Consider the following 56,698-nt stretch of genomic DNA (forward strand, 5'->3'; position numbering starts at 1 on the left):
CCCAAGGACTGGCTGCTCGCATCCCCACGCAACTCCACACCAGCCTGGGCAAAGGCCGGCAACGCCTGCTCCAGGAAGGCTGCGGCACTAGCCCGGTGGAGCAGCAGGGTCTCAATCGCGTTGCACGCGGCTGGGTATTGGGTTTTGGCGTCCAGGGCAATCCGGAGCGCCTGGGCGACATCGACCTCCTGATCGACATACAAATGGCAGACCCCATCGGCATGACCCAGGACAGGGATGCGGGTGTTGTCCTGGATGAAGCGCACCAGCGCATTGGAACCACGGGGGATGATCAAATCCACCAGTCCATCCAGCTTGAGCAACGCCAGGCTTTCTTCACGGGAGGTCAACAACTCCAAGGCCTGGGGGGAGACGGCTGAGGCCGTCAGTCCGGCGCGAAGTGCCGAGAGGATGGCGGTGCAACTGCGGTTGGCCTCCCGGCCCCCTTTGAGAATGGCGCCGTTGCCAGAGCGAATCGCCAACGAGGCGATTTGCATGACCGCATCAGGGCGGGCTTCAAAAATCACCCCCAAGACTCCAAGGGGAACGCTGAGTCGCTCCAGCACCAAGCCGGAATCCAACTCTCTGTGCATTTGGCGAACGCCCACCGGATCGGGCAGCTGGGCCACCTGACGCACCCCGTCAATGGCCCCAGCCAACTTCTTGGCATCCAGCTTCAGCCTGGCCACCAACGCAGGAGCCAGACCATCGGCTGCCGCGGCCTCCAGATCAGCTGCATTGGCCGCCACGATCTGGCCGGCCTCGGCTTCGAGGGCATCGGCCATGGCCAGGACCGCCTGCCGCCGCTCTTGATCACTGCAACGCCCCAAGGCCATCGCAGCGCTGCGAACGGCACCAGCGCGCTGCAGCAGTTCAGGCGATGGATCTGGAACGTTCACACACTTCTCTGGCTCGAATGAGCATCATCCCAGCTGGACTCAAACGCGAAGGCGCTCCAAGGCCAAGCGTGCTGCCCCCAGCCGCCCAGCACCGTTCCCGAGCTGAGCACGGCGAATCTCAAGGCCCTGGCGGCTTTCGGCCTGCACCCGTTGCTCCACCTCCGCCAGGGCGCTGGGCAAAAAATGATCAGTGGCAGCACTCAGCCCCCCCCCGATCAAGACCAGCTGGGGCGTGAGGACATAGATCAGCGAACTCAGTCCGACCCCAAGCCAACGGCCGTAGTCACGCCAGGCCGCCAGAGCCTCAGGGTCACCAATACGGGCCAGCTGATCGAGCTTCTGTGGCTCAACATCCATCAGCCGACGTAAGCCCGAGATACTGCAGTGCTGCTCCAATGAGCCTCGGTTGCCGCTGTTGCAGGGAGGGCCCTCAGGATCGACGCTGATGAGCCCGGGCTCAGCCGCCGCGCCGCCGTGGCCGCTGAACAGTTGACCGTTCAGAAGGACCCCACCACCCACACCGGTTCCCAAGGTGAGCAGCAACACGTCGCGATACCCCACAGCGGCACCTCTCCAGGCCTCCCCCATCAGGGCACAGTTCCCGTCATTGGCGAGGGTGACGCGCCGCTGGAGTTGCGGCTCGAGCCACTCCGACAGGGGAATCTGCTGCCAGCCCGGCAGGTTGATGCAGACCCGAGCCACCCGCGCCTCAGCATCCATCGGTCCGGGCAAGCCAACTCCAACCCTGGAGGCCAATCGATCGGGATCGAGGACAGCGACGGCCTCAACGATGGCCGTCACCACCCCCCCGGGCATGGCCGGCTGCGGGGTAGGGCGTTCCAACTCGGCCAGCAGCTCACCATCGGTTGAGAAGCGCCCGAGCTTGATGGCGGTGCCACCCACATCCACTCCGATCAGTTGGCTCATGGGGGGCAGCTAGAAACGGAAGAAGACCTGCATCTGGGTCTGCCAACGGGCCTCCGCATCAATTGAGGTCTGCAGTCCAAGCCATGGCTTGGCCTGATAGCCAAGGGTCAATTGCGGAGGGATGTCACTGCGGTTCGGAGCAGCCAGCACGGAGGCGTTGAAGCGCTCAGTCACATCCAAGCCGATATCGGTGACGGGGACCAGTTGCGATGGCACCTGACCTGAGCGGTTGGAATCCACGTCGTAGTTCGTGGGCAAGACATAGGCCGGGTAAATCGCAAAGGTGAGGCGCTGGCCAAGGAGTTCCGTCAGGCTTCCCACCAGGGGAGAAAGCAGCGACTGCCCCACCACCGTGGCCACGGCCGCTCCGGCATTCCCCCCAGCCAGCCCCACCAGCGAATTGCCACCGATCAAGGCCAAGAGTCGATCTTCCGGCAAAGGCGGTGTGCTGGTCAGACGAATGTTGTCCATCAATTGATCGGCTGAGCCGGTGACCTCGAGCCGCACCCGCACCAGTTGCAGCTGATCGAAGCTGTTCGGGGTCAAGGAGGAGTTGCTAAAGGATCCGTAGGTGTTCCAGTCGTAAATGGTTGAGCGGTTTCCATCACCAAAGGCCGAGAGGGTGTCTGACACCCGTGTGCGTAGGACGATGTCCACGTAGGGAATCAGACCCAGACTCGGAGTGAAAACGGCCACGTTGGGAGCATCGGGGTCCAGGCTGAAGGTGGTGGTGAACAATCCCAAACGACCCCGCAGCAGCCGAACCACCCCACTGATCTGAATGTCGGGATCCAGGGGACCGTTCAACGTCAAAAAGCCGCCGGCACCGAAGTTCAAGACGTTGGGAACTTCAACGCGGAGATCCCGGCCGAAGCGCAGCCTGAATCGCTCAAAGCTCACCAAGCCCAGGTTGGGAAGTGCCGCCCGGAGGTCTTGGCTGCTGGAGCTTTCCAGCTGACGTCCCATGACCAACAGGGGCTTGCTGAAGTCCCACTTGGACTCCAGTAGGGCAGGAAGAGAGGTGGCTTTGCTCGGTGCTTCTTCTTTGGCGAGCTCACCGGGCTGGACATTCAGCGCCCCATGGCTCAAGGCCAGCTCACCGCCAAGAACAGGGCGCAGCAAGCTGCCACCAATCTCCACGGTCCCGTCGGCAACGGCGGCCATGCGCGCGAGCTTGAACGGAACTTGCTTGAAGGTGAGGCTGAGCTGCCTCGGTTGTGGCCCATCCGTAGGGGAAAACAGATTGAGATCGCCGCTACCGCTGAGCTCGCCCTTCTTTCCGACCCGCGCGGTCAGGGCTTGCAGCTCCAGGGAGCTGAAGTCGAACAGCACCACCGCATCGAGATCGCGAACCGTCTGATCCGCCAGTTGCAACACTCCATTGCCGAAACGCAGGAAGCCGTTGGCCACCGGCTCCAGCAACGAGCCGCGCACCAGCAGCTCCAGGTCGGCACTCCCCTGCTTCCACTGAACCGCTGAACCCGAGAGAGCGGTGAGGAAGCGCAGGCCATCGCCGCGACTACCAATCCGTAATTCGAGATCGTCCGACGAAGCCAGCAGGGGAACCTTGCCGCGCAGATCGACGACCTCCGTCGAACCACCTCCGCGCAGAACCCAATCGAGCTCAAGCCGATCGTCCTGAAGCTTGAGGTCGCCGCGCTCTAAAGCCAAGAGCTCCCCATTGAGGGAGGCATCTTGTAGGGCCAGGTTCAGCTCAAATGCCGGGCGTTGATCTGGGCCGCCAAGGCGATAGGTGCCGCGACTGGAGAGCGAACCGCGCAACCCATCGGGAACGGGGGCCACCAAGGCCAACAGCGCCAGGGGCAGATAGGCCAGCTCAAAGTCCCCCCCTTGGTTGAGGGGCCCATGGAGCCGCACGACTGTGGGCTGATCCGTCAAAGCCAGGTCACGGTCTGATCCCTGCAGCCAAAGGTGTCCCTTCGCTGCCAGATCAACAAACAATCGATCCGCTGATGGCCCCCTTAGGGTGAAGTCGGCATCGAAGACACCGCGTAGGTCCTGCAGCTCGGCTTGACGCTGCCCGGATTGGGCCCGTTGGCGTTGACGCTGAGCTTGCGCCAAGGCCGTCAACTGATCCCCCAGGGAGAACCCCTGGGTGTTGAAGACCAGCGTGCCCAGGTCGAAGGCACGACCCGATGGAGCCAGGGGCAAGCCGCCCCATTGGGGAACGGCAGCCAGGATCTCCTGCAAGGTTTGCGATTGGAGTTGACGCGCTTCCAGACGCAGCCAAAGCGGACCAGCCTGTTGACCTTTGAGCTGAATCCCTACCGTTCCAAAGCCCAGGGCCGCCCACTGACCATCGAAACGGAAGCGGCGCTGGCTGATCTCCGCTTTGGCTTGGAGCGACCGCCCAAAGACCCCCAAGAGCTGGGGTTGATCAACCCGAAGCTCACCATCGAGGGCTAGGGGCTCCATGGCCAAGGCCCCTTGACCACTGAGATAGCCAGAGAGGGGTTGGTGAGCGGCTGAAGGCCAAAGGGCCAGGTCAAAGCCCGAGAGGGGGAAACGCCTGGCACTCCAGCGGTAACGCTGGTTGGTTCCGCTGAAGGCGAGGGAGCCCCCAGCCCGCGTCAGGTTGACCGTGGTGGGCCACCAACGGGGATCCAGCACCGCCTGGAAGGTTCCCGGGACCGTGGTGTCCTGAACCTGCAGGCGGAGACGGGCCCCTCCCTTCGGCAGGCCCTGGAGTTGACCAACCCAGCTTTCCTCAAGGCCGATCAGACCAAAACCAGGTGCCTCAGCCCGCAGGCTCAAGTCAGGACTGAGCCGTTGCAGGGGTCCTTGAATAGTTCCTGTCGCACTGAGTCGTCCGCGCAGCGCGGTCCCAACCAACGGCGAGAGGCGCTCAAGGGGAAAGCGCCGCAGATCCAGGTCAAGGCGCATGGGCGTGCCCTGCAGCGGCAACTGGCCCTGGGCCGACAAATAAGGGGAGGCGAAGGTCTCCAGTCGCAGGGCAGAAGGACGCCAGGTCAGCCGCGATCGAATCGAACCCAGCAGCGGATTGTTCGGTTGCTCAACGTCCAGGCTCAGCTGGGGCTGACTCCAATCGCCCCTTTGCTGAAGCTGAAGTTGAAGGTCCTTGGTGGAGCCCAAGAGCGTGCCCCAGTCCTGCTGCTGACGGCGGCCCAGCGCCAGGCGCTGACTACGGAGCTGAAGCCTGGGCCAAAGCGATCCGCTGGCCACCAGCTCGCCTCCACCCTGACGAAGCACCAGCCGCTCCAAGATGGCGTCAAAGCCCTTTCGGTTTCGCAACAGGGCTTTGGCCTGGATCTGCAGTGGCAGAGGCGGTTGGTTGGCCAAGGCCAACCCCTCCAGCTGTCCGTCGAGCTGAAGATGGAGCTGAGGCAACCGGCCCGCCAGCTCCGCTTTGAAGCGATGGCCCGCCTTGGGTTCACGGGCTTGGAGTCGCAGCTGAAGCTGATTAGACCGCGCACCAACCAAAGGCAGCTCTCCCTGCAATTGCCCGCGCCAACTGCCCCACAGCAGGGGTGAAGACGCCAAGCGAAGACCCTGGGGACTACAGCGCAGGTCAAAGCGAGCGGACCGCACGGGATCAACAGATGCTCCAGGCGCCCAGCGCAGCTGATTGAGCTGAAGCTGACCCTGACAGCGGTCAATGGAGGCCGTGCGTTCAAAGCGCAAACGGCCATTGAGGTCGCCACTGAGATCAGCCTTGACGCCCCCGTGCAGCAGCCGCACCAGGTCTGAGAGCTTCAGCGCTTGCGGCTGTAGCTGCAAGCGCAAGCGTTTGCTCTGCCAGTCATTGCGGGCATCGATGTGCAGCTGACCACCACCGCCAGGCCTGATCTGAAGTGCGGTCTCCAGGCGGCGGCGGCGCAAATCAACCGCCAGGGATCCGTCCAAAGCCACCGGTGTAGGAGCGCCCTTGGCCGGGTGCAAACGGACCTGGGCAGGCCCACCGCTGAGGCCATAGCGGAGGGTGAGCGGCGGCGGCTCAGCGCCGGGGGGAATGCGCCCGAGCTGCCAGAGGGAACCTTGGCTGTTGCGCCGCAAGTCGACGCGGGCGCGATGGATCTGAAACTGAAGGACCCAGCTGCGGGTTAAGAGGCTGCGCAGCGGATCGAAAGCCACCGCAACCGATTCCGCATCAATCGTGGACGGGTTGTCGATTCCGGGCTTAAAGCGACTGCCGCCGGCGGCCAAACCCAGGGGACGCAAGCCGCGGTAGGGCCCCAACTCCAGGGGATGGCCCATGGCGCGACTCGCCAACAACTCGAGCCAGGGTTTGCGCAGGTCGTATTGCCAGGCCGCGACCCGATCGAGGCCAAACCAAGTCAGCGCGATTCCCGCAGCCGCCAGCAGGGCAGGCAGGGAAGAGGCCGCGGGGCCGCGCGTTCTGGGATTCCTTCGGCGGCGCGCTGGGCCCGTGGGTCTCGGGGGCTGAGAAGGCCGCAATATAAAGGTGTTTCTTGATCCAGAACATTCCCCATGCGTGCCGATCCCCTCTTGCTCACGGCTGGCGAATGGCTGGGGATTGCCGCTGGTGGACTGCTGCTCATCACAGTGGTGGCCTTCGTGGCGCGCTGGGGCTTCCGCTTTCGCCTGGTGGGCGTCACGAGCTTCACCGTGCTGCTCTCTCTGTCCTGTCTGGCCTTTGCTGTGAGCTACGCCCCCAGGCTGGTGGTGGAAGGAGCTGTGAGCGTTCCGGTTGTGTTCGACAACGGCTCAGACCTGGTGGTGGCAGCCGCCCCTGCGGACCTGACTGCTGAGACCTTCGGTCCCAGCGTTGAGCAGGTCGCTCGCAACCTGCGCGCCAGCGGCCGAAAGGACCCCACCGTTGAAGTGCGCCTGCGCCGCGTCGAGCCCCAAGGCGATGGAAGCGATCGCCCCATCGTCCTGGCCACCGCCATCCGCGATTGGACCACCGGCGAGGTGGACGTCAGCGTCAACGCCAAGCGGTGAGCAACGAGCCTTGCCCTTCGCCCTATCCCCTGCCCTCCCATTTCTCCAGGGAGCAGGCGGTGCTCATTGCCGCCGGCGTTCAAAGCTGGGAGGCTATTGCTGGGCTGACTGATCGGGACCTCGATCAGCTCTCGAGGAGAGGCGGAGCGCTCGAGCGTCAGCTCCGGAAACTGCGCGGCCAAGCCCAGCTGGTGGTGGAGTTGGATCTTGAGCCCTACCAAGCCGCGTTGTTGCTCTATGCCGGGATCGCCAATCGAGAGGGCCTGGCTGCGGCATCCCCCCAACAACTCTTGACGCAGTTGGGGCGCCTCGAGCGGACTTTGACCGGGATGGCCCCAGCCCGCGTTTCGCCGTCGCTGGTGCGCGCCTGGATCCAACGGGCCCAGCAAGCCGGTCGCTCAAGGAACTGACCCCTGATCCGCGGCGACCTATCGCAGGCGACCTGAAATGTAAATAGTCAGAGCTCCTTCAGTGACACGCCCCCGCCTCTGCGGCCTGTCCCTGGCCGCCACTGCCCTCAGCCTGATCTTTGCCTCCCCGGCTCTGGCGGACTCAGCTCTGTTGGAATCGGTGAAGCAGAACCCCCAGAAAGCCAAGGCCCTCTGCGCCGAGCTGCAGGGTCTGAATGCCCGTGGGATTTCCTACAACTCCCCCGAAGCCACGGCCCAAATTGCCCAACAGCAAGGGCTGAACACAACCGACGCTGAAATTCTCTCCACCTATGTGGTGGGCCTGTATTGCCCGACAGTCCGGTGACTCAGGAGCAGCTGCGCTGCGCTGACGGCACTGTCCTGAAATCAACCCTATGGACGCCTGGGGGCGAAGGTCCTTGGCCCTGCCTGCTGATGCGTCAGCCTTACGGGCGCGCCATTGCCTCGACGGTCACCTACGCCCATCCGAGTTGGTACGCCCAAGGGGGGTTTGCAGTCCTCGTGCAGGACGTGCGCGGACGTGGCGACTCCGAAGGAGCGTTTCTCGGATTTCAGCAGGAGGCCAGCGACACCAGTGAGACCCTGCGCTGGATGCGCCAGCAACCCTGGTGCAACGGCAAGGTGGGGACCTACGGCTTTTCGTACCAGGGCCTTAGCCAGCTGCTCTATTCCAGTACTGAACACCTACCTGATGCCCTAGCCCCGGCGATGTGCGGGCTCGATGAGCGTTTGCATTGGGCCAGCGAGGGCGGATGTCACTGGTGGGCCTTGGGGTTGGGCTGGGCTCTGCAACTGGCGGCTCAACATTGCCAGCGCGAAGGCGACCACCAGGGCTGGGAGGAGATTCGGCGCAGCCTCGAGGACGGCGCTTTCGTGCGCGATGGCATGGCCTTGCTAGAGCGCTTTGACCCCACAGGGATGGGGCTGCGTTGGCTGAAGACAGACCCCAGGCAACCGGACGACTGGGTGCAGCATCACACTCCCCAAGAGCTCTGGCAGCGGCCCATGCTGCTCATTGGCGGCTGGCATGACCCACACCTGATGGGCGTGCTGGACCTTTGGAACCGCTCTTCATCCGCTGGAGGTGGCACGCTGCTTCGGATCGGCGCCTGGAGCCACCTGAACTGGAAGGGGGGAGTCGATCAGCTGCAGCTGGACTTCTTCCATCACCATCTCTGCGGCCATGAACCCGCCACCCCCTTGGCTGGAACGCAGCTCATGGAGTCAGGATCCGGGCAATGGCAGGTGCGATCACCACGGGAGTGCTCTGGCCAACGCTGGCGATTAGCCAGCGGCGGACGAGCCGCTTTGTGTCTGAGTGATGGGCAACTGCTCGAGCGGGCCACCAGCAGCTCGGACGTCGTGATCGTGCATGACCCTTGGCGAGCCATGGGCGGCCGCGGAGGGCACCTTGGGCTGGATGCAGGACCGGTCGATCGCAGCGATCTCGATGCCCGCACGGATGTGGCCTGTTTCACCACTGCCCGCTTCGATCAAGCCACCGAAGTCTTTGGTCAACCCCAGCTGGAGATTGAGGCCGAAGCCGATCAGCCCGGATTTGATCTTTGCCTGGCCCTCTCGCTCTGCCACATGGATGGCCGCGTTGAGCAACTCTCGACAGGGGTTGCCCGCTTCCTGGGGCCATCAGCCCAACGCTGCCAGCGGCGCTCCGTGGCACTCCAACCGCTGCTGATCAACGTTGAGGCCGGGTGTGCCCTGAGACTCTCAATCGCCCTGGCGGCCTGGCCGCAGATCGCCGTTAACCCGGGCGATGGATCTCAGCCCCGATCAGGTGTGAGTCCCAGCCATCGCGTCATCACTGTGTCCCTGAAGCTGCCCAACGCGGCCCTCAGCATTCTTCCGATGGTTGGGGCAAACTGAGGCCCACTCTGTGCCTCTGCAATGCCGCGCCAACTGCGCCTGCTCTCCGCCGGTCTTGGGTCCTTCACCCTGGCCATGGCGACGTCTGGCCTGTTGGCGAGCCCTGCTCCTGCGGAGGCGTTTCCCCAGCAACGTCTCAGTCCAATCGCCCAGGGCAGTGCCCTGAGCGTGGACCAGGCCCGGGCCGCTGCCGTTCGAATCCTCAAGGCGGTCAAAGACGGGGACGCAAATGCCCGCTACGCCCAGTTCTCAGCTGAACGGCAGGCGATCACCAGCCCTTCGATGATCGCGGCCACCATGCGGACCCAGCCGAAGGTCCTGAGCTACACCTTGCTGAGTGTTCGCAGCGGCATGGGCAAGAGCACCGTGGAAGCCGAGCTGAACACCAGCGCCGGGAAGCGCGTGGTCTTCATGGTCCTCAATGGCGACGGCAAACTCTCGCGCTACTACGTCGATCGCGCCGACGATGCCAGCAGCTTGGTTGCCAAGGGCTTCATCGAAGCCGTGAGCACGGGCAACTTCATCACCGCCCAAAGCTTCCTGAGCCCTGACTTCCAAGAGGAGATCACCCCTGATGCCCTCCAACGCAAGTGGCTGGGGCTGCAGCGGATCACCGGCAATTTCGTCAACATCAACCGCGTTGTCGAAGCGGAATCCACCCCGGACACGCGCCTTGTGCTGGTCAATGTGCACTTCAACCGGCTGAGTGACAACCTCTACGTGATTCTCAATAACGAGAACCAAATCACCGGCGTCGACTTCCCCGAGGAACCCGCTGCACCGGCTGCAGCTTCTTAAGCAAAAACCCGCTTAAGCTCCGAGCCACGCTTTGCCTTGAGGTCCTGTGCTGGCTCAGCTCGAGTGGATGGTTGAAGACGGTCAGCGCCTCGCGGAATGCCGCCATGACCATCCCCAGGCTGTCCTGGGTCCCCACCCGCTCGACAACGGCAAATGGGTCGTCCGGGTGTGGATGCCTGAAGCTGATCGGGTTGAACTGATTGGCGCCGGTCTGCCCCAGGCGATGGAGACCCCCCATCACCCCTGGGTCTTCGAAACCGAGCTCCCCAGCAACCCCGGCAGCGGCTATCAGATCCGCGTGCAGCGCGGCGGCATTGAACACGTCGCCCACGACCCCTGGGCCTTCCGCGAGGAGTGGATGGGTGAGTTGGATCGCCATCTCTTCGCCGAAGGCAATCACAACCACATCTGGCAGCGAATGGGTGCCCATGTGGTGACCCGCGATGGCGTCGCAGGCGTCATGTTCTGCCTGTGGGCACCCAACGCCCGCAGCGTCTCCGTGCTGGGCAATTTCAACAGCTGGGACGGACGCCATCACCCCATGCAGTCGCGCTTGGGCGGCTGCTGGGAACTGTTCATCCCTGGCCTCAAACCGGGCGAGATCTACAAGTACGAAATCCGTAGCCAGCAGGGGCACTGCTACCAAAAGGCAGATCCCTACGGCTTCCGCCACGAGGTCAGACCGGACAACGGCTCGGTTGTGGAAGCCCTGGAGGGTTACAGCTGGGGGGATGGCGCCTGGATGCAGGAGCGGGACAGTCGCAACCCTCTTGACCAGCCGATCTCGGTCTACGAGATGCACCTCGGAAGCTGGATGCACGCCAGTGCCGACCAGCCCTTCGTCGAAACCGATGGGACCGTGCGCGAGCCGGTACCCGCCGCCGACCTCAAACCCGGGGCTCGCCTACTGACCTACTCCGAGCTTGCCGATCGAGTGATCCCCTACGTGAAAGCACGGGGCTTCACCCACATCGAATTGATGCCCATCTCGGAGCATCCCTTTGATGGATCCTGGGGCTATCAGGTCACGGGCTGGTACGCCCCGACAAGCCGCTTCGGCCAGCCCGACGAATTCCGCGCCTTTGTCGATCGCTGCCACGCCGAAGGGATTGGCGTGATCCTCGACTGGGTCCCCGGACATTTCCCCAAGGACGCCCACGGCCTGGCCTTCTTTGATGGCGCCCACCTCTATGAGCATGCGGATCCCCGGATCGGCGAGCACAAGGAATGGGGGACGCTGATCTTCAACTACAGCCGCAACGAAGTCAGGAACTTCCTTGTCGCGAACCTGGTCTATTGGTTCGAGCAATTCCACATCGATGGCATCCGTGTGGATGCAGTGGCCTCCATGCTCTACCGGGACTATCTGCGTCCCGATGGTGAATGGATCGCCAACGAACACGGCGGGCGGGAAAACACCGAGGCCGTTCAATTTCTGCAGCAGGCCAACCACGTGCTGTTCCAGCACTTCCCTGGGGCCCTGTCGATCGCTGAGGAATCGACCACCTGGCCGATGGTGACCAAGCCCACCGACATGGGCGGTTTGGGGTTCAACCTCAAGTGGAACATGGGCTGGATGCACGACATGCTCGATTACTTCGAGCTCGATCCCTGGTTCCGCCAGTTCCACCAGAACAACGTCACCTTCTCGATCTGGTACGCCTACACCGAGAACTTCATGCTCGCGCTGAGCCACGACGAAGTCGTGCACGGAAAGAGCAACCTGCTCCACAAGATGCCTGGCGACGATTGGCAGAAGTTCGCCAACACCCGGGCACTCCTTGCCTACATGTGGACCCATCCCGGCAAGAAGACCATCTTTATGGGCATGGAATTCGGCCAGCGGTCGGAATGGAATGTCTGGGGTGATCTGCAGTGGGATCTGCTCCAGTACGAGCCCCATCAAGGACTGCAGCGACTGGTGGATGACCTGAACATCTTCTACAAGTCACAACCGGCCCTCTGGCGCGACGACTTTGAGGAGTACGGCTTCCAATGGATCGACTGCAATGACAACCGTCACTCGGTGATCAGCTTCATGCGCCGGGAGAGCACCACCGGCCAGTGGTTGGTGGTCGTGGCAAACTTCACCCCCCAGAGCCATTCCCATTACCGGGTCGGCGTTCCCCTAAGCGGCTTCTACACCGAGGTCCTCAACACCGATGCCGCTCGCTACGGCGGCAGCAACCTCGGGAACCTTGGCGGGAAATTCACCGACGAATGGGGCATCCACAGCTACGAAAACTCCCTGGATCTCTGTCTTCCTCCCCTCTCAGTGCTGGTCTTTAAGCGAGATGAGAAGCGCAGCCAGGAAGGCCTAGGCGCTGCGGAGACTGAAGTTCGTGACGAAGCGGCGGAACCCAGGGTCTAGAAGGCCTCAACGGGGGGTTGGCTCGGGTAGGTTCCAAGGCCCATTCGCAAGCCCTCATGTCTTCTAACGCCCCCCTGCTGCTGCGCGCTGCCCGTGGTGAGCAGGTGGAGCGTCCTCCGGTCTGGATGATGCGCCAGGCCGGCCGATACATGAAGATCTACCGCGACCTGCGCGACAAATACCCCAGCTTCCGCGAACGCTCTGAGAACCCTGATCTCTCCTATGAGATCTCGATGCAGCCGTTCAACGCCTTCAAGCCCGACGGCGTGATCCTGTTCTCTGACATCCTCACGCCCCTGCCGGGCATGGGCATCGACTTCGACATCATCGAGAGCAAGGGCCCTCAAATCCAGGACCCCATCCGCTCAATGGCGCAGGTAGAAGCCCTGACACCATTGAACCCGGCCGAGACCATGCCCTTCGTTGGCGAGGTGCTGGGTAGACTGCGCCAGAGCGTGGGCAACGAGGCCGCTGTCCTCGGCTTCGTCGGCGCACCGTGGACACTGGCTGCCTATGTCGTTGAAGGCAAGAGCAGCAAAAATTACGCGGTGATCAAGGCCATGGCCTTCCGCGAGCCCAAAATCCTGCACAAACTGCTGGACCATTTCGCCGAATCCATCGCTAACTACCTGCGTTACCAGATCGACTCCGGCGCCCAGGTCGTGCAGATGTTCGACTCCTGGGCCGGTCAGCTGAGCCCCGCGGACTACGACACATTCGCCGCCCCTTATCAGAAGAAGGTGGTGGACCTGGTCAAGCAGACCCATCCCGACACACCGTTCATCCTCTACATCTCCGGCAGCGCTGGGGTCATCGAGCGGATGGCTCGCACCGGCGTGGACATCGTGTCCCTGGACTGGACAGTGGACATGGCAGAAGGCCTGGCCCGCCTTCCCGAGCATGTCGGTGTTCAAGGCAACGTGGACCCCGGCCTGCTGTTCGGGAGCCAAGACGCCATCCGCGACCGCATCGATGACTGCGTTCGCAAGGCCCGCGGCCGCAAGCACATCCTGAACCTTGGTCACGGCATCCTGCCCGGCACCCCTGAAGAGAATGGTCAGTTCTTCTTCGAGGCCGGCAAGTCCGTGATGGACCGCCTGGGAGCTGCAGTTTGAGTTCGGCGCCCGCAAGGATCCTGATCACTGGGGCCAGCGGCTGCGTTGGCCAGCACATTGCTGATCTTCTCTACCGAGAGACCAACGCCGAGTTGCTCCTCTGGCTGAGAGATCCCAGCAAACTGACGGCCGTTCCCGCCACTGATCCGCGGATCACGCTGTTGGTGGGGGACCTTCGTGATGTGGAACCCCACCGCGCACTGATTGCCACGGCCACGCGCATCATCCACACCGCCACGGCCTGGGGGGACCCTGAACGGGCCCGGCAGGTGAACGTGGTGGCTGTGAAGCAGATGCTGGCGGCCACCAATCCTGAGGTTTTGGAGCAGGTGGTGTACTTCTCCACCGCCAGCATTCTTAATAGCGATCTCAAGCTGTTGCCGGAGGCGATGCCCTACGGCACTGAATACATCCAGACCAAGGCGCAGTGCCTGGAGCAGCTCGAACAGCATGCGCTTGCTCAGCGCATTGTGGCGGTCTTCCCCACGCTGGTCTTCGGAGGTCGCGTCGATGGCACTGGGGTCTTCCCCACCAGCTACCTCACGGCAGGACTGAAGGAAGGGGCCCGTTGGCTCTGGCTAGCGAAGTGGCTGCGAGCCGATGCAAGCTTCCACTTCATCCATGCCGCCGACATCGCCCGGGTCTGCGTGCATCTCGCCACAAACCCCCATCAACCCAACCCCGAAGCCGGTCAGGGCCCAGTGAGGCGACTGGTGCTGGGTCAGCCGTTCGTCACCGTCAATGAGACCGTGAAGCGGCTCTGCCGCTGGCGCCGAGGCTGGTATCCCCCGGTTGGCCTGGATCTTCAGGGCTGGCTGATCGAAGGCCTGATCAAGCTGCTGCGGATCGAAGTGAATGCCTGGGATCGTTTTTCGATCCGCCAGCGCCACTTCGTCCACGAACCGGTCAGCCCGCCTGAGCGCTTTGGATTGGTGAGCCATGCACCAACCCTGGAGGCGGTCTTTGCGGACGCGGGACTGAAACACCGGGGGTAATCACAACAGGAGGTTTCAAATGTTGCGAACCTCTGCAGCAAACACGACGAGTGCCACCTCGAGCTCTTAATTTGGCCGGGTTGCACAAGCTCAGATGCGCCGTCTCCTCTCCCTGATTGCCCTTTGCCTGGCGCTGGTGCTGGGTGCTTCCCCCAGCTTCGCCGCTGACGCCGACCATGGCGCTCAGATCTTCTCCGCGAACTGCGCTGCTTGCCACATGGGCGGCGGCAACGTGGTGAACGCCGAGCGCACCCTCAAGAAAGAAGCCCTCGAGTCCTACCTGGCCAACTACAGCGCTGGCCATGAAGAGGCCATCCAGTACCAAGTCACCAACGGCAAGAACGCCATGCCTGCCTTCGGCGGCAAGCTGAGCGACGGTGACATCGCTGATGTGGCTGCCTATGTCGAGACCATGAGCCAGAACGGCTGGGCTTGATTCGGTCCCACTTCAATTGACTCCAGCGACCGCCCCTTCGGGGGCGGTTTTTTTGTGCCTCTTTTCTTCCGTTGCAGCAGCCTGGCGAAGGCGCGATGGTGATCGAACCGCAGCAGCAAACGCATGGTTGACCGGCCTGTCCGCAACAAGAGCCAAAACGATCAAGCTCGATCCGTCGCCGACTTCCTTAAACGCTCCAAGCTCTCAGCAATCCCTCCCCTCAACAGCTCAGAGGCCAGGGAATCGAAAGCAGCACCGGAGGAGTCAGGAGGGCATTAGTCCAAAAGCCCGGGCGGGCTTCACTCAGAGGTAATCACAGAACGCCTGGCCTCGAGCACTTCGAGATACAGCTCCTCATCCACCTCCCGGATGTCGTACTCACTCGGTAGACAACCGTGCTGATGGCGATGCACCACAAGCCAGCAATTCCGCTCTGGATCGCGGGCGGTGCCGTCAAAAGCGAAGGACTCCTGGGCCAGCCGTTGCACCAATTCAGGCCTTGAGGATTCGTGAGCAGCTGAATTGACGGTCATCTCGGATGGTCTTGAGCAGACTGGGGCCATGGATCTGACCATGATGGCCAGTCTGAGAGCGTGGTCGCTGCTGTTGCTCAGCCTCTCGCTAGCTGGCACTGCTGCCCAAGCCCAGTCCAGCGGTGACATGGCGCCCCTAGACCTGATAAAAGGCGGCGGAACGCCGGCAGCAATCGGCCCCAATGCACTGCAAGTGATCCGTGCACAACCATGCCCTCTGGTGGTGAGCCCGCAGCTACCAGCACTCCAACCCCTACGGATCGCTCCGAAGGATGTAGCTGCAAAGAACCGCATGGGCTGCCTCTCCCCCGCTGATGCGATCTATGGCACCGATGGTTGCCCAGCGCGTCTTTGCAGCAAAACCAGTGGTGTTGTGCCCCTTCCATCAGGGAGAGCTGCCCGATGAGATAACCGTGGCCACACTGAAAACGACACCCTTCACACCACCATCACGGTCATGTTCAAGTCGCTGGTGAGGAGCTCTGCGCTGATTGCAACGACAGCGATAGTGAGCAGCCTTCCTGCCCTCGCGCAAGTCAGTGCAGCCAATGTGCGAGCCCTCAACGTTGCAAGGAATTGGGCCGTCAACAACAACGGCGGGCTTTCGGTCTACAGGCCAGCTGCCTGCATGTTCAACACAGGAGATGGTGGGGGTTCATGCCTCATCAAGAAGGACAACAGCGGCTTTCGCTTTAAGTTCCTCGGAGGAGGCCCAGGCTGGGTTGAGTTGGGCAAAACGCCCACAACCGAAACGGAGCTCGAGGTCTCCGCGGATGGCCGCCAAGTGACCAAAGTGATCTACAACGGCTCTCCCCGCTGAGGGGAAAACCGTCCGGCTCGGACGGTCAGCACGCCCATTGGGTAGAGGACCGAAAGCAGCATTTCGGTTCTCCGCTCCTCCACAGCCCAACAACCGCCATACGGTTTGGTCACCACCCAGTTGAGGGAAGACCACCATGCATCCCACTGCTGAACTCTTCACTGAACAAGCCTGGGCCGCAATTGTCGCCGCGCAGCAGTTGGCGCAGCAGCGCCGGCAGCAGCAGATGGAAAGCGAACATCTCTTTGCGGCACTCCTCAGCCAACAGGGGTTGGCTGGTCGAGTGCTGGAGAAAGCTGGGGTGGATGTGGGCACCCTCAGTCAGAAACTCGATGCGTACATCGAGGGCCAGCCATCGTTGAGCTCTCCTCCCGAGAACGTCTATCTCGGCAAAGGGCTGAACAACGTTCTCGAGCAAGCCAACACCCTCAAAGACTCCTACGGCGACAGCTACATCGCCATCGAACATCTGTTGCTCGCCCTGGCGAAGGATGATCGTTGCGGCAAACAACTGCTCTCTCAAGCAGGCAGTGATGCCACCAAGCTCAAAGACGCCGTCCAGGCGATCCGTGGATCCCAGAAAGTGACCGACCAAAACCCCGAAGGCACCTACGAGTCCCTCGAGAAGTACGGCCGTGATCTCACCCTGGCGGCCCGAGACGGCAAGCTCGATCCTGTGATCGGCAGGGATGAAGAGATCCGCCGCACGATCCAAATTCTTAGCCGTCGCACCAAAAACAACCCCGTCCTGATTGGCGAACCTGGGGTTGGCAAGACCGCCATCGTTGAAGGGTTGGCTCAGCGGATCGTCAATGGAGACGTCCCGCAGGCACTGCAGAACCGTCAGCTCATCGCCCTCGACATGGGGGCCCTCATCGCCGGGGCCAAGTACCGCGGGGAATTCGAGGAGCGGCTCAAGGCTGTGCTGAAGGAGGTCACGGCCTCCGAAGGTCAGATCGTGCTGTTCATTGACGAGATCCACACCGTGGTGGGTGCTGGTGCCAGCGGCGGAGCGATGGATGCCAGCAACCTGCTCAAACCGATGCTGGCCCGTGGGGAACTGCGCTGCATCGGCGCCACGACCCTGGATGAACATCGCCAACACATCGAAAAAGATCCGGCCCTCGAGCGGCGGTTCCAGCAGGTGTTTGTCGATCAGCCCACGGTCGAAGACACCATCTCGATCCTGCGCGGCTTGAAGGAGCGCTACGAAGTGCACCACGGCGTGCGTATCGCCGACAACGCCTTGGTCGCTGCCGCCGTACTCAGCAGTCGCTACATCGCCGATCGTTTTTTACCGGATAAAGCCATCGACCTGATGGACGAATCCGCCGCCCGGCTGAAGATGGAGATCACCTCCAAACCCGAGCAGATCGACGAACTCGATCGGCGGATCCTGCAATTGGAGATGGAGAAGCTCTCCCTGGGCCGCGAATCGGACGCCGCCAGCAAAGACCGCTTGGAGCGGCTCGAGAAGGAACTCGCTGATCTCAGCGAGCAACAGAGCGCCCTCAATGCCCAATGGCAGCAGGAGAAAGGCTCCATCGATGAGCTGAGCGCAATCAAGGAAGAGATCGAGCAGGTTCAACTGCAGATTGATCAGGCCAAACGCAGCTACGACCTCAACAAGGCCGCGGAGCTGGAGTACGGGACCCTCACGGGGCTCCACAAAAAGCTGGCCGCCAAAGAAGCGGAGCTGAGCGCCGGCGGCGGTGACAAGTCACTGCTGCGCGAAGAGGTCACCGAAGACGACATTGCCGAGGTGATCGCCAAATGGACGGGGATCCCTGTCGCCAAGTTGGTGCAGAGCGAGATGCAGAAACTGCTGCAACTCGAAGATGAACTGCACACCCGGGTGATTGGCCAGGAGCAAGCGGTGACCGCCGTTGCCGATGCCATCCAACGCTCTCGCGCTGGACTGAGCGATCCCAACCGGCCGATCGCCAGCTTCCTGTTCCTCGGCCCAACAGGGGTCGGCAAGACAGAGCTCTCCAAAGCTCTGGCCTCACAACTGTTTGACAGCGAGGAGGCCATGGTGCGCATCGACATGTCCGAGTACATGGAGAAGCACACCGTCAGCCGCTTGATCGGTGCGCCTCCGGGCTATGTCGGCTACGAGGAAGGCGGACAGCTCACCGAAGCCGTCCGGCGCCGGCCCTATGCCGTGATCCTGTTCGATGAGGTGGAGAAGGCGCACCCCGATGTCTTCAACGTGATGCTGCAAATCCTCGATGACGGTCGCGTCACCGATGGACAAGGCCGCACGGTGGATTTCACCAACACGGTGCTCATCCTCACCAGCAACATCGGCAGCCAGTCCATCCTCGATCTCGCGGGCGACCCTGGGCGCCACAGCGAGATGGAAGCACGGGTGAATGAAGCCCTCCGCGGCCACTTCCGCCCGGAATTCCTCAACCGCCTGGATGAGTCGATCATCTTCCACAGCCTCAAACAAGATGAGCTGCGGCAGATCGTCGAGTTGCAGGTCAAACGTCTCGCCAACCGACTGGAGGACAAGAAGCTGGGCCTCCAGGTCAATGCCGATGCCCTCGATTGGCTCGCCGGGGTTGGTTATGACCCCGTCTACGGAGCCCGCCCGCTCAAGCGCGCGATCCAGCGAGAACTGGAAACCCCAATCGCCAAGGGGATCCTCGCCGGCCAGTTCAGCGCCGGGCACGATGTGGCGGTCGACGTGGAAGGCGAAAAGCTGCGCTTCCAGCAAATGGACCCCAGCAAGCTGCCGCTGCTGGTCTAAGTCCCCTGGTCAGCCGGGTTGGAGTGCAATCCCCATGTTGCGCTCCAACCAATCAGCGAGAACAAAGAGTCCCCATTGCCGTGCCCAGGGCCTGAGGTCCACTGCTCGGGAAGCCGCCCTGAGATCCAGCTGAGGCAGACCGCCGATGTCAGCCCCCTCGGATGACGTGCGTAGCCACTGGTCAAAGGGAATGACAAAACCACGCTTGGGGGCATCCTTCAGCAGCGCCGTCACCTCGGGGAAGGCATCCCGCAGCAGCTGTTTGCCTGGAGCCAAACGCTCTGATGCGGCCACGGGAGACAGGGCCTCGAACAAACCCACGTCGACCAGCGGGACCCGAAGCTCTAAGGAGCTGGCCATCGATAGGGCGTCGCTATCGCGCAACAGCATCCCTCCCATGTAGCTCGAGGTTTCAAGCCACGCGAGCTGATCGGCGACGCTGGCCTCAGCCATCCCCTCAGGCAGCTCCGCCAGAGGTGGCGTGGCTGGCGCCGTGAGATTCCAGAGCTTGATCAGCCGTGAGGCTTCCCGCGCTGAAAAAATTGTGCGCATGCAGCGATGGGCCGCCACCACCCCAGCCGGGCTGGCGAGATAGTCCGCAAAACGCTGGAGCTTGGCTCGCTTTATCGGCCTGATCAGCTGCGAGGCAGCCCAGGCCGCCGGTCCAAGACGCTGGCGCAGCGCCAGCAGCTTCGGCACGGTTTGAAACAGGGGGTAGCCGCCAAAGAGTTCATCGCCACCCAACCCACTCATCACGACCTTGAGGCCCGCATCCGCGGCCTCAGCCGAAACGCAGTAGGTGTTGAAGCCATCCGTACTGGGTTGATCAAGGGCATCAAAAAAGGCGGGCAAGCGCGACCAGGCCTGATCCCGGCGCAGCAGCAAGCGGCGATGGTCTGAGCCAAAGCGACGAGCAACCTGCTCAGCGAGGGCACTTTCATCGAAGGCCTCCTCTTCAAAACCAATCGAGAGGGTCGTCAGCCGCTGGTCAGAGGCCGCGAGGATTGCCGATGAATCCATGCCCCCCGAGAGGAACAGGCCCACTGGCACATCCGAGACCATGTGCGCTTTGACGCTCTCGCTCACCGCCGATCGCGTCCGCTCCACCAGCTCGTCGTATGAGCCACCCCCTTCTGCTCCAAAGCGGGGATGCCAATAGCGCTCAATCGCCAGCTCGCCGTTCTGCCAGCGGGCGAGATGCCCTGGGGGCAGGGCATTGAGACCCTGCACCAGGGTCCCCAGCTGGGGCACACAGCCGAACATCAGGTAGTGCTGAAGAGCCTCCCCATTGAGTTCGCGGGGGACCGCACCACTGCGAAGCAGAGCTCTCACCTCCGATGAGAACAGCAACCGCCTTTCTCTCGATCGGTAGAGATAGAGAGGCTTGATACCGAAGGGATCCCGCCCCAGCAAGGCGCTCTGACTGAGCTGATCAAATAGACAGAAGGCGAACATGCCGCGCAACTGGGGAAGCGCCGCTGCACCCTCGCGGATCAACAGCCGCAGGAGAACTTCGGTATCGCCCGTGGAGACAAATCGCTCGCCGAGGGACTCCAAGTGGTTGCGGAGCTCTTTGTAGTTGTAGATCTCGCCGTTAAAGACCAGCCGGTAGCGCCCGCAGGATGACTGCATCGGCTGATGGCCCGCCGGAGACAGGTCCTGAATCGAGAGACGGCGATGAATCAGGGTGCAGGTCCGGCTCTGCCAAATGCCCGAGTCATCGGGGCCGCGGTGCAACAGGAGTTCAGCAATGCGCGCGGCCTGGGCGCGGGGCATGGTCTCAGCGGACCCACTCGTGAGTTCGCCTGCCAGTCCGCACATGCGAGGCGCCCCTCAGTGCGTTGAATCTACGGTCAAACGAAGGCGTTGATCCGCTGCGCCAATTGCTGATCGAGGTTGGAGAGACCACCGGTGTCGTGGGTTGTCAGATCGATCACCACCCGGTTCCAGACGTTGCGCCATTCCGGGTGATGGCCCATCGCTTCGGCGATCAGGGCCACCCGGGTCATGAAGCCAAAAGCCTCATTGAAATCCGCAAAGACCAGCTCCCGGTGAAGCTTGCCGTCCACCAAGCTCCAGCCGGGCAACTGCTGCTCGAGCTGATCGATTTCAGCCGGGGTGAGCGGAACAGCAGCCATCACCAACCAATCCAACGGCCCTCAGCCTGGCGCGGCTCAACCGAAGCGGTAGTGCTTGCGCACAGGCTGATGCACATCCCAGTGGCAGGAGAGCCCAGCGGCAAACGTGACCAGATCACCGGCGCCAAAGCGGACGGGTTCACCGCCCTCGGGCGTCACCGTGACATCCCCCTCCAGCAGCAGGCAGGTTTCCTGCTCGTCATAGGTCCAAGGAAAGGAGCTGATCTCGCAGCTCCAGATCGGCCACTGGGCGACGCCCAATTGCTCCAATTGAGCGGGATCAGGCCCATGGACGACGTTGATCGGTGTGGCCATCCCAAAAACCTGGAACTAAGGCCCATTCTCGAGGGCCAAGTCATGCAGGCGATCGATCAACAGATCAATGTCGGTGTCGTCCTCCGGCTCCGGCGTGCTCTCCCGGCGGCGACGGACCTCCTCCGCCAGCCGTTCGGCATTGCGCCGCGCCAACTGGGTTGAAGGCGACAGGTCTCGGCCCCGCAGTGATGCCAGTTCCGCCTCCAGCGTCTCCACCCGCTCTTGCAGGCGCGTGAGCGCCAAGGTCAGTTCCTCGAGCGAAAGCGTCATGAGCTACTCCCCGATCAGATGGGCCGCGACCCGCCTGCGCTGGGATCTGACGCGGTGCTCCCAGAGGTAGACCGCCTGCCAAATGCCAAGCAGCAACTTGCCGTCCACAACGCTCAGGGACAGTGTTTGGCTGGTCAACGCCGAGCGGATATGGGCGGGCATGTCGTCGGGCCCCTCGTCGTCATGCAGGTAACGGCGCAAGGAATCGGAGCCATCCAAGGCACCATGAGCAACCTGGGGAACCACCGCCTCCATCCAGGCCGCGAGATCGTCGAGAACCCTTGGATCGGCGTTCTCATTGATGGTCAGGCTGCAGCTGGTGTGGAGAGCACTCAGATGGAGGACGCCCTGGCGGACACCCGTTGAGCGAATCCAGCGGTTCAGCTCAGGGTCGATGCGCAAGAACCCCTTGCCGCGCGTCTGGAGGTCGAATTGCTCAAGAGCCTGCTGCAAGCCCATCAACGGTCCCGTTGGTGCTCAGCGCAGTCAAAGTGATCAGCGGCCCATGGCCCCAACCAGTGCTCCAAGCCAACGGTTGAAGGACATGCTCAAGTGCGGCGGCGGTCTTCACCACCGCGTGACCCAGCCACCGGAGGGGACGACCTTGCCAGGATTCTCTTAAGCAAAGTCCCGCTCCATGGCCACGACGGCGTCCCTCACGCTCCTCTACGACGGCGGCTGTCCGCTCTGTCTGCGGGAAGTGAACTTCCTGCGCCAGCGGGACGAACGGCTTCACCCCAGCTCAACTCGGATCGCTTTTGTCGACATCAACGACGACCACTACAGGCCTGAGCAACACCAAGGGATCAGCTACCGGGAGGCCATGGGCCGCATCCACGCCATTCAGGGGAATGGAACCGTCCTGAAGGATGTCGCGGTCTTCCGCGAGGCCTATCGACTGATTGGACTGGGCTGGTTGTACGCCCCGACGGCCTGGCCCGTCATCGGACCTTTAGCGGACTGGGCCTATGGCCTCTGGGCCCACTGGCGCCTTGCCCTGACCGGTCGGCCCGACCTCGATCAACTCTGCAACTGCCGCCTAGAAGCGACGGCGGATCAGCCGCGCTGAGACGCGGGCATCCAGGAGCAGGGTTAATAACCCCACCATCAAAGAGACCATCGCCACCACAAACAGCGGCACGACGATCGCCGTCAGATCGATCACCGCAATCGCGCTGATGAAGGTGACCGCGACCACGGCAGCCACCAGCACACCGGTGGTCGTAACCGCCTCACTCGCTCGAGTCAGCAAGGTCATCCGGCGTTTGAGCAAGGCCAGATCCATGGCTTCGTCCTTGACGCTCTGCAGCCGCTGGGCCCGGTCGAGCACCCTGGCCAGACGGTTGCTGATCACACCCAACAGACCGGCAATGGCCGTCAGCAGAAACACCGGTGCCACCGAGAGCTGAATCGCCCTGGCCAAGCTGAGCATCGGTGAACCAGCTCCGGGATCCATCGTCAGCAGCGTCGACCGTTCCACCTAAGCGAAGCAATCCAGAACTGCCAACCTGGCAGCAAAGGCTCGCCGTTCCGTGACCCAGATCAACAGCAGCTACAGCGGGCAACTGCGCTGTGCATCGGTCCACGCGCCATCGGGCTCGGCCCTGGAAACCGATGCCCCGACCGACAACCAAGGCAAGGGAGAGCGCTTCTCGCCCACCGACCTTGTGGCTACGGCGCTCACGACCTGCATGCTCACGATCATGGGGATCGTCGCCGAGCGCCACGACTGGAATCTCAAGGGATGCACGACCCGGGTGGAGAAGGTCATGACCAGCGAAGCCCCGCGCAAGATCGCCAAGCTCGAGGTCTGGATTGAACTACCGGCCCACCTCGATGCCAAGGCGCGGAAGATCCTGCAAAAAGCTGCAGAGAACTGCCCGGTGAAACTCAGCCTGGAGGGTGCTGTGCCGATGCAGCTTCACTGGAGCTAATTGCAGCACTTAGGGTCGCGCCACCCAACTCTCCATCACCTTGAGCGCAGGACAGGCCTACGCGAAGCTTCGCGATCACCTGCACCACACCCAACTGCTGGGGGGGATTCAGAGCACGCTCTACTTCGATCAGAACACCGCCATGCCGCCGGCATCGGCGAGCTGGCGCGGTGAGCAGTTAGCCCTGCTGGCGCTGCAGCTGCATGAACGGCAGACCGCCTCGGAGTACACCGAACTGCTGGGCCAGGCGGAGGCTGAAAGCGCTGGACAGGCCAGCACAGAGCAACAGCGCAACCTGCATCTTCTGCGCCGCCAATGGGAGCGCCAGTCCCGCCTCGACCCCGCCCTGGTGGGGCAACTGGCCCAAGCCCAAGCCCAGGGCTACGCCCTCTGGCAGCAGGCCAAGCGGGATAACGACTTCTCGAGCTTCGCCCCAGCCCTCAAAACCCTGATTGCGCTGCGGCTGGAGCAGGCCCGCCAACTGGCCCCGGTGGAACGGGATGCATCAGGGCAAGGGCGCAGCCCATGGGAAATCCTGGCCCAACCGTTTGAACCCGACATCAGCAAAGAGCAGCTCTCCCGCTGGCTGCTGCCACTGCGGCAGGACATTCCCCCTCTGCTCGAACAAGCCCTATCGATTCCCCAAGGATGTTCTGAACAGTGGGATCTCAGTGACCCATCCCAGGAGACGCTCTGCGACCAACTGCTAAAGGACTGGGGTTACAGCGCTGAGCGTTGCCACCGCGCTCGATCGCCACACCCGTTCTCCAGCACCCTTGGGCCAGACGATTTCAGGATCACCACCCGCGTGGTGGGCGGCCAGCCCTTTTCTGCCTTCCTCGCCACCGCCCATGAATGGGGTCACAGCCTCTACGAACAGGGGCTCCCTCGAACGGGGGATCACTGGTTCCCCTGGCCCTTGGGTGAAGCCACCTCCATGGGCGTTCACGAAAGCCAGAGCCTCTTCTACGAAAACCGGCTGGCCCGCAGCCAAGCCCTAGCCAACCGCTGGCATCCACGCTTCGCGGCAGCCCTTGGCAACGATGTCTGGGGAAGCCCGAAGGCCTTCTGGCGCGACCTCAACCCCATCGCACCGGGATTGACCCGCGTTGAAGCCGATGAGGTGAGCTACGGCCTACATGTGCTGCTGCGCTACGAGCTGGAGCTAGCGCTACTGGAGGGAGGCATGCCCGTCGAGGAGCTCCCCAGTGCTTGGAACACAGGCATGAAAGAACTCCTCGGCATCGAACCCAACACGGATCGAGAGGGCTGCCTGCAAGACGTGCACTGGAGCGAGGGGCTCTTTGGCTACTTCCCCTCCTATGCCCTTGGCCACCTCATCAGCGCTCAAATCAGCGAGACAATCGAAGCGCAACTCGGTCCAATCGAAGCACTACTGGAGTCAGGCGAGGACGCCGCCCTGGGCCAGTGGCTTCAACAGCAGATCTATCCACTGGGACGCAGCGTGAACGCCATGGAACTGGTGGAGCAGATCACCGGCAGACCCCTGGGCCATCACCCCTTCATCCGCTACCTGCAAGGGAAGCTCGAGCGACTGGGCGCGGACTAGCCGCTCCGTGAAGAAACGGCACAAAGGTGTGCAAACGCTGATCATCGCGCTGTGATGTGCCTGCGCGAGAAGAAAGAAGTGGCCAATCAATTCCCCCGCAAGGCGAGTTTCGATCTGACGACCAGGGATCGGGCACGCAGCGTCAATAGCCCAGTGCTGAACTCTTCAGCAGCTCCCCACACCAGGCGCAGTGAAGACGAGCGCCTGGTTAGTGAAAACCTCAATCAGATCTTGCAGTCCTCCAGCTATCAGCTGGCCCATTCCGATGAAGACCTCCTGTGCAGCGCCGAGATGCGCGGTGTACGGATGCTCCTTGAAATCAGCAAGCCGCAGCAAATCCTCGACGCCGAAGGCATTGATTCCACCATCATCATTTTCGGTGGTGTGAACATCATTGAGCGCAGCGCTGCCGAGCAGCGGCTCGCCGCCGCAGAAGCTGAGCTCGCCCGCGACCCCGATAGCCCTGCACTGCAGCGACAACGCAAACGCAGCCAAACCCAACTCGAGTTTTCGCGCTACTACGACGAGGCCAGAGAGTTCACTCGGCTGGTCTCAGCGGATCAGCAGGCTGGGCACCACAACCACGTCATCGTCACGGGAGGGGGGCCCGGAATCATGGAAGCCGCGAACCGCGGCGCCTTTGATGCAGGGGGACGCTCAATCGGTCTGAGCATCAAGCTCCCCGGAGAACCTGAACCCAACCCATACATCAGCCCCGAGCTCTGCTTCCAGTTCAATTACTTCGCCCTGCGCAAATTCCACTTCGTCAAACGCTCCAGCGCTGCCGTCCTCTTCCCCGGTGGCTTCGGCACCCTCGATGAACTCTTTGAGGTGCTCACGCTGCGTCAGACGGCGATCAAGCGTCAAATGCCGGTGATCCTCTTTGGCAAAGCCTTCTGGCAAAGGCTGATTGATTTCGACTACCTAGCGGACTGTGGCCTGATCCGCGAAGAGCACCTGGAGCTCTTCCAATTCACCGATTCAGCGGAAGAGGCCTGGTCCTGGATTCAGGCCTTTGAAGCCAAGCGGGATCAAGACCAGGCAGAGCTTGACCAGGACTCTGAAGCTCTGGCGGCCTAATCAGCCCGGCCATCAAGGCTGTTCCGGGAACTCCGTAGGATGCCGCCCATCTTTAGGCCCGCTGCCCTGATGGCGAACATCGACCACGCCCCAAGCCGCACGATGCTCAACCTGCTGCATGTGCTGCCGGCCTTTGCCGATGAAGCGGAGCTGCGGCTGAACACCATCGTTGAGCTCAACAGCAACACGATCAATAAGTACGAGCTGATCACCGAAACCGGTCACCTCAAACTCGATCGCGTGGGCTATTCCTCCCTCGCCTACCCCTTCGCCTACGGCACCATCCCCCGCACCTGGGATGAGGATGGCGATCCCCTCGACATCGAGATCGTGGGCGTAACCGAGCCCCTGGTGCCTGGCTCCCTGGTGGAAGCCCGGATCATCGGCATCATGAAATTCGACGACGGCGGCGAAGTCGACGACAAGGTCATTGCCGTGCTGGCCGATGACAAGCGCATGGACCACATCACCAGCTACACCCAACTGGGTGAGCACTGGCTGAAGGAAACCCAGTACTACTGGGAGCACTACAAGGACCTCAAGAAGCCCGGCACCTGCCGCGTCAACGGTTTCTTCGACTGCGCTGAAGCCGTCAAGATCGTCAAGGAGTGCGAGGCCCGCTACATGGAAGTCATCGCCCCCAAACTGGTCAACTGAGCTCTGGCCTTGATGGCATCAAGGCCCCCAGTCGGGGGCCTTTTTCATGGCTTGGGCACGGGCCATGGCACGCGCCATCCCATCGCGGCTCGCCAGCCCCTGCAAAGCCTTCACCGGCAATCCGCTGGTGGGCAGAGCACTGGGGAGATGGGGCAGGTCAGGCAGGCTGAGATCAAAGACCGGCAGTTGACGCAGGCCGTTGGGGCGGAGCTGATCTTCAAGCTGGGCAAGGTTCGCTGACGCAGGAAGCCACAGCAAATCGGAGCGACGGCACTCCGCCAAGGTGACCGCAGGCCCCAACCCCGTAAGCGCGCGCTGCAAATCCGCCAGGGTCACGAGCCCAACGACCCAGTTCTCCTGCGCGACCATCAAGCAGTGGCCATGGGCCGAAAGCAGTTGCTGCAGGGCCGACTGGGCTGACTCCGCAGCATTGAGGACCAACGGGGCCTCCGGCTCAAAGGCTTCAAGCACCGGCAGGGCCGCCAGGGCATGACGACGCTGGTCCTCCAGTCGATCCGGTCCCAGTAATCCAGGGTCAGCCAAGCCCTGCCAACGCTCCACCAGGGCCGCACTCAGGCCGGCTGCCGCCATCAACGGCAAGACGATGCGAATGTCCCGAGTCAGCTCAAACAGCAGCAACAGGGCGGTGAGCGGAGCACGGGCACTTCCGGCGAGGACCGCGGCCATCCCGACCATGGCGTAGGCCGGAGGTTCCGCCACCGGTAGACCAAAGCCGCTATCCCCAAGCAATTGGCCGTAGACATTGCCCAACACAGCCCCGGCAAAGAGCGACGGCGCAAAACCGCCACCCACAAATCCCGTGGCACTGCTCAAAGCGGTGGCCAAGAGCTTCACCAGCAAGAGTCCCACCAGAGTCAGCAGGGCAATCCCGCCGCCACTGCCCAGCAGGGCCTCGATCGTGTCGTAGCCAACCCCCAGCACCTGAGGGAAACCCAAGGCCATCAGACCGATGGCCAAGCCTCCGAACCCTGGCAACAGCCATGAGGGCAGCCGTCCCAATAGCCGCTGGGCAGCTGGACTCCGGCCAGCCGCCAGCAGGCGCAACAGAGCCAGGGAAACCCCGCTGGCCAAGAGGCCCAGTCCGAGATACAGGGGTAACTCCAGGGGGGAGCGCACCTCGTAAGCCGGGAGCCGAAAGATCGGATCACTGCCCAGGCACAACTGGGTCACCAGGGCGGAGGCCACCGCCGCCACCAGCACCGCGCGAATGCTGGGACGACCGGGAATGGTGCTGTAGCTCCCTTCAAAAGCGAAAAAAACGCCAGCGATGGGCGCCTTGAAGCCCGCGGCGAGTCCGGCGGCGACGCCAGCGGCGACCAAGGCCTTCTGTGACTCGGGGGGCAGGCCCCCGCGCATCCCCAGCCAGAGACCAATATTTCCGCCGCTCTCCACGCTGGGGCCCTCAGGGCCCAGAGAAGCACCACTGCCAAGGCTCAACGAGGCCCCAAGCAACCGCTGAAACGGCAGCTTGGGCTTGGCCTGAACAGCTCCATCGGCCATGGCCATCAAGCTGGGCAGGCCAGGGCCGAGATCCTTCGACCAGAGCCTCAGCACGCCAACCCCCAATCCACCGAGGACCGGCATCAGCACCACGGGCCAAGAGGCCAACCACAGAGGAAGGTCTCCAGCGAGAGCCGGGGCAGGGTCCGGAGGCAGTGGAGCCTGGTCAGGCAAAAACCCCACCCCCCCCAGGCCGATCTGCAGCAGCGCCCGCAGCGGTGTACCGCTGTCCACAGGCAAGGGTTCAGCAGGAAGAACCGGAGGCTGCGGCTGAACCTGGCCCACCAGAGCGAGGGCCCAGGACACGGCGGGACCAAACAAACCGTTGTTGATCAGACCGAGAAGCTCATGGAAGCCGACAACGGCCAATCCGGTCAGGCCCCCAACGAGGGCGGCCCATGCCAACAGGCTCCACTGAAAGGGAAGGGGCCGAGCCTCATCCAGCTCGGGCAGGGCCCCTTCCGGAAGGGTGTCAGGCCTCGGGCCGAACGGTTGCAAAGATCTCCTCCAGGATCTCTCCTGCTCCCTGGGCCTTCAGTTTGTGGGCCAAGTCAATCCCAAGGGCTTCGGGGTTGGTTTGATCACCCTGGACCTGATCACGAATCAGACGCTTGCCATCGAGGCTGGCGACCATGCCGGTCACCACCAGCTGGTCACCCTCAAAACGGGTATTGACGCCGATGGGCACCTGACAACCACCCTCGAGTTCGCGAAGGAAGGCGCGCTCGGCGAGACAGCGACGGGCGGTTGGAACGTGCTCCAGAACCTTGATCTGCTCCAGCACCTTGGTGTCGCCATCGCGGCACTCAATCCCCAGGGCTCCTTGACCGACGGCATGGAGAGAGATGGACGGATCGATCAGCTCATGGATCCGATCCCCCAAGCCCAGGCGGCCGAGCCCGGCAGCGGCCAGGATCAGGCAATCGAACTCGCCGGAATCGAGCTTCTCCAGGCGAGTGATCACATTGCCGCGCACATCCTTGAAGGTGAGGTGTGGGTAGTGGTGACGCAGCTGGGCCAAACGGCGAAGGGAGCTGGTGCCCACCACGGCCCCCTCAGGAAGGGTCGCAAGGGTCTTGTCCTTGTGCTTCTCGTGCACCACCAAGGCATCGGCAGGATCTTCCCGCTCGGTGATGCAGCCCAACATCAGGCCTTCGGGAAGGTTCGTAGGGAGATCCTTCAGGCTGTGGACGGCGATGTCAGCGCGGTCCACCAGCATCTGAGCCTCGAGCTCCTTGGTGAACAAACCCTTATCACCAATCTTGGCCAGGGCCACGTCAAGGATCTTGTCGCCCTGGGTGGCCATCGCTTCGATGGTGATCTCCAGACCGTTGTGGGCCTTAGCCAGCTCGTCACGCACCCAATGGGTCTGGACCATGGCCAGCTGGCTGCGGCGGGAGGCAATGCGCAGTTGGGAACCAGCCATCGGAATGCATCAAGGCAGCAAAAAGCCGCCGAATCACAGCCGACAAGCCTAAGGAGTGGAGTGCCCATCCCGGCCAAAGGCCTAGTAAGTCTTGATCAGTCGTCGCGTGTGCCCAGCTCAGCCGATCAGACCTAAGGGAAGAGGACCCCAGGTGTCTTCGGTGCTGGAATCCACAGGGTTGTGGCCGGTGATGAGCAGGCCTTCGCCGAGGCCGGTCTCGCGGCGCACCAGGAACCGCCCGGTGTTCTGGTTGGCCTTGAGGAAGACGGGACCCTCAATGGAGGCCAGCTCTTCGCAAGCGGGATCCAGTTCCAGGGCCTCCCAGGAGAGCCGCGCCTCCAGAGCCCGCAGGCTTGCGACGGCGACGGCGGCAGAGGGGGCCATGACGCCAACGGTGAACCACTCGCAAGTGGCCAGCGCAGCCATCAGCTCTTCGGACAGCTGGCCCTGCTCAGCCGCGGACAACGTTGGGGCTGAACGCAGTCCCTTCAGCGAAGCCAGCAGCGAGGGGACGTCAGCCATGGGAAGAGGAAGGATTGGAATGGTGCCGCTCCCAGACGGTGAACCCCGCGAGGCAGAAGCTGAGCCACACATAACCGACGGCCGCCCCCGCCAGGATGTCGCTTGGCCAGTGGGCTCGGCAGTAGAGCGTGCTCAGCCAGACCAGCGCCACCCAGAGGCTTGAGAGGACAAACAGGGGCCTGCGCAGCCGCGGATAATGGGCGGCCAGCAGGGTGCAGCTCATGAAATAAAAGACCACCGAGCCAGCAGCATGGCCACTGGGGAAGCTGCGGCCACTCAGCTCCAGCAGGCTGGCGTCGGGCCGCGGTCGATCAAACCAGGGCTTCAGAAGACGGTCAACGATCACCAAGATCCCCCCGGTTCCCGCCACCAGGCAAACCAAATCAGGCCAAAACCGCTTGAAGGCCAGAAAGCTGAGGACGGCCAACACCAGCACGGCGGTCACGTGAACACCGCTGGCTTGATAGACCACGAGCAACAGCTGACCTAACCACTCCGGGATCTGCTGATGCAGCCCATCGAGCAGGGCCCGATCCCATGCGTCCGGAGCATTGGCCTTGAGGCTGGGACCCGCCACCAGCAGCACCACCGCGATGGCCAGAGCAATGAAGAGGCGCCGCCGGCCGAGAACGTGCAGCCACTCGCGAACAACAGGAGGCATGGCGATCAAGGTCTTTCGCTCAACTGTTCGAGGGTGCTGCGGTCCAGTCTGATCAAGCGGTGGGCATCCAAACGACCGAGCAGTTCCGCATCACCCGGTCCCACGCCAAGGTCCAAGAGCTCCCGATCGGACCCCAAGACCAAAACCGATCCAGCAGCGCTGGCTTGCGCCTCCAGCTGCTCTCGAGCGGAGCGGGCATCGTGCACGAACAGCACAGGCCGTCCGCTGTAGAAGACCACGCTGTAGCGCTTGTAGCCCGCCACCAACAGCGCCTCTCCGGGCTCCGCCGCAGCGGCGGCCTGACGTGCCAAGACCCGAATGGGCAAGAGCCGCTCGCGGTCCATTAAGGGCGCCAAGACTGGAATCACCAGGGCAAACACCGCCGCGAAGCCAGCAGCATTGGGCAGCCACAACCAACGCAGTGCCTCCGGGTTCGCGGCCCGCAGCAAGACGATCAAGCCAGCGCAGGCGGCGGCAAGCGGCAGGGCCAGAAGCCAGGGCAAACCCGAGCGCGCGATCGCATCGGCAAAGCCGGGATAGGAGGGGTCCACCTCGATCAGGCGTGGGGCGAGCACCGCCGCCAACGCCATCGCTCCAAGCAACAGAGCGTTGAACCAGCCGCTGCCGCGCTGCAGGCGATCCAGCCAGACCGGGCGGGGGGGACGCGCCGAAAGGGGGGCAAAGAACAGTCCCACCAGCAGAGCCACACCGGGAACAACCGGAAGGATGTAGCCAGGCAACTTGGTAGCGGCCGCCGAGAAGAAGGCGACGACAACGACCAGCCAAATCAGCGCCAATTGCGCCAGGGCCGTTCCCGCATCAGCGCGGTGCCAGCGCTGGGGGGCCCAGACCTGCAGATCGAGAATCGCCACGGGGAGATACAGCGACCAGGGCAGCGCCAAGAGCAGCAACCAGGGCAAATAAAACCAAGGGGGACCGGGGTGGGCGTAGATGACGGAGGTGAAGCGCTCCAGGTTGCTGAAACCGATGAAGCGCGCCAGGAAGTCGAAGCCGTTCGCCTGGGTCGCGGCCGCGTACCAAGGCAGGGTGACGCCGATGAAGAGGGACAGCAGCGGCAGCCAGGGGGTCTGCCGGACCTCAGGCCAGAGATCACGACGCAACAGCAGAAAGCCAATGATCACGAGGCCGGGCAAAAGCAACCCCACGGGTCCCTTCGCCAGCACCGCGATCCCGCAGAAGAGCGCCAGGGCGAAATGTCCGAGCTGGCGCAGCCAAGGCCGGTCCCGGCGCCAATAGGCCAGCGCGAAACCAAGCAAGGCCAGGCTGATCCCACTGGCCAAAAACATGTCGGTGACGGACGAGCGGCCCCAGCCCACCCAACCTGGAGTCAAGGCCAAGAGGCCGCTGCAGAGGGTGGCCCGTCCAAGCCGGTCACTGACGGACTCCTGGGCAGGCGCGAGGGCGAGCAGTAGGCCAAAGAGCGCAAAGACCACGGCTGTGGCCGCAAGGGCAGCCGGCAAACGGGCCGCCCATTCACTGATGCCGAACAGCTGGAAGCTGAGGCCCACCATCCAGTAGCCCCAAACGGGGTAGTCAAAAAAGGTCTCGCCGTTCCAGCGGGGGGTGACCCAGTCACCGCTCAGCACCATCTGGCGCGGCACCTCGACAAAGAGCCCTTCGGTCTTATCGAGCAGACCCAAGCTGCCCAGCTGGTTAAAAAAGGCCAGCAGGCAAAGGCCCAAGAGGGCCGCCAAGGCTGCACCGAGGGCGCGAGAGGGGTTGGCATCCAGCCAGGTTCTAAGCCGCTGCATCACTAGTTGGGGGTGTTCCAGACGAAGCGGCTGCTGGCGGCGTAGTTCCAGACGAAGACCACAACGATGCCGGCCAACTGCGCCCAAAAGGCATTTGGTGCAACAAGGCTGTAGTAGGCCGAAGCCAAGCCCACATTCGCCATCACCGGCAGGGATGCCACAAGGAGGAACTTCAGCAGACCACGAACCAGCAAAACGCCCTTCAAGCGAGCGAAGCGGAAGGTCAGGGCGTTGTTAATCAGGTAGTTAGAACTGGCGGCCGAGATCACGCCGATCGGCAGAGCCTGCTCAAAGCCCAGGCCCCAAAGGGCCATGAAGAGCTGGGTAATCAGTAACTGCACCAGGACACCGCTGATCCCTACCAAACCAAAGCTGATGGCGCGTCTGGGCAACAGGCGGAAGCTCAGGGTATGGAGGATCGAGATCAAAAAGTCCCAAAAGATGGCCAGATCCAACTTGGAGCTGCCATAGGTGCGGGGTTGAAAGGTCAGGGGCACCTCCGCGGTGCTCAAGCGGCCACGGCTGACGGCCAGGAGTTCGTAGAGGAACTTGAAACCGTTGACATCCACACCCCGGATCAAAGGAAGCAAGGGCTCAAGGCGCAGGGCAAAGAAGCCGCTCATGTAATCCGTGAGATGGGCGTAGCGCTTCGGCAAGCTGAAGCGGGCACTGGCATTCGCCCAGGTAGATCCCGTCTCTCGGCGGTCACTCAGCCCGAGGATCTGGGCCTCCGGATGGAAGCGGCTACCGATGACCAGATCCGAGCCCCCGGCTTCCAGGGTTTCGATCGCCCGGCGAACCGAACCCGGCTCATGCTGGCCATCGCTGTCCATCACCAGCACCAAATCACCGGTGGCATCCAGCAGACCTTCCTTAATGGCGCTGGCTAAGCCAGAGCGGCCGACCCGACGAATCAGACGAAGCCGCGGCTCGTTGTGGGCAAGCTGACGCACCAGCTCGGCGGTTCCATCGGCCGAGTCGTCATCCACCACCAGCAGTTCCAAGTCCCACTGCTCACCGAGGGGAAGCAGCTGGGCCAGGAGCGGCTCGATATTGCCCCGTTCGTTGTACGTGGGCAGAACAATCGAGACCCGCAAGCCCATGAAATCCTCAAGACAAAGCCGGCGAGAGATCCCGCCGGCGCCTGAACCTTAAACCGTGTTGGACAAACCCAACAGGTTGGTTACTTGATGTACTCCTTGAGGACGCCATTGCGGTTGGGGTGCCGCAGTTTGCGTAGAGCCTTGGCTTCGATCTGACGGATCCGCTCGCGGGTCACATCAAAGATCTGACCGATCTCCTCGAGGGTCTTCATCCGGCCATCATCGAGTCCGTAGCGCAAGCGCAGAACATCACGCTCGCGGGGGCTCAAGGTGGCCAGCACTCCCTCGAGGTCTTCCCGCAGCAGGTTCTTGGCAACATCCTGCTCAGGATTTTCGATGTCGGCTTCGATGAAGTCACCGAGACGGGAATCCTCTTCCTTACCGATCGGCGTCTCCAAAGAAATTGGCAGCTGGGCGCTCTTGGCAATGAAACGGAGCTTCTCGATGGTCATCTCCATCGACTCAGCGATCTCCTCTTCGGTGGGCTTCCGGCCGAACTCTTGGGAGAGGGTCTTGGTGGTCTTCTTGATCCGAGAAATGGTCTCGTAAAGGTGCACCGGAAGACGAATGGTGCGGGACTGGTCAGCGATCGCACGGGTAATCGCCTGACGAATCCACCAGGTGGCGTAGGTCGAGAACTTGTAGCCCTTCTCGTGGTCGAACTTCTCGGCAGCGCGAATCAAGCCGAGGGAACCTTCCTGAATCAGATCCTGGAAGCTCAGACCCCGGTTCATGTATTTCTTCGCAATCGAGACCACCAGACGCAGGTTCGACTGCACCATCTTTTCCTTGGCGCGGCGGCCCAGCATCAGGCGCCGGCGGAACTTCACCAAGGGCATCTCGACGAGAGCCGCCCACTCCTTGGTTTCGGGATAGTGGCCGTTGTCCGCCTCGAACTGATTGGCGAGCTCCTCGAGCTGAAGCAGATCAGCAATTTTGCGGGCCAGCTCGATTTCTTCGTCGGGCCGCAGCAGACGGATCCGACCGATTTCTTGGAGGTAAACCCGGATGGAGTCTTCGGTGTAGACGCCCTTGGGCCCGATCTTGATGCTGGCGAGGGCCTTAGCGGTTTTAGCGGCGTCCTTCTCAGAGGCCTTGGAATCGGCGGCCGGGGCTTGGCCCGCAGCAGCCAACAACTGATCAGCGGCCTTATCGAGATCCGCCGCAGCCGCTTTATTGCCGCTGGCTTTCGAAGCAGACGCCTTTGTTGAGGCAGCCTTCGATGAGGCGGCCTTCGTAGAAGCAGCCTTGGTTGAAGCAGCCTTGGTTGAAGCGCTCTTCTTGCTGCTGGCGGATGTCTTGGTGGCTTTGGCCTTCGTCGGGCTGACCTTGTTGGCGGCCTCTGCGTCTTTCTTGGCCTTGCTGGCAGCCTTGGCCTTGGTCACTTTGACCGTCTCTCCGGAGGCATTCGCCACAGTCAGGATTTCAGCAGAGGGCTTCTTCTCTTTGGCGGGTGCCTTCGAAGCGCTCTTGGTGGTCGCTGACTTTTTGGTCGCAGCAGCAGGACTCATCGCGTTCGGCTAAATGAAGTTGAGGCGGATGGCAGATCAGCTAGATCATCCCCAAGAGAGATGGATCTACCTGACGGATGACGGACTTCAAGGGCCTGACTCGAGATCAAGATCAGGTGACCAACCATCAATCGACTTGGCTCAGGCACTCAGGCCAACCAAGTCAGTCATTCGCACCCAGAGAAGCGCGAGAACACTTGGGCGATTGATGGGGGAAAGGCGTCAGCGAACTCAGCAGGCGTGCCAAGGAACTCGGCGGCGAACTGAGGTGGATTAAAAGGGGGGTCGAGACATGGGCCAGAAGCCCGGCAAGGCTGTCAGGGGTGGTCGCAGATCGGGCGCTCAGCAGAGCTGGCTGGCCTCAAGATCTTCCCGCTGGACGGAACTTTGCCTGGTTCCGACTGCAGCCCTATGGACTGCTCAACAGACTCATCTTAAGAAACTCCCAAGAGCTTTGCAAGATTGACTGCCTCCGCCTCAGCTGATGCCCAGGGTTCCTGGGTCCAGGTCTGGCTTGAAGCAGGCCGTGAGGGGCAGGTTTTTACCTACAGCAATCCCGAGCAACTCCCCTGCGCCAGAGGAGATCTGGTTCAGATTCGACTCAGGGGACGCCGCCACATTGGACTGGTGGTGGATCTGCTGGAACACCACCCATCTGCACTCGCAGGCAAAGCCTTACAACCGATTGAGACAATCCATCAAAAGGCTGCGGTTGAACCGCATTGGCAGGGCCTGATTGAGACGGTTGCGCAGCAGTGCCGGACCACATCGTTTCGAACACTCAAGGCGGTCCTGCCCCCTGGCTGGCTGGGTCAACGGGCCACTTCAGCGGCGGAACGGCAACGGGAGCAACTCTGGTTGGAGCTGATCCAGCCGCCGACTGAAGCGGAATGCGGTACCTGGAGCGCAGCACAAACACGCCTGCTCCAGGTCATTCAGGAGCATGGCGGCCAGTGCTGGCAGACCCAGGCTCTGGAGTCCGCCCAGGTCAGCCGATCTGTCAGCGACACCCTCCTGCGCCGGGGAACAATCCGGCGAGAACGACGTCTCTTTCACGGTCCAAGGGAAACAGGGGCGATCAGCCACTCAGGCGAGGCCAACCCCAAACAACTCACAGCGGATCAGGCCCAGGCGCTAGCGGCCATCGAACTGGCTAAAGCTGGAAGCACACTGCTGCTCTGGGGGGTCACCGGAGCCGGCAAAACAGAGGTCTATCTCCAGGCCGCAGCCCGCGAGCTCCAGGCCGGACGCTCTGTGTTGTTGCTGACGCCGGAAATTGGCCTCATTCCCCAGCTGTTGGACCGCAGCCGAGCCCGTTTTGGCGGAGCGGTGGCTGAGTACCACTCCGGTTGCAGCGATGGCTCGCGGATCCGAACCTGGCGCCGCTGCCTGAATAGCGACTCGCCCCTACTTGTGGTGGGCACCCGATCGGCGATCTTTTTACCCCTTCAACAGCTGGGGTTGGTGGTGCTCGATGAGGAGCACGACCGCTCCTACAAGCAGGACAGCCCCATGCCCTGTTATCACGCCCGTGATGTGGCGAAGCTGCGGGCCCAGAGCAGTGGCGCCAAGTTGGTCCTTGGTAGCGCCACCCCAAGCTTGGAAACCTGGCGGGCCTGCCAAGGACCGCTGGCTGAATGCCAGCTGGTGCGCCTACCAAAACGGATTGGCACCAGCGTTCTCCCACCAGTGCTGGTGGTGGACATGCGGCAGGAACTGGCCGAAGGGCATCGCCGACTCGTCAGTCGGCCCCTCATGGATCGACTTCAAACCCTGAAAGAACGCAGTGAACAGGCCGTCGTGCTGGTGCCTCGCCGGGGATACAGCAGCTTTTTGAGTTGCCGGAGCTGCGGTGAAGTCGTGCAGTGTCCCCACTGTGACGTTGCACTCACGGTGCACCGCCAACGGGAGCGCTCCTGGCTTCGCTGCCATTGGTGCGACCATCGAGCTGAAATCGAACGCCGCTGCAGACACTGCGGATCGACCGCCTTCAAACCCTTTGGAGCTGGAACACAACAGGTGCTGGAGCACCTCTCCGAAGAATTAGAAGACCTCCGGCTGCTGCGCTTCGATCGGGACACGACCCGCGGTCGCGATGGCCATCGCCACCTCCTCGAGCGGTTTGCACGCGGAGAGGCCGATGTCTTGATCGGAACGCAGATGCTGGCCAAGGGCATGGACCTACCTCGCGTCACCCTGGCTGCTGTTCTGGCCGCGGATGGCCTGCTGCATCGCCCCGATCTGCGGGCCGCCGAGGAAAGCCTGCAGCTGCTGCTCCAGCTGGCCGGCCGGGCGGGCCGAGGCGATCGCCCGGGGGAAGTCTTGGTGCAGACCTACAGCCCTGAGCACCCAGTCATTCGCCACCTGGTCGACGGCCGCTATGAAGCCTTCTTGGCCGAGGAACTGAGCCAGAGGCAGGCCGCTTCCCTCGTGCCCTTTAGCCGGGCCTGCCTGCTGCGGCTCGCCGGGCCGTCCGCCAGTCGGACTGCGACCGCTGCCTCCAGCCTCGCGGAACACCTGCGCTCAGAACTGATGCAACAGGGTTGGTTACTGATCGGACCGGCCCCAGCCCCCGTGGCGCGGGTGGCAGGGAATAGCCGCTGGCAACTACTGCTCCATGGCCCCGCCGGTTCAGATCTACCCCTCCCCATGGAGACCGAACTGAGGGCGCTCTTGCCAAACGACGTCAGTCTGGCGATCGATCCAGATCCACTGGAGCTCTAGGCCGGGAGTTGGGGGAGGCCGAAACCGGCGGCCAGGCGCAGTCGTTGAAGCAAGGCCACCAGCAGGAGCAGCAGGCTGATGGCGAGGGTGCCGAGGCCGAGCTTGCTCCATCGCCAACAGGAGAGCCGCAGCGTGTTGATGGAGCCGGGCTCCAGGGTCCAGCGGACAGCCTCGGGCTTGCCCTTGCCGCGGCGGATGGCCTGGGCGGAGTTGGGGCTGGAGGACTTAATCGAGCGCAGCGCAAGCGGCTCAAGGCCAACGCTCAGCTTCAGGCCCGGTAGGGGTTGCAGAGCCTCAAGGTCCAAGCGAATGGAGAGCTGTTGACGCACCCCAATGAGCCAGTTGCGCTCGCTGAATTGCAAATCAGGCCCAGGAAGATCGAGATTGGCGAGCTTGGCCCCCTGCTCAAGGCTGTTCTCGAGAAGGCGCAAGGCCTGAGCGGCAGGCAAGACCGGGGAGCTCACCTCCAGGCGGCCATGGTCTTGGTGCACCTTCAATGGGCGGCCGCGAAGTGATTGGCGCCACTGGGCCTGCCAGGGCAGGGGCTGATCGGTCAAGGATTGGCTGCGCTGCTCAAATTGCAACCGTCCTGGGGCGGGGAAGTTGAGCTGCGTCTCCAAATCGACGCAGCCCCCGAGCAGCGCAGTGAGCAGCAACAGGAGGACGGCCACCACAGCAAAGCCCACTGGGGCTTGAGTCGGTCCGGTGGGCGGCGGCGGCGGCTCAGGAGGACGGCGGCGGCGCCGCCGTTGACGGGCCATGGCCTTGAGCTCGCCCTCCAACGGTTTCATCTCCCCCAGGCTGGGGAGGGTCATCGACCATTCACGGGGCCTGACCAAAGCCGGAGCGTCGAGGATCTCCTGAAGTCCCTTGGCCTGGGCGCGAAGAGCGGCATCGCGGCAGCCCCGAAGACTTCGGCACGTTGTTGCCGCGGCCTGATGATCACCCCGTCCCAACTGGGCCGTGGCCAACAGGAGGCGCACTTCGCCGCCGAAGGGAGTCACCGGGCCATGGGCCTCAAGGAGTGGCTCCAGCAACCGTTCACAGGTCCCGTAGTCACCCCTCTCCAGGGCCGCGCGCGCCGGGAGAAGCGCGGATGAATCCGCCCCGTCCGTCACCTCAGCAGACCCGGGATCCTCCACCGACACCTAGAGGTTGGAGCGGCCCGTCACCATCGTGCCGATGCCTGCGTCGGTAAACACCTCAAGCAGCAGGGCATGGGGGGTTCGGCCATCGACGATGTGGGCAGCGGCGACCCCCTGGGCCAAGGCGCGAATGCAGCACTCGGTCTTCGGGGTCATGCCGCCGGCCACGACGCCAGAGCTGATGAGCTCGCGGGCCCCGGAGAGACTCACGGATCGAATCAAAGAGCTGGGATCCTCCCGATCCCGAAGGATGCCCGGGGTATCGGTCAACAAGATCAACTTCTCCGCTTCCAATGCCGCGGCCAACTCACCGGCGACGGTGTCGGCATTGATGTTGTGGGCCTGGCCCTCACCATCGGCCGCCACCGAGGAGATCACCGGGATGTAGCCGGCATCCAGCAGGGGGAACAGCACCGAGGGATCCACCGCGGCCACATCCCCCACCAGTCCATTGGCGCCATCGCCGTAGGTGCGGGCCCGCACCAACGGTCCATCGCTGCCGGAGAGGCCCACGGCCCGGGCGCCAAGACGGTTCAACCCATTGACGATTTGCTTATTGACCCGGCCCACCAGGACCATCTCCACCACGTCCATGGTGTCCGGGCAGGTCACCCGCAACCCATTACGGAATTGGGGCTCGATGTTCAGGCGCCCCAACCACTCATTAATTTCTGGCCCACCGCCATGGACCACCACCGGTTTCACGCCAACTGAAGCCAGCAGCACCAAGTCGCGATAGACCGCATCACGCAGGTCTTCTCTGACCATGGCAGCTCCGCCGTACTTCACGACAACGCGGCGTCCGGAGAAACGCTGGATATACGGAAGGGCTTCGCTCAGCACCGACACCCGCAAGGCGTCGGTGCGATCAGCAGGACGTTCGCTCAAGGGAAAGACCGCGGTCGAAAGATGGGGTCGAGGAAACGGGAAGCTACCCGCTCGTACCGCTCAAGGTTTAGCCAGCAGCGGGCAACAACTCAAGCAGCACCTCGCCCTTGCTCGGCTCGCTGAGCTCGGCCCGCAGGCCACGGTCAAAGAAGCGACCCAGACGGTCCTGCTTGTCCTGCCAACGCTCATAGGGGACCCCTTCGCAGCGGAAGCGCATTGCGACGGCATAGCGGCCCCCGATGGCCCGCTCGGCAACGCTAACGAGCTGGGGGGGCTGATCTTCGTCCCAAAGTTTCAGGGCCTCCAGTGAGCTCTCCAGGTGAGCCTTCTGGCCATAGCGCCAGCGGGTGACATCCTTCACCAACTTGCGGAGGGTTTTGCTGGAGGCCTCCTCGCGCAGGGCAACGGCCTCTGACTCCGCAGGGAGAAGCTCCGCTGGGGGTAGCTCTGACGACTTCAAGGCCAGACCACCCAACAGGATGGGAATGCCATAAAAAATGGTCGGCAGGCTGAGGTTGGGATTGGCGGTGGCGTAGCCGATCCAGCCAATGACCGACAGAGCAGCACCTGCCAGGGTGACTAGGCTGCCGGGGGAAGCGATTGCGAGCATGCGGGCATCTTCGGTCAACGGGGGGCAAGAGCCAAACCCAGTACACGATGCCCCAAGCACAACGGAACTGATTGAGCAGCTGCAGCGGGACCGGCTTTGGTTGCTGCAGCAGCTCGATCAGGGTCGCTGGCCAGAGCTGCGCTTGGACTTGGCGGCCCTGGAGCGGGAGCTGGGGCAACTGCTCGAGCAAGCCCAGGAGCAGCTCAACCCAAGCAACTGAGTCCTTCTTCCGGGCTAGGCGCGATCAGAACGGAATCTCGTCCTCGCCCTCAGGCAGATCGGGGATCAAGGGTGAAGCGTTCCAAGTGGGAGGCTGCTCTTGAGCGGCAGCCGCGGCCGCGACGGGAGCCGGAGCAGCGGCGCGGGTTGGGGCGGGAGCCGAGGACGGCGCTGCGGCAGCAGGTCGGCCGGCACCGGCGCTGGCACCCAGCGGATGCAGACGGGAGAGGGTGAATTCAGCGCGCTTTTCTTTGACCCCGTCCTGACGGCTCACGGTGTTCATCCGCAGGCGGCCTTCAACCATTAGGCGCTGACCGACCTGAACCCTGTTCTGCAGGTCCTGAGCAAGACTTCCCCAGCCGACAACCTTGAGCTGACCCGCCGGATCATCAGGACGCAGGCCATCAAATTGAACGGCCATCTCCGCCACTGGAGTTTGGTTGTCCTGGGTGTAGCGCACCTGAGGCGCCTCCAGCACCTCTACCTCCAGCAAGCAATGGTTCACAGGACAGGTCATGGACGAGGGGCATCATCCTGATGCAAGGCCTGGAATTTCACCAGGGGGATTCCTCGACTTCGGACCCAGCAGAGACGATTTGGTTGGTCTCTGGCACTGGAGATGGTCCGCCCCTCGCCCAGGCCTTACTGAAACGCGGCTGGAGCGTCCTGGTCAGCGTGGTCAGCGAAGCGGCCATCCGGGCCTATCCATCCCACCCCAATCTCCGCTTCGAGGTGGGACAGCTCGAAAGGGACGAGGCGGTTGATCATCTACTGCGAAGCCACAGGCCCCAGTGGGTCCTGGATGCCACCCATCCCTTTGCCCAAGTCATCAGCAGCAGGCTGCAACGGCGCTGCAGGGCCCAGCACCAACCGCTACTGCAACTGCAGCGAGAGGCCCAGCTTCCCGCCCTTGGAACTCGGATTCATTGGATTGGTGATCTCAAAGAGCTCCAAGACATGCAGCTGGCGGGAGAACGACTACTGCTAGCGATTGGCTCCCGGCATCTGGCCAGGGCCTTGCGCCATAGCACCGCCTCCCAGCACTTCGCCCGGATCCTCGACAACCCTGAAAGCCTGCGCCTGGCCCTCGCCGCGGGCTTGGAGCCGGAGCATCTGGCCTGCGTCCGGCCGGGGGCACTACCTGAGGGGGCCATTGAGCGAGCCCTCTGCCGCCGCTGGCAGATCAGCAGGGTGCTCTGCAGGCAGTCCGGGGGAATCACCCAGCAGATCTGGCAATCCCTGAGTCAGGAACTAGGCCTGCCGTTGATCCAGATCAGGTCGCCCTCAGCCAATGAGCCCACGGGACTATCCCGGGAGGCGATGCTGCGCCAGGTTGGAGCACCTCACCCCCGGCCATGACCCAACGGCTGATCCTGGCCCTGACCACCGAGGCCAACCAACAGAGCGCAGAGACCCTCGCTCGGATGTTGCTGGAGCAACGCTTAGCGGCCTGCGTTGCCCTTCAGCCACAACGGGCCATGTATTGGTGGCAAGGGCAGATCGAGAGCAGCGACGAGGTGCAGTTGCTGATCAAAGCGCGTCTCGAACAACGGGACGCGCTGGAGACCGCCGTACGGCAGCACCACAGCTACGAGACACCGGAATTTCTTTGCTGGGCGGCAGAGGCCAGCGGTGACTACGCAACCTGGGTCGCAGCCGCCTGCCGCCCCTAGCTGAGGTGGGTCTGGGCTAGGGCCTTGAGATCCACCTGGGAGCGGGGACCGAGCTGGGTCACCACCTGGCCTGCACAGAGGGAAGCGAGCTGGCCGCAGCGCTCCAGCGATTCACCTTGGGTGTAGGCATGCAGGAATCCACCGGCGTACAGATCACCAGCACCCGTGGTGTCCACAAGGGCACCGAGGTTGAAGGGCTTAATCGCGATGGACTCGTCACCACTGAGGACGATGGATCCCTGCTCACTGCGGGTCAGAGCAGCAATGCGGCAACGGCCGCGGACCGCCTGGGCGGCCTCGTCAAAGCTGTTGGCCTTGTAGAGGGAGGTGATTTCCATCTCATTGGCAAAGAGGATGTCGACATGGCCGTCGACAAGCTCTAGGAAGCTGTCGCGATGACGTTCGACGCAGAACGCATCCGAAAGGCTCAGGGCCACCTCTGCTCCGTTCTCTTTGGCGACCTTGGCTGCGGCGAGGAATGCTTCCTTGGCCTCGTCGCTGTCCCAGAGGTAGCCCTCGAGGTAGAGCACCTTGGCCTGGGCCACCATCTCAAGATTCAGATCACTGGGATCGAGGCCGACTGAAGCCCCCAGATAGGTGCACATCGTGCGCTGTGCATCCGGGGAAACCAGGATCAGGCAGCGGGCTGTGGATGCCCCCACCGTTGCGGCAGGGGTCTCAAAGCGCGTACCCACAGCACGAATGTCATGGGCAAAGATCGTGCCGAGCTGGTCGTCACGCACCCGACCAATAAATCCCGCACGTCCGCCCAGCTGGGCGATCCCTGCCAAGGTATTTGCAGCTGAGCCCCCAGAGGTTTCCAGGCCTGGACCGAGCTTGGAGTAGAGGGTCTCGGCTTGGTCCTGATCAATCAGGGCCATGGTCCCTTTGGTCAGGCCGAAGCCCTCGATCACCCGATCGTCGGCTTGGACGAGCACATCAACAATGGCGTTGCCGATGCCGACAACGTCCAAGCTCTTCTGTTCAGGCATGGGTGATTAGCGGCTCAGGAGGGCCCGCTTCGGACCGTGAATGGGATCTTCGACCACGATGGTCTGATCACGATCAGCGCCCAAAGAGACGATCGCAATCGGGACTTCCATCAGCTCAGCCAGGAAGCGCAGATAGCTCATTGCAGTCGGGGGAAGATCCTCCAGACGGCGGCAATCGGCGGTGGAGCTTTGCCAGCCGGGCAGCGTCTCGAAGATCGGCTGACAGCGCGCAAAATCCTCAGCGGAGCCGGGGAAATGCTCGATCCGCTGACCATCGAGTTCGTAGGCGACACAAACCTGGATCTCGTCGAGTTCATCCAGCACGTCGAGCTTGGTGATCGCCAAGCAATCCAGACCGTTGACCTCAACGGCGTAGCGGCCGATCACACCGTCGAACCAACCACAACGGCGACGACGGCCGGTGGTGGTGCCGAATTCACCACCCCGATCGCAGAGATGGTCATTGAGGCTGCCCTCTAACTCTGTGGGGAAGGGACCTTCACCAACACGGGTGGTGTAGGCCTTGGCTACACCGATCACGCGGTCGATCAGGGTTGGACCAACCCCTGCTCCGATGCATGCGCCGCCACTAACCGGGTTCGAGGAGGTGACGTAGGGGTACGTGCCGTGATCGAGGTCCAACAAGGTGCCTTGGGCACCTTCAAAAAGGATGTTCTTCTTGGCCTTGGCTGCCTGGTGGATGGTGCGGGTGCAGTCCACGACATGGGGGGCCAGGCGCTGGCCATAGGCCACATATTCCGCAACGACAGCATCGAAGTCGAGGGGCTCGATGCCGTAAATCTTGTCCAGGATCTCGTTCTTCTCAGCCAGGGGGCCAGCCAGGCGCTCACGCAGGCGAGATTCATCCAGGATGTCGATGACTCGGATGCCGTTGCGCTGGGACTTGTCCGCGTAGGTCGGTCCAATGCCGCGCCCGGTGGTTCCAATCCGCTGATCTCCGCGGCGCTGCTCCATCGCCTGATCCAACAGGCGGTGATAGGGCATGGTCACGTGAGCCGTCGCGGCGAGACGCAAGTCGTCCACCGGAATGCCGTTCTCAGCGAGCATGTCCAGCTCACCGATCATGACCTTGGGGTCCACAACGGTGCCGGAGCCGATCAGACAGACGGTTCCGGGATAAAGAATGCCGGAGGGAATCAGGTGCAGTTTCAGCACCTTGTCGTCCACAACAATGGTGTGACCGGCATTCACACCGCCCTGATAGCGAACGACCACATCGGCCGAGCGACTCAGGAGATCGGTGATCTTGCCCTTCCCCTCGTCACCCCACTGAGCACCGATGACGACAACGTTGGCCAAGGACACAGCGGCCCGCAGCCGCTTCTAAGCACAAGGGTCAAGGATCTCAGATGGGGTGACCCTCCGTCAAAACAATTACAGAATTACGTTGAAAAAAAAGCGGCCCATCAGAGCCGCTTGATTTCCTAGAGACGCCGCTTGAGAATCACGCTCCGCGAACCACGCCTGTCTCGGCTTTCTTGAGTTCTTTGTTGAGACGATCCTTCAGAGCGTCGGGAACAGGGCGATTGGGGTAATTGGCGTAGTGGCCTGCCAGGGAGTTCAGAGCCGTCTGCATGGTGGTGAAGGAGGCCAGACCGTTGACCTTGGACTGAGGGCGGTAGCGCGCCATGTAGTCGTTGATCAGGGCCCGTGCTGAGGTTTCGGCTTCGCTGCGGCCAGGGTCATCGGCACTGATCGAGATGGTGGCCATGAGTTGGTCAGCCACGGTGACGGTGTCCTCCGCGTAGTTGCCGGTGAGGGGACCACCGCTGCTTGAACAAGCCGTGACCAGCAGGGTCAGGCCCAGGCAGACAGCCAGCAGGGCTGCTTTGATTCGACGCCAACCAGCTGCCATCGGTCTTGGGTTCAACTTGAGCGGGATCCTAGGGGGCCTCGGCCAAGGGAATCCCCCGGCGCTCGAGCTGGAGCTGAGGCAGCAGGGTGGATTCGAGGGCTTCAGCGGAGAGGTCCTGTTTTTCACCGCTGCAGCGCTGAACCAACTCCACCTGTCCATCGGCGGCACCCCGGCCAACCACCACACGCCAGGGGATCCCCAGCAGTTCTGAATCCTTGAATTTGACGCCAGCCCGCTCAGGGCGGTCATCGAGGAGAACATCCACACCGGCCAAACGAAGCTGGTTGTAGAGGCGTTCTGCCAGCTCAACCTGCGCCTCCTCTTTGACATTGGCAATCACCACGATCACCTCATAAGGAGCAATCGCTGTCGGCCAGCAAATGCCATTGGCGTCATGGTGCTGCTCCACAGCAGCTTGGGCCAACCGAGACACACCAATGCCGTAGCAACCCATCCAAAGGGGCTCCTCCACCCCGGATTCATTGGTGAAGGTGGCCTCCAGAGCGGTGGAGTACTTCCTTCCGAGCTGGAAGATATGGCCCACTTCGATCCCCCTGCTGGCTTCAAGGATTTGACTGGGGTCATGGACACAGCGATCACCGGGCTGTGCTGCCCGCAGATCGTCTGAGATGGGCGCCCCACCGAAGGCCTCCCAACGGGCTCCGACGCAGTGCTCGTCACGCTGGTTTGCGCCGCAAATAAAAGCCTTCAAGTCGGTGGCCGTGCCATCGGCAAATCGCTCAAAACGTGGGGCCCAAGACTTCCCACCCAAGAGCACCGCATCGCTGAGGTCCGGGCCGAGGAAGCCGAAGGGGATTGCCTGAAGCCCCTGCTTGGCGGCCTCATCGGGCAGAAGCGGCTGCAAGTCCAGCAAGGTGCCGTGTTCGGCCGCCAGACGAAGGCTCAGGGCGTTGCTCAGCTTGACCTCATTGAGCTGCTGGTCACCCCGGAGGGAGACCAAGACCGGCTGCTGCAAGCCATCCTCAAAACGAGCCAGCAAAAGCAGCACCTTCAGCAACTGCGTGGGGTGCCAACCGTGGGCCTCACAAAGGGCGTCGATGCTGGTCTGACCAGGGGTCGGGATTCGTGCAGCTGTCGGGGCTGCCTCCAACGGCTGAGCCTGGGGCGCCAGAGAGACAGCCCGCTCCTGGTTCGCGGCGTAGCGACCATCTCCAGCGGCCAAGATCAGATCCTCGCCAGATTCAGCCGTCACCATGAATTCCTGACTGGCGGAGCCCCCAATGGCACCGCTGTCGGCCTCCACCGCCACGGCCCTCAAGCCACAACGCTGAAAAATCCTGCGGTAGGCCTGGTCCATCTGGCCATAGGTCTGCTTCAGGCAGTCCTCGTTGGCGTGGAAGGAATAGGCGTCTTTCATGATGAATTCGCGCCCCCGCATCAGACCGAAGCGGGGACGAATCTCATCGCGAAACTTGGTCTGAACCTGATACAGGTTGACCGGTAGCTGCCTGTAGGAGCGCAGCAGGTCCGAGGCGAGAGCGGTGATCACCTCCTCGTGGGTGGGACCGAGGCCAAGTTCACGCCCCTGGCGATCCTCGAGGTGGAACATGATTCCCTCGCCGTCGGTGTAGCCGGCCCAGCGACCACTCCGCTGCCAAAGCTCAGCCGGCTGCAGCTGGGGCAAAAGCGTCTCGAGGGCCCCGGCCGCATTCAGTTCCTCGCGCACGACAGCGGAGATCTTCTGAAGAACACGCCAGAGCAGCGGCAAATAGGCGTAGATCCCGCTGCCGATTCGGCGGATGTACCCGGCCCGGAGCAGCAATTTGTGGGAGGCGATCTCGGCCTCAGCGGGATCGTCCCGCAGCGTCACCAGCATCAGGCGGGAGACGCGCATGGGATTCAGACCAAGAAAGAGGCCGGAAGCTATCACCTGCTCAAGCGAGCTCGGGTTCACCGACCAGGGGCCCGTGAGAGCATCCGTCGCACCCGCTTGAAAAAGCGCCACAAGCGGAGCTGGAATCAAGAAAAAATTTCAGTTGCAGAGAGGAAAGCCTGCTAATTTCCAAGCGATTCCAATTTGTCGCAAGCACGTCTCATGACCCCCCATTCGTTTTCTGCAGGAATGGGTCAAGTGGTCGCGAGTGCAGCAGCGGCCATCGAGAGCAGCGCAGAAGGGGCAGCCAATTCATCAGAGCAATCGGAAAACCTGATCACCATCGATGAGGTCCAACGCTCGTTAAACCGCTCGCGGGCATCGGTCTATCGCTACACCAACACCGACCCGCGCAACCTGAACCCAGCCTTCAATCCACGGAAGCTCAACCCCGAATACCGGAGCGACCAGAAGGAACCGTTGATGTTCCACCCCAATGAAGTGGCTCGGTTCGCCAGGGACGTCCTCCGGATCAAGGAAGTCACCGTTGAGGTGCTGAACTCCCCATCGACTGCCACCCAGCATCTGTTGGGATCAATCCTCGATGAGCTGCGCACGATCCGTGAGCTGCTGGATGCCACGGCCCTCAGCCCCACCACACTCGACAGCCGGCGCGATCAACACGAGCAGGAACGCCCTGCGGCCTAGGCCATCGTTAGCTCGCCCACCTGACAGTCTCATCACTGGATGTCAGGATGCAGTTACTCATCTCTTTCGAGGGTTTTAACTAACCCCCTGAATGGACTCAGACCCCCCTCCCCGAACCAGCGGATCCGCTCTTGCGAGCACCCCAGCGGATCAGGCCTCAGTGCCTCCGCAAGCCGCAAGCAGCAGATCCACACCCCTGGCGAGTGAATCGAGCGAAGAACCTTTCAGTTCAAGCCCGATCTATGACACTGCCGCTCCTCTCCTGGGCTTTGTGGTCGCCATTTGCACTGTGGTGATTCCCATCGCCAGTGTGCTCGGCAGTCGACCCAATCCACCCCGGATCGCGGCCCCCCCTTCCGGCGTGATCGAGCAACCCAGCCATGGACTTGAGCAGTCTGCAGGCTTCCCCGCAGCCAGGGCTAGTGAACCTGGTGGTGGAGATACCAGCTGGAAGCCGCAATAAATACGAGTTCAACGAAGCCGCTGGAGTCATGGCCCTGGATCGGGTCCTTCACTCTTCGGTGCGGTATCCCTTCGATTACGGGTTCATTCCCAACACCCTCGCCGAGGACGGTGCTCCACTGGACGCGATGGTGATCATGCATGAACCCACCTTTGCGGGCTGCCTCATTCAAGCTCGCCCCATCGGCATTCTCGACATGCTCGATGAGGGAGCCCACGACGGAAAACTCCTCTGTGTTCCTGCCGCTGATCCCAATCAACGCGCGATCAAAAGCATCCGCCAATTGGCTCCGGTGCAACTGGAAGAGGTTGCTGAGTTCTTCCGGACCTACAAGAGCATGGAGGGGCGAGTCGTCGACATCCTTGGCTGGCTCGATGCGGAGGCCGTTCCCACGCTGATCGAGCGTTGCAGCGCCGCCGCAAAACAGCTTTAGGCCTGTCGCTGCAGCAAAAACCCTTCAAAACCGAGGGCTTGAAAGACCCGCGCCGGATCACCAAAGCCGGCCGCATTAACCAAGCTGGTTAGACGCGCCAGACCGATGGGATGCAGGCCCTCAGAGGGCAAGAGCTCTCGGGTCACGTCCAGTCCACTGGCCCGCTGGAAACGATCCCACGCGGCATCCAGCTGGGGCTCCAAAGAGGTGAGGGAACTGCGCATCAAATCCACCAAGACCAACTGGGCCCCTGGCTGGAGGCACTTGGCCAGGGCGCTGAGGTAGGCGAGCTTGCTGCCGTCATCGGGGAGCGATTGGAGCACCAGGACTGAGAGGGCGCCGGCATAGCCGCCTGCAGCCTCACCGCCTGCGACAAATCCCTCAACGGTGGCTTGATGCCAGCTAATCGATGGAGCTTCACCCAGCCGTTGCCGGGAGGCAGTCAACATCTCCTCGCTGGGGTCGAGCGCAGTCAGGTTCCAATCCGGACGCTGCGCGATGGCTTCGAGCAACTCAGCACCGGTGCCGCAGCCCGCCACCAGAATCGACGAACCCGAAACCTGGGCTGCTGGAGAGCTGCTGAGCAGGGCCACCGCCAAGCGAGCCAGACTTCCGTAGCCGGGGATGACTTGGCTTTGAAGACGGTCGTAACCCGATGGATGCACCGTTTGGGCCGGAGAAAGGCCAATGCTAGGCAGCCTGATGGAGCCCGGCAGGAGGCTGCATTTGGTGTCAGCCGAACCAAACAACGTCAAGGTTCGTCGCCGGCCGGTTAAGTTTGTCGGCGCCGAAGATCCCCGCCCGACCGTGCCCACCATCCGTTTTGAACAGGAAGGCCAGCAGGTCGGATGCATCGAGGGAGCCAACCTTCGCAAGGCGGCCGTCGACGCAGGGGTGAACCCCTACGGCGGTCTGAATAATCTCAATAACTGCGGTGGCGTCGGTCAGTGCGGCACCTGCGTTGTTGAGGTGGTTGAAGGAATGCAAAACCTGTCACCCCGCAGCGACGTCGAGCAGGTTTACCTGGCTGACCGTCCCGCCAACTACCGCCTGAGCTGCCGCACCACCGTCAATGGTGATGTGACGGTGAGAACCCGTCCCCAAGGTGGCACCGGCAGCGGCTCCAACAGCCTCGTGGGCGCCATCAAGAGCCTGCTGGGCAAGTGAGCACTGGCCGTCTACGGCTCTTCAGTTATTCCAAATGCGGTACCTGCCGCAAAGCCCTGAACTGGCTTGACCAGCAGGGCTTTTCTGTTGCGAAGGGCAACCTCGATCTAGTCGACATCACCTTGGAGCCTCCCAGCCTCGAGGAACTTCAGCTGGCTTACAACAGCGTTGGTCGAAAGCGCCTGTTCAACACAAGTGGGCAGAGCTACCGCGCCCTTGGTGCTGCGGCTGTAGCTGCTCTGAGCGACGAGGAGGCCCTGGCAGCTCTGGCCGCCGATGGGAAACTCATCAAGCGTCCCTTTGCGATGACGGAGTCAGGCTCGGTCCTGGTGGGCTTCAAGCCTGAGGAGTGGCAGGCGGCTCTGGGGTAACGGGGACAGGCGCCGTCAACTCGTCGAGCTCCTCCATCAAGGCACCGATTCCGGCACGGTTGACCTGAGCCAGGTAGTTCAGCTTCACCTGCTGCAGTAGGCCGCAGAGCAGCTCCTGGCTTCGCTCCAGGGTGTCCCCGCGCTCCAGGGCCGCTGCCAGCTCTTCCCAGAAGCGATCGCCAAAGCGCTGGAGCAGTTCCGCTTGCCGGTCATCGTTCTGTGCCAAACGGTCCGCCGTTGTCCTGGACAGCTCAACCACCGTCTCCACCATGCTGGCGGTGAGTTGCCGCGCCAGGGCCGAAGGAACCACCGCACCCCCAGGAACCTCCCGCAGACTTTGCTCCAGTGCATGACTGAGCAGGGATTGGAGTTCCGGGGTCAACCGCGGGGTGACCTGACCGAGGACCATCGGGCCCCACAGCTGCAGCAAGCCCAACAGGGGCTGCTCGAGCTGTGGCGGGAGGGCACTCACACTCTGATGGCTGCGCAGGCTCCGAATCATGCGAGGCCACTGGGGCGAGCGAATCAGCGATTGGGTGCCATCCACCAGCTGCAGGGCCAGCACCTCAAAGAGCTCCAAGGCCAACAGTGAGACCACACCGCGGCTGATGACAGCCCGAAGCGGCTCAACATTGATCATCCCGGCCTGACTCAAGCGCTCCACCACCGGAGCCAGCCGCATCCAGCGCCAAAAGGGGAGCAACAGAGGAAGGTCGATCCAGCGCCGCAGCAGCGCATCTCGCCAACTCAAGCCGGGAAAGCGACGCCGCAAACGCAGCATCCTCAGCAGGATGTCAAAGGCGAAGACGCTCTGGAATAGGAGCAGGTCATAGCGCCAGAAGTGATCACTCGGGCGTCCGTTCTCATCAATCGAGCGCCAGTAGCTCGTCGCCACCAACGGCAGGATCTGCTGCTGCCAGAAGCGGCGTTCCTCCTCCCAGGTGTTCCGTTGGAGCCAGCGATCGGAGAGCAGGCGTTCCGCGGACTGCTTCGCAGAGTCCAACCCAGCACGCTGGCGCAGGCGGTTCTTGATCTTCTCCAGGGTGCCGCTGTTGCCGGAGGCGGCGAAGGGATTCTCATTGATCATCGCCTCGGTCAGCGCCACCTGTTGGCGACGCAGCTGAGCCGAACTGGTCAACGAAGTAGACCGAGCAAGGGCTGCATCCAGTTGCTCGAAGTGCTGCAGGTAAGCCTGGGTCTCCCGATGGGGCTCAATGCCCTTCACCGGGTCATAGAGGGGGGTGATATTGGGCAAGACCTTCAGAGGGACCACCAGGGGCACCTGCGGAATCGGGGTCAGATTCCGTTGCAACCAGAAGGTGCGAAAGGGCACATAGGTGATGTCAAAGACCACCCAGACCAAATTGACCGTGGCCCATAGGGCAATGGTCCGATCCCAGATCAACCAGCTGCGCGCCGCGGCGGTTCGCTGAACGGACAACCAACGCGGACGAACCATCGAGTAAGCGAGGGGACCGACCTAATCTTCCCTAGCCGAACCCCAAGCTGGCAGCCCCGTCCTTGTCCTCGCACGATCCAACACAAGCTGCCAGCAGCAAAACCGAGGGCTCCGAGCCTGAACCTGGAGGGAAACAACCACCCCAAGAAAGTCCCTGGGTCTTCTGGAGAGGGGTCTTGATCACCCTCGGCGTAGCCCTGGGCGTCCGCCACTACGTCCTGGAGGCCCGCTACATCCCCTCCGGCTCAATGCTCCCGGGACTACAGCTGCAGGATCGGCTGCTGGTGGAGAAACTCTCCCTACAGAGCCGAGCGCCCAAACGGGGAGAGATCGTGGTTTTCCATGCCCCCCACCACTTCGATCCAGTCCTCAGCGCCGATCGAAGCGTGGGTCCCCTGGGCTGCGTCCTCGCGCACCTACCGATTGTCAACAGCATCCCGGGGGTCGCCGATCCGGCCTGTGACGCCTACATCAAACGCGTGGTGGCCGTCTCCGGTGATCGGGTCGTCATCAATCCCCGGGGAGAGGTCAACGTCAACGGCAGCTGGCTCAAGGAGCCGTACGTAACGAACTACTGCCCTGTCAATGCGCTGGGAATGGGGCAGTGCAGGACCCTCAACGCCGTTGTTCCCCCAGGCCATGTCCTCGTGCTGGGCGACAACCGCGCCAACAGTTGGGATGGTCGCTTCTGGCCAGGTGGTGCTTTTCTCCCAGAGAAAGAAATTATTGGGCGGGCCTTCTGGCGCTTCTGGCCTCTGTCGACCTCCGGTGCGCTGACCAGCAGCGATCCGCTCAGGAGATCCAGCGCCAAAGCTGGGGGTTGAGCCCCGTCGCCAGCACTTGCCCCTTGAGGGTTGCTCTAGCCATGGGCTGGTTGGCGGCCAAGGGCGCATAGCAATCCTCCTGCGCCGTCCAAACGTGCTGGGGATCAAACAGCAACCAGCGATCCGTCCCCAATTGCAGCTTGGGAGGCTCCAGACCAAGCAGGTCGGCGGGGCCAAAACAGAGAACCTGCCAAAGCTGCTCCGCACTCCAGCCATCACCCTCCACCAGCTCCTGCCAAAGAGCAGGGAGAACGAAGCGATGGCCCGCCACTCCAGGCCGGCGCTGATCCACGGGAAGCAACTGCTCCTCGGGATCGAGGGCTTGATGATGAACCGCCACCGCCGACAGCAGTCCCTCTCGCAATCCTTCCTTTAGCCGCTGACGGTCCTGGGCTGATCCCAGTGGCGGCTCCACCCGCCAGCCCTCCTCAATCGGGGCCAAGTTGGCCGAATCCGCCAGGAGATGCCACCAACAAACCGTGGCGACGGGCCGCTGCTCCGCCGCCATGGAGCCGAGGAGGTCCACCGCTTCAGCAGTGGACAGATTCATCAGTTGCAGACGACAGGAGGGGTAGCGCGCTGCCAAGGCCAACAGGTTGCGCAGGGGCAGACTTTCGCTGGTGATGGGATCCATGGGCCATCCCGCCCGCAGAGCCTCAACCCCCTCCCTGACGAAGCCCTCCTGGGCGAGGGTCCTGTCCCGAGGCGCCAGGAGAACTGGAGCCTGATCCATTTCCGCCAGGCTGAGTCCCCGCTCGAGCAACGGCAGGGAAGGGGTTTGAGCGCCATCGGCCAAGCCCAGAGCTCCGCTGGCCAATTGATCACCATGGGGGGCCAGCTCAAGGCCGGCTCCCGACAGGCTGAAACTGCCCCAGAGCAACAGTTCCAGTCCCTGTCCCTGAGGGACGCGCAGGGCCTGCAGCCGCTCGGGGGAATCGCGCCAAGGGCTCGCATCGGGCAAGAGGGCGACGGTGCCATAGCCCGCCGCAATGGCAGAACGCTCGAGGGATGCCCGGGTTTCACCCACCCCATGGAGGGGATCGTCCAAACACGAATGGGGATCCACCAGGGAAGGGGCTAACAGCAGCCCGGAGGCATCGATCACCGGGCAGGGATGATCCCGGCAACCCTCACCCCATGCAGCGATCCGACCCTCCTCCATCCGCACGTCGGTGCGGCGCGGCGCCTGGCCCGGTCCCTCCAACAGCTGAACCTGGCGCAGCACCAGGGCTTGGGGGAGAGACATCGGCATCGTCAACGCTGGGGGCAATGGCGATCAGAGGGCGCCGGCAGCGGTGCGGTCGATCACCCCTCCAAGATGCGCCGTCTGGTTCAAACAAACCACCACCGGAGCTTGATCGGCTCCATTGGGGTAGTCGATCACGGTGACTCCGCCGTTGCCCTGTTTGACAGCCCAGATGTCCGCTGGAGTCAGTCCGAGCAAGGCGCAAAGAATGGTCTTGTTCACGGCATCGTGGGCGACCACCAAGGCAGTCTCCTCACTGGACAGGCTCGCCGCAATGGTGTTCCAGCCCTTCAGGGAGCGCTCCCAGACGTCCTGGATGGTTTCCCCATCGGGCATCTGCACGGTTTCAGGTGCCCGTTTCCAATTCGCCAGCAGCTCTGCCCAGGTGGCGGAGATCTCCTCCTCCAGACGGCCCTCCCACTCGCCGTGACCAATCTCCACCAGATCCGAGACGCTGGTGAGAGGGACCCCTGGGTGGTGCTTCAGGATCCCCTCCGCCGTCTGGCGAGGGCGGGACATGGAGCTGGTGTAGGCCCGATCAAAGCTCAGCTTCCGCAAAAACTCACCCGCGGCGGCGGCCTGGGCCCAGCCGTTCTCGTTTAAGGGGATATCGATCTGTCCCTGGAAACGCCCTTGGCGATTCCAATTGGTCTCTCCATGGCGCACCAGGAGCAGGCGGGGACCCTGACCTTTGCTCGGCAAGCTGCTGGCACAGACCTCTCGCTGCAGGTGAGTGGTGCCATTGAGAGATTCGATCTGAACGGCCCAGGGTTTGGTGGGCGAACCCGAGGGAGCCGGGCTGACGTTGAAGACCGACAGCGAGGCGTTCTCTAAACGGAGACGACGGAAACCGGAGGCATCCAGGCCCAGCAAGGCGAGCACCAGGCACCGCAGGATCGCGTTATGGCCCACCACCAGAACGGTCTGACTGTCGGCGGCAGCCGGATCGTGGGCTGCCAGCAAATGGGCCAAGAAGCGCTGGGCCTGGGCCATCAACTCAGGGATCGGCGCATAGGCCGTCCCGTCGGAGCGGTGCAGCTGGAGCAGCTCTGGCTGCTGCTTCCAGGTGGCGTAATCCTTGCGGAACTGGGCCTGAACCTCCGTGCTCAACAGGCCGCTCCAAGGCGACAGGTCCACCTCGAGCAGGTCGTCGCTCAGCTGCAGATCCAGGCTGGATCCCTGCGCGGCCAGCAGTGCCGTTGCGGTGTCGTGGGCTCGCCGCAGCGGCGAGCTGTAGGCCGCGTCAATGGTCAAACCCCGCAGGGCCTCTCCGGTCGCCAATGCCTGCTTGGCACCCACCTCGGTCAGGCTTGAGAGGTCATCTCTGCCCTGGATGCGGTGCTCGAGGTTGAAGCTGCTCAGGCCGTGGCGAACCAGCAGGATCCGGAGGGACACGGGCACTTCCTTAACGAAAAGGCATCGTATTGGAGTGATCTGTGGGCCCTCCTCGGGCCGACAGAATGCCCGCATTGACATCCACGGGGCAGTGGGGTGAGCGCGGAACACGAGTCCAACAGTCCAACCCGCCAGGAGACCCCCAACTGGAAATCAGCCCTGGCACTCGTCAGCCTGGCGCTCAGCCTGTTGCTCTGGCTGAACGGTCTTCTCAGCAGCTTGGAGCGCCCCTCCGTTGGCGACGACCTCAGTCGCCGCCAGCTGGAGCTGACCGTGCTTGCCCAGGGGAACCTAAGCGAACCGATCCGTCCGCTGGTGAGCTCCAGCGATCCACTGCAATCGCTCAAAGAGAGCCTGAAGGTCGCCATTAACAGCAACGAGGAGGAGGGACGCAATCCATCCCCTGACCTCTTGCTTGAGCAAGCGCTGCTGCTGCAGCGAACAGGGGATGGGAATCAGGCCAAGGCCCTGTTGGATCGCCTCCAAACCGGAGCAGGGGAACACCGGTCCATCGCAGCCGCCCTTCTCAAACCGGAGCAGCACAGCAGACGGGATCGGGAGGAACTACTCGCTCAGCTGAAGGGATCCACCCTGCTGCGTCAATGGACCTGCGAGGCACTGCTCGGGGAGGGAGCCTGCAACGGGGGGCAGGTGGCTCGCCGGGCCAGCCTTCAGCTGCTGGCTGTCACATTGCTTCCGGCACTGGGGCTGATCGCAGGCATCGCCTTGCTGCTGCGCGAGCTCTGGCGCCGCTGGCGCGGAAAAGCCCCAGCAGCTCCACCTTGGCAAGGCCCCAACCTGTCCGGGATTGACACCGTCTTGTTGGTAGCCGGCGGCTTTGTCGTCGTCGGTTCGCTGATCACACCACTGCTGGTGGCACCGCTGCTGACCCGCCTGCTGCAGGACTTACCGATCAATGCAGTGCTCAAACAGGGCATCAGCGTCGTTGCCCTCTATGGCGCCTTGATGGCCGGGCCACTTCTGATCCTGCGGATGCTGCTGAAGCCCCTGGGGCCAGCCCCCCAGGGGGGCTGGCTGCAATTTCGTTGGTCTCCGTCCCAGCTCTGTTTGAGCCAAGCCCTCAAGGGCTTTTTGATGGTGCTGCCCTTGGTGAGCCTGGTCGGCTGGCTGCAGGGACAAGTTTTTGGCGACCCCGGTGGCAGTAATCCCCTGCTCGAGCTGGTTCTCAATGGGCACAACGTCCCAGCCCTGGCGTGCTTTGGGGTCACCGCCATCGTGATGGCCCCCCTGTTTGAAGAGACGATTTTTCGCGGCGTGCTGTTGCC

The 56,698-nt window shown here is 62.7% G+C and carries 56 protein-coding genes (2 of these 56 only partly in view); 27 read left to right on the forward strand and 29 right to left on the reverse strand.

Features of this window, described 5'->3' with window-relative positions; all coding sequences use genetic code 11:
• The 3 genes from ACLM42_RS05915 to ACLM42_RS05925 all read right to left on the reverse strand — a co-directional run.
• Positions 1–836, reverse strand: the 5' portion of a protein-coding gene (locus tag ACLM42_RS05915) for a glutamate-5-semialdehyde dehydrogenase (protein WP_371820729.1). It extends 406 nt beyond the left edge of the window; the window shows 836 of its 1,242 coding nt (coding positions 1–836); it begins with the start codon at positions 834–836; the stop codon falls past the left edge of the window.
• 102 nt (positions 837–938) lie between these two features.
• Positions 939–1,826, reverse strand: a complete 888-nt coding sequence (locus ACLM42_RS05920) for an ROK family protein (RefSeq protein ID WP_415400042.1) — start codon at positions 1,824–1,826, stop codon at positions 939–941.
• Between the two features lie 9 nt (positions 1,827–1,835).
• A complete protein-coding gene (locus ACLM42_RS05925) occupies positions 1,836–6,263 on the reverse strand; it encodes a translocation/assembly module TamB domain-containing protein (RefSeq protein ID WP_415400043.1) in 4,428 nt (1,475 codons plus the stop codon).
• A gap of 33 nt (positions 6,264–6,296) precedes the next feature.
• Between ACLM42_RS05925 and ACLM42_RS05930 the strand changes: the two genes are divergently transcribed.
• From ACLM42_RS05930 to ACLM42_RS05970, 9 genes are all read left to right on the forward strand, one after another.
• Positions 6,297–6,770: a Ycf51 family protein gene (locus ACLM42_RS05930; protein ID WP_247910832.1), complete on the forward strand. Its 474-nt coding sequence runs from the start codon at positions 6,297–6,299 to the stop codon at positions 6,768–6,770.
• Positions 6,767–7,180, forward strand: a complete 414-nt coding sequence (locus tag ACLM42_RS05935; protein WP_415400044.1) for a DUF4332 domain-containing protein — start codon at positions 6,767–6,769, stop codon at positions 7,178–7,180. Before ACLM42_RS05930 ends, ACLM42_RS05935 begins: the two co-directional genes overlap by 4 nt.
• 61 nt (positions 7,181–7,241) lie before the next feature.
• On the forward strand, positions 7,242–7,526 hold the full coding sequence (locus ACLM42_RS05940) for a hypothetical protein (RefSeq protein ID WP_415400045.1): 285 nt from the start codon (positions 7,242–7,244) through the stop codon (positions 7,524–7,526).
• Positions 7,523–9,082 carry a CocE/NonD family hydrolase gene (locus ACLM42_RS05945; RefSeq protein WP_415400139.1) on the forward strand — a complete coding sequence of 520 codons (1,560 nt, stop codon included), beginning with the start codon at positions 7,523–7,525 and terminating at the stop codon, positions 9,080–9,082. The genes ACLM42_RS05940 and ACLM42_RS05945 overlap by 4 nt, the downstream gene beginning before the upstream one ends.
• A 21-nt stretch (positions 9,083–9,103) precedes the next feature.
• Complete coding sequence (locus ACLM42_RS05950; protein ID WP_415400046.1) at positions 9,104–9,880, forward strand: DUF3887 domain-containing protein; 777 nt, start codon at positions 9,104–9,106, stop codon at positions 9,878–9,880.
• A gap of 67 nt (positions 9,881–9,947) precedes the next feature.
• Positions 9,948–12,251, forward strand: coding sequence for a 1,4-alpha-glucan branching protein GlgB (gene glgB, locus ACLM42_RS05955; RefSeq protein ID WP_415400140.1), 2,304 nt, complete (start codon positions 9,948–9,950; stop codon positions 12,249–12,251).
• A 56-nt stretch (positions 12,252–12,307) separates the two neighbouring features.
• Positions 12,308–13,366 (forward strand): uroporphyrinogen decarboxylase, encoded by a 1,059-nt coding sequence (gene hemE, locus ACLM42_RS05960; RefSeq protein WP_247910827.1) that lies wholly within the window; start codon positions 12,308–12,310, stop codon positions 13,364–13,366.
• Entirely contained in the window at positions 13,363–14,361 is a 999-nt protein-coding gene (locus ACLM42_RS05965; protein WP_415400047.1) for an NAD-dependent epimerase/dehydratase family protein, read from the forward strand. The genes hemE and ACLM42_RS05965 overlap by 4 nt, the downstream gene beginning before the upstream one ends.
• Before the next feature lie 94 nt (positions 14,362–14,455).
• Positions 14,456–14,797 (forward strand): c-type cytochrome, encoded by a 342-nt coding sequence (locus ACLM42_RS05970; protein WP_247910825.1) that lies wholly within the window; start codon positions 14,456–14,458, stop codon positions 14,795–14,797.
• Between the two features lie 299 nt (positions 14,798–15,096).
• On the opposite strand, the gene ACLM42_RS05975 is transcribed toward ACLM42_RS05970, so the two are convergent.
• Positions 15,097–15,330: a hypothetical protein gene (locus tag ACLM42_RS05975; RefSeq protein WP_415400048.1), complete on the reverse strand. Its 234-nt coding sequence runs from the start codon at positions 15,328–15,330 to the stop codon at positions 15,097–15,099.
• Positions 15,331–15,373: 43 nt separating this feature from the next.
• Here ACLM42_RS05975 and ACLM42_RS05980 point away from each other — a divergent pair, with 43 nt between their 5' ends.
• The 3 genes from ACLM42_RS05980 (at position 15,374) to clpB (ending at position 18,905) form a co-directional block, all read left to right on the forward strand.
• The gene (locus ACLM42_RS05980) at positions 15,374–15,736 is read left to right on the forward strand and encodes a hypothetical protein (RefSeq protein WP_415400049.1); all 363 of its coding nucleotides are present in this window, start codon (positions 15,374–15,376) and stop codon (positions 15,734–15,736) included.
• A 102-nt stretch (positions 15,737–15,838) separates the two neighbouring features.
• On the forward strand, positions 15,839–16,150 hold the full coding sequence (locus tag ACLM42_RS05985; RefSeq protein ID WP_415400050.1) for a hypothetical protein: 312 nt from the start codon (positions 15,839–15,841) through the stop codon (positions 16,148–16,150).
• Positions 16,151–16,286: 136 nt separating this feature from the next.
• A complete protein-coding gene (gene clpB / locus ACLM42_RS05990) occupies positions 16,287–18,905 on the forward strand; it encodes an ATP-dependent chaperone ClpB (protein ID WP_415400051.1) in 2,619 nt (872 codons plus the stop codon).
• A 9-nt stretch (positions 18,906–18,914) separates the two neighbouring features.
• On the opposite strand, the gene asnB is transcribed toward clpB, so the two are convergent.
• The 5 genes from asnB to ACLM42_RS06015 are packed head-to-tail and all read right to left on the reverse strand — an operon-like array spanning position 18,915 to position 22,087.
• The gene (gene asnB / locus ACLM42_RS05995) at positions 18,915–20,726 is read right to left on the reverse strand and encodes an asparagine synthase (glutamine-hydrolyzing) (RefSeq protein WP_415400052.1); all 1,812 of its coding nucleotides are present in this window, start codon (positions 20,724–20,726) and stop codon (positions 18,915–18,917) included.
• A gap of 32 nt (positions 20,727–20,758) precedes the next feature.
• Positions 20,759–21,043, reverse strand: a complete 285-nt coding sequence (locus ACLM42_RS06000; protein ID WP_415400053.1) for a 4a-hydroxytetrahydrobiopterin dehydratase — start codon at positions 21,041–21,043, stop codon at positions 20,759–20,761.
• A 36-nt stretch (positions 21,044–21,079) separates the two neighbouring features.
• Positions 21,080–21,358, reverse strand: coding sequence for a cupin domain-containing protein (locus tag ACLM42_RS06005; protein ID WP_415400054.1), 279 nt, complete (start codon positions 21,356–21,358; stop codon positions 21,080–21,082).
• Positions 21,359–21,373: 15 nt separating this feature from the next.
• On the reverse strand, positions 21,374–21,628 hold the full coding sequence (locus ACLM42_RS06010; RefSeq protein ID WP_371820632.1) for a hypothetical protein: 255 nt from the start codon (positions 21,626–21,628) through the stop codon (positions 21,374–21,376).
• Between the two features lie 3 nt (positions 21,629–21,631).
• Positions 21,632–22,087, reverse strand: coding sequence for a secondary thiamine-phosphate synthase enzyme YjbQ (locus ACLM42_RS06015; protein WP_415400055.1), 456 nt, complete (start codon positions 22,085–22,087; stop codon positions 21,632–21,634).
• Positions 22,088–22,265: 178 nt separating this feature from the next.
• Here ACLM42_RS06015 and ACLM42_RS06020 point away from each other — a divergent pair, with 178 nt between their 5' ends.
• Complete coding sequence (locus ACLM42_RS06020; protein ID WP_415400056.1) at positions 22,266–22,697, forward strand: thiol-disulfide oxidoreductase DCC family protein; 432 nt, start codon at positions 22,266–22,268, stop codon at positions 22,695–22,697.
• On the opposite strand, the gene ACLM42_RS06025 is transcribed toward ACLM42_RS06020, so the two are convergent.
• Positions 22,668–23,108, reverse strand: a complete 441-nt coding sequence (locus tag ACLM42_RS06025; protein WP_415400057.1) for a DUF2721 domain-containing protein — start codon at positions 23,106–23,108, stop codon at positions 22,668–22,670. The genes ACLM42_RS06020 and ACLM42_RS06025 overlap by 30 nt on opposite strands.
• A gap of 52 nt (positions 23,109–23,160) precedes the next feature.
• Here ACLM42_RS06025 and ACLM42_RS06030 point away from each other — a divergent pair, with 52 nt between their 5' ends.
• The 4 genes from ACLM42_RS06030 to ACLM42_RS06045 all read left to right on the forward strand — a co-directional run bounded on the left by ACLM42_RS06030 (position 23,161) and on the right by ACLM42_RS06045 (position 26,869).
• On the forward strand, positions 23,161–23,562 hold the full coding sequence (locus ACLM42_RS06030) for an OsmC family protein (protein WP_415400058.1): 402 nt from the start codon (positions 23,161–23,163) through the stop codon (positions 23,560–23,562).
• Between the two features lie 40 nt (positions 23,563–23,602).
• The gene (locus tag ACLM42_RS06035; protein ID WP_415400059.1) at positions 23,603–25,132 is read left to right on the forward strand and encodes a carboxypeptidase M32; all 1,530 of its coding nucleotides are present in this window, start codon (positions 23,603–23,605) and stop codon (positions 25,130–25,132) included.
• A 54-nt stretch (positions 25,133–25,186) separates the two neighbouring features.
• Positions 25,187–26,212, forward strand: a complete 1,026-nt coding sequence (locus tag ACLM42_RS06040) for an LOG family protein (protein ID WP_415400060.1) — start codon at positions 25,187–25,189, stop codon at positions 26,210–26,212.
• A gap of 69 nt (positions 26,213–26,281) precedes the next feature.
• Positions 26,282–26,869, forward strand: coding sequence for an inorganic diphosphatase (locus tag ACLM42_RS06045; protein WP_415400061.1), 588 nt, complete (start codon positions 26,282–26,284; stop codon positions 26,867–26,869).
• An 18-nt stretch (positions 26,870–26,887) separates the two neighbouring features.
• On the opposite strand, the gene ACLM42_RS06050 is transcribed toward ACLM42_RS06045, so the two are convergent.
• The 7 genes from ACLM42_RS06050 to rpoD all read right to left on the reverse strand — a co-directional run bounded on the left by ACLM42_RS06050 (position 26,888) and on the right by rpoD (position 35,385).
• The gene (locus tag ACLM42_RS06050) at positions 26,888–28,888 is read right to left on the reverse strand and encodes a chloride channel protein (RefSeq protein ID WP_415400062.1); all 2,001 of its coding nucleotides are present in this window, start codon (positions 28,886–28,888) and stop codon (positions 26,888–26,890) included.
• The gene (gene hemC / locus ACLM42_RS06055) at positions 28,863–29,816 is read right to left on the reverse strand and encodes a hydroxymethylbilane synthase (protein WP_415400063.1); all 954 of its coding nucleotides are present in this window, start codon (positions 29,814–29,816) and stop codon (positions 28,863–28,865) included. Before hemC ends, ACLM42_RS06050 begins: the two co-directional genes overlap by 26 nt.
• Before the next feature lie 117 nt (positions 29,817–29,933).
• Complete coding sequence (locus ACLM42_RS06060) at positions 29,934–30,338, reverse strand: DUF1824 family protein (protein WP_415400064.1); 405 nt, start codon at positions 30,336–30,338, stop codon at positions 29,934–29,936.
• Entirely contained in the window at positions 30,331–30,999 is a 669-nt protein-coding gene (locus ACLM42_RS06065) for a phosphatase PAP2 family protein (protein WP_415400065.1), read from the reverse strand. Before ACLM42_RS06065 ends, ACLM42_RS06060 begins: the two co-directional genes overlap by 8 nt.
• Positions 31,000–31,004: 5 nt before the next feature.
• Entirely contained in the window at positions 31,005–32,771 is a 1,767-nt protein-coding gene (locus tag ACLM42_RS06070) for a glycosyltransferase family 39 protein (protein ID WP_415400066.1), read from the reverse strand.
• 2 nt (positions 32,772–32,773) lie between these two features.
• On the reverse strand, positions 32,774–33,874 hold the full coding sequence (locus ACLM42_RS06075) for a glycosyltransferase family 2 protein (RefSeq protein WP_247910796.1): 1,101 nt from the start codon (positions 33,872–33,874) through the stop codon (positions 32,774–32,776).
• Positions 33,875–33,954: 80 nt separating this feature from the next.
• Entirely contained in the window at positions 33,955–35,385 is a 1,431-nt protein-coding gene (gene rpoD / locus ACLM42_RS06080; RefSeq protein ID WP_415400067.1) for an RNA polymerase sigma factor RpoD, read from the reverse strand.
• A 462-nt stretch (positions 35,386–35,847) separates the two neighbouring features.
• Here rpoD and priA point away from each other — a divergent pair, with 462 nt between their 5' ends.
• Positions 35,848–38,109, forward strand: coding sequence for a primosomal protein N' (gene priA, locus ACLM42_RS06085; protein ID WP_415400068.1), 2,262 nt, complete (start codon positions 35,848–35,850; stop codon positions 38,107–38,109).
• Here the strand turns inward: priA and ACLM42_RS06090 are convergent.
• The 3 genes from ACLM42_RS06090 to ACLM42_RS06100 all read right to left on the reverse strand — a co-directional run bounded on the left by ACLM42_RS06090 (position 38,106) and on the right by ACLM42_RS06100 (position 40,752).
• Complete coding sequence (locus ACLM42_RS06090; protein WP_415400069.1) at positions 38,106–39,251, reverse strand: DUF3153 domain-containing protein; 1,146 nt, start codon at positions 39,249–39,251, stop codon at positions 38,106–38,108. The two genes, priA and ACLM42_RS06090, sit on opposite strands and share 4 nt — an antisense overlap.
• 6 nt (positions 39,252–39,257) lie before the next feature.
• Positions 39,258–40,142, reverse strand: coding sequence for an acetylglutamate kinase (gene argB / locus ACLM42_RS06095; protein WP_415400070.1), 885 nt, complete (start codon positions 40,140–40,142; stop codon positions 39,258–39,260).
• Positions 40,143–40,209: 67 nt separating this feature from the next.
• The gene (locus ACLM42_RS06100; RefSeq protein WP_415400071.1) at positions 40,210–40,752 is read right to left on the reverse strand and encodes a DUF2854 domain-containing protein; all 543 of its coding nucleotides are present in this window, start codon (positions 40,750–40,752) and stop codon (positions 40,210–40,212) included.
• Between ACLM42_RS06100 and ACLM42_RS06105 the strand changes: the two genes are divergently transcribed.
• Complete coding sequence (locus ACLM42_RS06105) at positions 40,751–40,972, forward strand: hypothetical protein (protein WP_247910790.1); 222 nt, start codon at positions 40,751–40,753, stop codon at positions 40,970–40,972. The genes ACLM42_RS06100 and ACLM42_RS06105 overlap by 2 nt on opposite strands.
• A gap of 24 nt (positions 40,973–40,996) precedes the next feature.
• On the opposite strand, the gene ACLM42_RS06110 is transcribed toward ACLM42_RS06105, so the two are convergent.
• Positions 40,997–41,476: a single-stranded DNA-binding protein gene (locus ACLM42_RS06110; RefSeq protein ID WP_247912078.1), complete on the reverse strand. Its 480-nt coding sequence runs from the start codon at positions 41,474–41,476 to the stop codon at positions 40,997–40,999.
• A 32-nt stretch (positions 41,477–41,508) separates the two neighbouring features.
• Here ACLM42_RS06110 and ACLM42_RS06115 point away from each other — a divergent pair, with 32 nt between their 5' ends.
• Both ACLM42_RS06115 and cutA read left to right on the forward strand, forming a co-directional pair.
• Positions 41,509–42,330 (forward strand): precorrin-6A/cobalt-precorrin-6A reductase, encoded by an 822-nt coding sequence (locus ACLM42_RS06115; protein ID WP_415400072.1) that lies wholly within the window; start codon positions 41,509–41,511, stop codon positions 42,328–42,330.
• Positions 42,327–42,644 (forward strand): divalent-cation tolerance protein CutA, encoded by a 318-nt coding sequence (gene cutA, locus ACLM42_RS06120; protein WP_415400073.1) that lies wholly within the window; start codon positions 42,327–42,329, stop codon positions 42,642–42,644. Before ACLM42_RS06115 ends, cutA begins: the two co-directional genes overlap by 4 nt.
• Here the strand turns inward: cutA and ACLM42_RS06125 are convergent.
• From ACLM42_RS06125 to ACLM42_RS06140, 4 genes are all read right to left on the reverse strand, one after another.
• Positions 42,641–43,636, reverse strand: a complete 996-nt coding sequence (locus tag ACLM42_RS06125; protein WP_415400074.1) for an adenosine kinase — start codon at positions 43,634–43,636, stop codon at positions 42,641–42,643. The genes cutA and ACLM42_RS06125 overlap by 4 nt on opposite strands.
• A gap of 6 nt (positions 43,637–43,642) precedes the next feature.
• Entirely contained in the window at positions 43,643–44,962 is a 1,320-nt protein-coding gene (locus ACLM42_RS06130; RefSeq protein WP_247910786.1) for an adenylosuccinate synthase, read from the reverse strand.
• 139 nt (positions 44,963–45,101) lie between these two features.
• The gene (gene psb27, locus ACLM42_RS06135) at positions 45,102–45,512 is read right to left on the reverse strand and encodes a photosystem II protein Psb27 (protein ID WP_247910785.1); all 411 of its coding nucleotides are present in this window, start codon (positions 45,510–45,512) and stop codon (positions 45,102–45,104) included.
• 28 nt (positions 45,513–45,540) lie between these two features.
• Positions 45,541–47,367, reverse strand: coding sequence for a proline--tRNA ligase (locus ACLM42_RS06140; RefSeq protein ID WP_415400075.1), 1,827 nt, complete (start codon positions 47,365–47,367; stop codon positions 45,541–45,543).
• Positions 47,368–47,595: 228 nt separating this feature from the next.
• Here ACLM42_RS06140 and ACLM42_RS06145 point away from each other — a divergent pair, with 228 nt between their 5' ends.
• Together ACLM42_RS06145 and ACLM42_RS06150 are read left to right on the forward strand one after the other, a co-directional pair.
• Positions 47,596–48,054: a hypothetical protein gene (locus ACLM42_RS06145; protein WP_415400076.1), complete on the forward strand. Its 459-nt coding sequence runs from the start codon at positions 47,596–47,598 to the stop codon at positions 48,052–48,054.
• 380 nt (positions 48,055–48,434) lie between these two features.
• Complete coding sequence (locus tag ACLM42_RS06150) at positions 48,435–48,950, forward strand: inorganic diphosphatase (RefSeq protein WP_415400077.1); 516 nt, start codon at positions 48,435–48,437, stop codon at positions 48,948–48,950.
• Here the strand turns inward: ACLM42_RS06150 and ACLM42_RS06155 are convergent.
• Positions 48,947–49,615 carry a class I SAM-dependent methyltransferase gene (locus ACLM42_RS06155; RefSeq protein WP_415400078.1) on the reverse strand — a complete coding sequence of 223 codons (669 nt, stop codon included), beginning with the start codon at positions 49,613–49,615 and terminating at the stop codon, positions 48,947–48,949. The genes ACLM42_RS06150 and ACLM42_RS06155 overlap by 4 nt on opposite strands.
• A 142-nt stretch (positions 49,616–49,757) precedes the next feature.
• Here ACLM42_RS06155 and ACLM42_RS06160 point away from each other — a divergent pair, with 142 nt between their 5' ends.
• Entirely contained in the window at positions 49,758–50,117 is a 360-nt protein-coding gene (locus ACLM42_RS06160; protein WP_247912077.1) for a 2Fe-2S iron-sulfur cluster-binding protein, read from the forward strand.
• A complete protein-coding gene (locus ACLM42_RS06165; RefSeq protein ID WP_415400079.1) occupies positions 50,114–50,488 on the forward strand; it encodes a Spx/MgsR family RNA polymerase-binding regulatory protein in 375 nt (124 codons plus the stop codon). The genes ACLM42_RS06160 and ACLM42_RS06165 overlap by 4 nt, the downstream gene beginning before the upstream one ends.
• Here the strand turns inward: ACLM42_RS06165 and ACLM42_RS06170 are convergent.
• A complete protein-coding gene (locus ACLM42_RS06170; RefSeq protein ID WP_415400080.1) occupies positions 50,454–51,947 on the reverse strand; it encodes a hypothetical protein in 1,494 nt (497 codons plus the stop codon). The genes ACLM42_RS06165 and ACLM42_RS06170 overlap by 35 nt on opposite strands.
• Before the next feature lie 62 nt (positions 51,948–52,009).
• On the opposite strand from ACLM42_RS06170, the gene lepB reads away from it, so the two are divergent.
• A complete protein-coding gene (lepB, locus tag ACLM42_RS06175; RefSeq protein WP_415400081.1) occupies positions 52,010–52,771 on the forward strand; it encodes a signal peptidase I in 762 nt (253 codons plus the stop codon).
• On the opposite strand, the gene ACLM42_RS06180 is transcribed toward lepB, so the two are convergent.
• Both ACLM42_RS06180 and ACLM42_RS06185 read right to left on the reverse strand, forming a co-directional pair.
• Positions 52,740–54,017, reverse strand: a complete 1,278-nt coding sequence (locus ACLM42_RS06180) for a dihydroorotase (protein WP_415400082.1) — start codon at positions 54,015–54,017, stop codon at positions 52,740–52,742. The genes lepB and ACLM42_RS06180 overlap by 32 nt on opposite strands.
• A gap of 30 nt (positions 54,018–54,047) precedes the next feature.
• Positions 54,048–55,412: a histidine phosphatase family protein gene (locus ACLM42_RS06185; protein WP_415400083.1), complete on the reverse strand. Its 1,365-nt coding sequence runs from the start codon at positions 55,410–55,412 to the stop codon at positions 54,048–54,050.
• Between the two features lie 96 nt (positions 55,413–55,508).
• On the opposite strand from ACLM42_RS06185, the gene ACLM42_RS06190 reads away from it, so the two are divergent.
• A protein-coding gene (locus tag ACLM42_RS06190; protein ID WP_415400084.1) for a lysostaphin resistance A-like protein crosses the window boundary here: on the forward strand, positions 55,509–56,698 show its 5' portion. The gene runs 220 nt beyond the window's last position; only the first 1,190 of its 1,410 coding nucleotides appear in the window; its start codon is at positions 55,509–55,511; its stop codon lies beyond the right edge, outside the window.

This window comes from Synechococcus sp. W4D4 (assembly GCF_047716805.1).
Lineage (GTDB): Bacteria > Cyanobacteriota > Cyanobacteriia > PCC-6307 > Cyanobiaceae > Vulcanococcus.

Bases quoted from the DNA above. Each gene is read 5' to 3' on its own strand.
- ACLM42_RS05920 (WP_415400042.1), bottom strand. From the start codon at position 1,826: ATGAGCCAACTGATCGGAGTGGATGTGGGTGGCACCGCCATCAAGCTC.
- ACLM42_RS05930 (WP_247910832.1), top strand. From the start codon at position 6,297: ATGCGTGCCGATCCCCTCTTGCTCACGGCTGGCGAATGGCTGGGGATT.
- ACLM42_RS05950 (WP_415400046.1), top strand. From the start codon at position 9,104: ATGCCGCGCCAACTGCGCCTGCTCTCCGCCGGTCTTGGGTCCTTCACC.
- glgB (WP_415400140.1), top strand. From the start codon at position 9,948: ATGGTTGAAGACGGTCAGCGCCTCGCGGAATGCCGCCATGACCATCCC.
- hemE (WP_247910827.1), top strand. From the start codon at position 12,308: ATGTCTTCTAACGCCCCCCTGCTGCTGCGCGCTGCCCGTGGTGAGCAG.
- ACLM42_RS05970 (WP_247910825.1), top strand. From the start codon at position 14,456: ATGCGCCGTCTCCTCTCCCTGATTGCCCTTTGCCTGGCGCTGGTGCTG.
- ACLM42_RS05975 (WP_415400048.1), bottom strand. From the start codon at position 15,330: ATGACCGTCAATTCAGCTGCTCACGAATCCTCAAGGCCTGAATTGGTG.
- ACLM42_RS05980 (WP_415400049.1), top strand. From the start codon at position 15,374: ATGGCCAGTCTGAGAGCGTGGTCGCTGCTGTTGCTCAGCCTCTCGCTA.
- clpB (WP_415400051.1), top strand. From the start codon at position 16,287: ATGCATCCCACTGCTGAACTCTTCACTGAACAAGCCTGGGCCGCAATT.
- asnB (WP_415400052.1), bottom strand. From the start codon at position 20,726: ATGTGCGGACTGGCAGGCGAACTCACGAGTGGGTCCGCTGAGACCATG.
- ACLM42_RS06000 (WP_415400053.1), bottom strand. From the start codon at position 21,043: ATGGCTGCTGTTCCGCTCACCCCGGCTGAAATCGATCAGCTCGAGCAG.
- ACLM42_RS06005 (WP_415400054.1), bottom strand. From the start codon at position 21,358: ATGGCCACACCGATCAACGTCGTCCATGGGCCTGATCCCGCTCAATTG.
- ACLM42_RS06010 (WP_371820632.1), bottom strand. From the start codon at position 21,628: ATGACGCTTTCGCTCGAGGAACTGACCTTGGCGCTCACGCGCCTGCAA.
- ACLM42_RS06015 (WP_415400055.1), bottom strand. From the start codon at position 22,087: ATGGGCTTGCAGCAGGCTCTTGAGCAATTCGACCTCCAGACGCGCGGC.
- ACLM42_RS06020 (WP_415400056.1), top strand. From the start codon at position 22,266: ATGGCCACGACGGCGTCCCTCACGCTCCTCTACGACGGCGGCTGTCCG.
- ACLM42_RS06040 (WP_415400060.1), top strand. From the start codon at position 25,187: ATGTGCCTGCGCGAGAAGAAAGAAGTGGCCAATCAATTCCCCCGCAAG.
- ACLM42_RS06045 (WP_415400061.1), top strand. From the start codon at position 26,282: ATGGCGAACATCGACCACGCCCCAAGCCGCACGATGCTCAACCTGCTG.
- hemC (WP_415400063.1), bottom strand. From the start codon at position 29,816: ATGGCTGGTTCCCAACTGCGCATTGCCTCCCGCCGCAGCCAGCTGGCC.
- ACLM42_RS06060 (WP_415400064.1), bottom strand. From the start codon at position 30,338: ATGGCTGACGTCCCCTCGCTGCTGGCTTCGCTGAAGGGACTGCGTTCA.
- ACLM42_RS06065 (WP_415400065.1), bottom strand. From the start codon at position 30,999: ATGCCTCCTGTTGTTCGCGAGTGGCTGCACGTTCTCGGCCGGCGGCGC.
- ACLM42_RS06070 (WP_415400066.1), bottom strand. From the start codon at position 32,771: ATGCAGCGGCTTAGAACCTGGCTGGATGCCAACCCCTCTCGCGCCCTC.
- ACLM42_RS06075 (WP_247910796.1), bottom strand. From the start codon at position 33,874: ATGGGCTTGCGGGTCTCGATTGTTCTGCCCACGTACAACGAACGGGGC.
- rpoD (WP_415400067.1), bottom strand. From the start codon at position 35,385: ATGAGTCCTGCTGCTGCGACCAAAAAGTCAGCGACCACCAAGAGCGCT.
- ACLM42_RS06105 (WP_247910790.1), top strand. From the start codon at position 40,751: ATGCGGGCATCTTCGGTCAACGGGGGGCAAGAGCCAAACCCAGTACAC.
- ACLM42_RS06100 (WP_415400071.1), bottom strand. From the start codon at position 40,752: ATGCTCGCAATCGCTTCCCCCGGCAGCCTAGTCACCCTGGCAGGTGCT.
- ACLM42_RS06115 (WP_415400072.1), top strand. From the start codon at position 41,509: ATGCAAGGCCTGGAATTTCACCAGGGGGATTCCTCGACTTCGGACCCA.
- cutA (WP_415400073.1), top strand. From the start codon at position 42,327: ATGACCCAACGGCTGATCCTGGCCCTGACCACCGAGGCCAACCAACAG.
- ACLM42_RS06125 (WP_415400074.1), bottom strand. From the start codon at position 43,636: ATGCCTGAACAGAAGAGCTTGGACGTTGTCGGCATCGGCAACGCCATT.
- psb27 (WP_247910785.1), bottom strand. From the start codon at position 45,512: ATGGCAGCTGGTTGGCGTCGAATCAAAGCAGCCCTGCTGGCTGTCTGC.
- ACLM42_RS06140 (WP_415400075.1), bottom strand. From the start codon at position 47,367: ATGCGCGTCTCCCGCCTGATGCTGGTGACGCTGCGGGACGATCCCGCT.
- ACLM42_RS06145 (WP_415400076.1), top strand. From the start codon at position 47,596: ATGGGTCAAGTGGTCGCGAGTGCAGCAGCGGCCATCGAGAGCAGCGCA.
- ACLM42_RS06150 (WP_415400077.1), top strand. From the start codon at position 48,435: ATGGACTTGAGCAGTCTGCAGGCTTCCCCGCAGCCAGGGCTAGTGAAC.
- ACLM42_RS06170 (WP_415400080.1), bottom strand. From the start codon at position 51,947: ATGGTTCGTCCGCGTTGGTTGTCCGTTCAGCGAACCGCCGCGGCGCGC.
- ACLM42_RS06180 (WP_415400082.1), bottom strand. From the start codon at position 54,017: ATGTCTCTCCCCCAAGCCCTGGTGCTGCGCCAGGTTCAGCTGTTGGAG.